We start from the raw sequence: 57671 nt of genomic DNA, 5'->3' as shown, positions 1-57671 counted from the left end.
GATATTGCAAAACTCATGCCCAAGTATAGCAGCTATATTGATAAAAGGAAGAAATTCTTCTTATTTTGCGAAATCTATACGGAAGAATGGAACTTTGTCTTTTGCTCAGGTATCCATTCCCCCGCTCTTCTATAACGCAAACTTGACCCCTAGATTCGCCGAATATAATTTGTCGGTGGTCATCATTGCTTCTGCCAAGACCTTAAATGTCAGTAAGTTGATTTCAAATCCGCCTAAAACGTAGCTCGTCTGGGTTTTGACGTAAGCAGAGCCTCCTGTATGAACTCTTAAAGTTCCAGTCGCCCCGCCGTTCAACTGCTGAATCACTGCGGCAGGTAATCCTGACGATGAAGGTATGTTCGCCGCTAAATATAAAGGACCGTTAATATCCAAATTCACTTTTGCATATCCCGTATTATTGCTAATTCCTCCGCCTGCGAATATCGTTAAAAAATAAAAGAGGCGAACTCCGGTTCTTACATCTACGGGAACCGATTGAACTTTATTTCGATAGGCGAAGGTAACGGTCTCATCCCATCGTCCGGACGCAGAACCGAAATTTACCTGAGCGGCCGAATTAATCCCGGGCGCATAGACTATATTGATACCTTCGTCCTGTCGATGAAAACCCACTCCTAAACTCAGACCCGTAAAACCGAAAAAATCAAGGCGCGTATAACGTTCTCGCGCGAGCTGAAACCGTAATGTTGCACCGAATGAATTCGCACTTCCATCCAAATGTAGACCGTTGGAAGCCTGATGGGTAAGAGATTTTAAATCTCCGGATCCGATATTTCCGTGAAAGCCGTGAACATAGAAATTCAAACGGTGCAAAAAAGATCTCTGTGATTCGGGAACCTTATCGGATTTATCCGGCTGATCGGACTGACCTTTGCCTAATAGCCAACCCAAATTTACACCCAACATTAGAGACGGATTGATGGAAGCCCCTACGTTCGGCATAGCAGGAAGCGTTGTCCCATTATAAGAAACGGTAATATCGCTATTTTTAACGCCACCGGCGGAAATGCCAGCTCCGATTTGAAACCGATTTACCGTTCCCGGCCCCATCATCGAAGCGTTAATGTTACTCATTACCGCCGCGTTGGCCATCGATTTAGTGATTTCGTTTAGATACTGAGTTTGTATTGCTTGTTGTAAGCCGTTAAAATCCGCTTGGATATTCGCCGGAATTATAGTACACACATTATTACCCGTAAGCGGAGGAGTACAGGTAATTTGCGCGTGAACTGGAGAAGTCGGAACTACATACGCGGAAACGCCTAAAATAATGAAGGCGATGCAATGAATACACCGCCTAAGAATTCTCTTAACAGGAACCATCTCGTCCATATTAACTTAGGACGACGGCAAAGTCCAGATTCTTTCAGAGACCTAGGCTACTGCCAATAATTTCTTTCATAATCTCGGTCGTGCCCGCGTAAATCGTTTGGATTCTCGCGTCTAAGTAAGCTCTCGCAATAGGATATTCCATCATGTAACCGTATCCTCCGAAGAATTGGAGGCATTGGTCGGTATGACGCTTTTGCATCTCTGTGGAATAATATTTGGCCATAGAAGCCTCTACGGTCAATTTATTTCCTTTCATATGTTCGGTCACGACTTTGTCGATGAACGTACGGCACATTTCAAGTTCGGTGGCCATCTCAGCCATTTGAAATTTGATATGCTGGAAGGTTCCGATCTTCTTTCCAAAGGCCATGCGTTCCTTGATGTATTTCAAGGTCATCTTATGAACTAACGCCGTGGCCTCGACTGCAGCAACCGCAAGAACTAAACGTTCCTGAGCTAGCTTCATCATTAAATAACGGAACCCTTGTCCGTCTTTTCCGATGACGTTTTCCTTGGGGACTTTTACGTCATTAAAATATAGCTCCGAAGTATCCTGGGCCTTGAGTCCGATTTTTTCGAGATTTCTACCTCTCTCAAAACCTTTCATTCCCTCTTCTATCATAACAAGTGAAATCGTTCCGTTTTCATGTTTTACGGCGGTAATTACTAAATTTGCCAATTGTCCGTTCGAAATAAACGTTTTTTGGCCGTTGACTAAATAGTGGTCACCCTTATCGACAGCGCTGGTTCGAATACTTTTCAGATCCGATCCGGAGCCGGGCTCGGTCATGGCCACGGCAAGAATGCTATCTCCGGAGCAACAACCGGGAAGCCAACGTTTCTTCTGCTCCGCGTTCCCGTAAGCGGAAATATACGGAGCGATTACGTCGTTATGGAGCGATACGAAAAAACCGCTGTTTCCGACTTTAGAAGATTCCTCTATTACAACTATATTATATAGAAAATCTGCTCCGGAGCCGCCGTATTCTTCCGGAACATCCGGACATAGCAAACCGCTTGCTCCGGCCTTCCTCCAAAGTTCCTTGGGAACCATTCCCACTTTTTCCCATTCGTGATGGTGAGGCGCCACTTCAGTTTCAAAGAATTTACGTGCCATGTCTCGGAACGCTTCATGTTCTTCGGTAAATTGCAGGACTCTTTCCATTAATATTCCCTCGTAATTAGTAGACGGTGTTCATTCTCATGTAAACGCCGGGATTTCTCTTTATGTACTGGATCAGTTCGTTCTGAGATATGGAATACAATTCTGTTTCCGACTCGGCAGTGAACGTGTAATTCGCAGAAAGCTTTTTAGAAATCGCGTAAATTTCACCAACGAAGTCCCCGTTGGTCAGATCGGCGAGTTTCTTACCGTTCTGATAAACGCTTACTTTTCCATCACGAATAATATAGGCTTCGTGGTAAAACGATTTTTCGTTGATTAACACTGAACCAGCGTTCACTTTGGAAAGCCTCATGATCATTTCCAATTGAGTCACTTGATAACTGGTTAATCCCTTAAAATGACGGGATTCTATAAGAGTCTGCCAAGAGTTACTATCCCGAATACTGTTCAGTCTAATTAAGTTTTGGCGAAGATCGGTGTTTCGAATAAATTGTAAGAACTTGTTCTTGTCAATAGTAAGCGCGACTACGTCGGTTTCCGCATATACGTCCGCGGCTCTCGGTAAATCTAACACTAAGGATGCCTCGCCAAAATACTCATACTGACCGTACCGCTTGATCGGAACTTGCTCGGATGAAGTCTCTAGACCTTCGAACTTCACATTGCCCGAAGCGATAATATAAAACTTATCACCTAACGTGCCTTTGCGAATGATATGATCTCCGCGTTTGTATTTCTCCTCTCTTACGATCAGTAAAAATTCCTTCGCTTTTTCGATTGCAAAACCGCTAAAGATATCGATTTGACTCAGAATATCCAACAAATTATATGCTTCGATGTGCTTAGGAGGAGTGATTTCCGGGTACAGAGTATTTTCAATTCCGAACTTCGCAAGATTCAATTTTGTTCCGGGAGGCATGTCCTTCCGTGCAATATGATACACTGTGATCTTTTCCTGAACTTCGGACGGCAAGCTCGCCAAATAACTGACTCTAGTATGTAATGGAGGAATTCCAGCTTCGTGATAGATCACTCTGCGATCCCAAGGAAACTGCTTCAAAAACTTCCAGCGAGATTCCGGCAGAACACCGTCCTTATACATTTTATCGTGAATTTCCGGCTCGTTCAAATGATCGGACGTATAAACGAAAGATTGGTCTTGAAAAAAGAATTCGAACCCGACGGACGGGATGGAATGCAGCGCATAATGAAAATTGAATTCTCCGCCCATGATCATCGACGGTCTTCCGATAATAATCGGTTGAAAATTGAATAATTCCAGCAATTCCTTTTTCGGGATCTTGGTAAGGGAAGAATATTTCCGAAGAAAACTTTCCATCACGGTCGCCGTAGCATGAATGGTGATTTTAGTTTCTTCAAGGATTTTCTGAAAAGTACCCGCATCGTGATCGGCGTGACAATGCGTTAGAATTACGTGATTAATCAATTTCGGATTTACGTTGGAACTCCTCAGCCATTCGGTCGAGTTGACCGGAGGATCCACCATTATACCCTGATGGTTCAACCAAATGATAAAACCGGAAGTATTGTCCTCCGGGTCAAACCCATGCGAAGGGCCTAAACAAGTAATTCCTAATAAAGGCGGTTGAAACGGTTCTTTCAGTCGAGTGCCGATATCATATTTGATATTGAACCCTACCTCGCCGGGCAATTCCGTTTCCTTGTTTCCGTCCGTAATTCGAAAATCTCCGGAGGGAAGCTTATGAACGATCACTTTACCGAGAGTGACCATATCGTCCGAAGCGAAAACTTTAAAATCGACTACGTCATCCAAGCCTTTATAGCTTCGAAAGTAGGTCATTTCCGCCTTCATATCCGGAAATCCGAAGGACTCGGCTCCGTTCAGATATTCGGACTCCAAATTAATTTCTTCCGGACCCATTAAAGATTCTTTAAGTACGGTGATGAGCTGTTTTCTCTGTTCCTCGGTGCAGATGATCGTGGTTTTTCTTTGACGAAGAAAGAAATTGAAATAAATAGGAAATTCCAGTTCTGCGGTGCTGATTCCCTTTTCTACATGAAAGAACTTGTTCGGCAAAATAAAAACGAGAGGCGTTTTTTTCTCTGCCATCGTGTCTTTGATGGTTTCGGGAGGCGACCCGATTTGAAAAAAGCCCTCACTCGTTTCAACGAGATAGCCTCCACGTTGAAGCTCGATATATTCCCTAGACTGTTCTTTTAGCATGAAAGATTCCTGACGGATCGCTCTCAGAAGCGCGTTTTATTTGTGCCTTTCTATAAAGTTTTTGATCTGCGCTTTAGGTAACGCGCCTATGATCTTATCAACTAACTGTCCTTCTTTAAAAAGAAGTAATGTAGGTAACGATTGGATTCCTAATTTTTGAGCCGTATCTTGGTTATCGTCTACGTTCAATTTCTTGATTTTCAAAACGTCGGTAAGTTCGTTCGAGAGTTCTTCGAGAACGGGAGTGACCATTCTGCAAGGACCACACCATTCGGCCCAACAGTCCACAAGGACCATTCCGCCGGAGATTTCAGTATTAAAAGTTGCGTCGTTGATTTCGGACAATGCCATGGGTTTGTTTTTACTCCTTTTTTTCCCACTCTTTATAACAAATAGGACGGGTCTATTTCTTCTTTTTCTTCTTTTCCTTCTCAGCTTCCAGGGATTCCACTTTTTCTTTTAACGATTCTATTAATGTTTTCGTCTTTCCGAGATCTTCCGTTTCGCCCGTTATCTGAAGAATTTTCCTGTTTACTTCCAAAAGAACGATGGACTTTTTAAGATCGCCTACGTCCTGCGTTGATAAATCGAATTTTGCCCGATATTCTTGAGCGGCAAAGTTACACAGTTCCAGAATCAGGTTATAGTGTTCCTGGCGAGGATAATAGTACGGGTTCTCCAAGTCTCTTTCCTTCTCGAAAGCCCTATAGTCAAAAAGATTCTTACTAAGAATGGCTATTTTAAAATGGATTTCGGGAAAACTCCATTTCCACTTTGAATTGGATCCGAAAGCTTCGATGGTTTTACTCGTCGAAAGGCGAAGTCCCTTTATATAATTCAGTCTCTGAAGAGGATTAAATTCCGGAATTTTGACAAGAAGATCCTTATTCTCCGCTAAACTGCCTTCAAAATCCAAGCCGACTACTTTCTCCATAAAGGAGATCGCGTTATAGATTTCCTTTCTCCCTTGGTTCAAGTACGTGTCCGACTTCAGGTCTAGAATAGCCACCGAGATTTCGTTGATAAGCAGGCAGGTATTGATATTCTTGATCGAGTTTAATGAAAGCGCTATATTGAAATAAGGCTCCATTTTGGGATCCTTCCGGGACTGCGCTTTAAGAAGATTTCCTTCTTTTTTTAAATCATCCAAATACGCGCGGAAATCCGAAAGCTTCTCCTGAAATTCCTGCTTTTGTTCCTTAGTTAAGGCCATTCATTTATACCTGCACGTTAATAATGCTACCGGTGGAAAGTGCATACATATAATCGGAATTTTGGGTATTGTCTTCCTTTTTATTCTCGTCTTCCCTGGCTGCTTCCGAACCCGGTTGAATAACGGGTGGAGCGGAATAAATCGCATCAAAAACCGGCGGTTCGACTCTCATTTCCAGACTCCTTGGTCCCAATAGGTTCTCATAGAATTATCGGTTCCTTGCTACTATCTATTTGACATATAAAACCGGCGAGAAATCCTAACAAAGGAGGAAGATCCATGTATTTACCACTGGCATTCATCGGTAACCTAGGTTGGCCGGAAATCCTCATTATCCTGTTTTTAGCACTCCTACTTTTTGGAGGCAAGCGACTTCCCTCGCTCGCTAAGGATTTAGGGGATGGAATTCGACAATTCCGCAAGTCGATCTCCGGGGATCCGGAAAGCGAAGCCCCTAAAATCCAGGAACCTGAGACTAAGACAACTCAATCGACAAAGAAGTCTAAAAAGTCCGCTTAACATAAAACCGTAGAGGCGAACGTCATCGTCTCTACAGGCATCATCTCTCATTAATAACTGAATCGGATTCCTCGGAATGCCCGCCAAAAAAAAGAAACTTCAGGATAGAGCCGCAGAAATTCCGAATCCGACTCCGGATCGGGAAGCGGTCGCGCAGGATAAGGAAAAATTTATGACCTTGGGGGAACACCTCGAGGAATTGCGGCTCGTTCTTGTTAGAACGATCCTGGTTTTTTCGGTCTTCTTTATAGCCTCCCTATTTTTCGGAGAAGAAATTCACAAAATTTTTACCCGCCCCTATAAAAAGGTACTGGGAGAATCGGCTACTTTTTATCAGATCAAATTGATGGCGCCGTTCATGGTTTATCTTCGAACGAGCTTTATGGTATCGCTACTCTTAAGTTTTCCCTTTACACTCGTGTTTCTATGGGGGTTCGTTGCCCCTGCTCTCGAATCTAAGACTGCGAGACTCGGTAAGGCGCTGATCGCTTTCTCCACTCTTTTATTCTGGTTAGGGGTCTGGCTTTGTTGGACCCAGGCATTCGAGAATTTTCTGAAACTTTTCCTGGTAACGTTTCGCCCCCTAGACATCGAAACGAAGTTACCCATCGATGAATATTACGATGTCTTTTTTAACATACATTTAATATTCGGTTTAGCCTTCCAGCTACCGGTAGTCTTGGTTCTTATGAGCGCCTTAGGAATTCTGAAGTCATCATTCCTATTGGCTCATTGGCGGGAGGCAATCCTTGGATTAGCCGTTTCCGCTGCCGTTCTGTCGCCCGGTCCCGACGTGGTCTCGATGCTCATGCTATTCATTCCGCTCGTGATTCTATTTGTAATTTCCATTCTTCTGATGAAAATTATCGAAAGAGATTGAGAATTTGTTCCGGAAGCTTCATACGAAATATAAATTATCGTTCGCGATTTTCACGATCGCTTTCGTTTTCTTCTTACTTTTCGTACTCATCGACGACGCGGTAGTTAAGGGCGGAACGGCTTTAGCCTTGCGATCTTTATTATGGCTCCGGTTAGGTACCGCGTTCGTATTTTCGTCCGCATTGGGGGGATTAACGCTTTTTATTCTTCATCTAACGTATAAATCGTTACGATCTCTCACTCACCTTTTCCAAAGCTGGACGCAAGACGTTTACGAAGAAACCGGTGAATCCGAAAGGAACGATGAAATCGGAGAATTGGCAAGGTCTTTTCGAATCGCTTTGTTCCAGAAAAAAGAAAAGGAAGCGGATATTTCCCACCATTCGCTTTTACGAAGAGAGAGAGAACTTTCGAACAAATTAGAGGCCCTCTTCCATAGAGTTCGTTTGCATAAGATTCGAAATTTGGATATCACGATTTTTCCGCGTACCTCGGAAGATTCAAGTTGCGATTATGGGAACGTCATTCCCACGGCGGACGGATGCTTAGGAATTCTTGCAGGCTTTCCGAATAACGGCTTCTTAGAATCAGGAATGAAAGCCAGAATCGAAGGAATGATTTCCCTCGCCCAGGAAACGACCGGAATTAGAGGAGAAGATCTGCTTTATAAGTTGGACCGAGCTCTTCGTTCCACACCGATTCCGTATCTGAATCTTACTCTTTTCTATATTGAAACCAGAACGGGAGAAATCGGATTTCTACAATGCCAGGAGCTTCCGATTCTTATCCATCGGCAAAATCGGACAGTGTCGCTGGAGCAGCCCAAAAGGAGATTCTACGATTTTAGAGCCGCTTCTCGAGATATTCAAAGGACGGTTTTAAAGCAGGGAGAGTTCATCGTAGTATTAAGCGATCGGTTAAAAGAACTGGCGGGAGGAGAAAGGAAAATCCTCCTAAGTAAATTGCAAAATTGGACTGCCGGTAAGGAATTCCGTAACACAAGAGAACTCGTTTTGGATTTTGGAAGATGGCTCGAGGCAGAGGCAGGCAAAAAAACGCTGTATAAGGCCTCTATCCTTTCAGTCGGTCGAGTTTGGAATTGACTTCGCGAAAGGAAACTTTCCGTAATACGCCTTAAAATCACCTTGCCAGTTCCCGAATACGGAGAAAGCTTCTGGTCAAATAGGAGCAGTTATGAAAACGAATATTCTCAACTGGATACTTAGGATACTTACCGCCTTAATCTTTATACCGGCATTCTTATTAAAATTTTCAGGCGCCGAAAAATCGATAGAAACGTTTTCCAAACTAGGCGTGGAACCGATCGGAAGATATTTTACCGGAAGCTTGGAATTACTAACGGTCGTTTTGATTTTCATTCCTAAAGCGCAATGGGCGGGAGCCGGTCTCGGTTCCTGTATTATGCTTGGAGCATTAGCGGCCCACGTCTCGGTTTTAGGCTATTCTGGAGAGGCCGGAGTGGGAACAATCTCAGCGACGATTGCTCTTTTGGGGTTTTTAAGCCAATGGTACCTTACCAGAGACAGCAATCCCTTATTTAATAAACTTTCTTCCAAATAGGGAAACTTAGAAATCGTTTATGCAGTTATAGCTTAAACGATTCTTTAAGCGATTTTGGGTTCTTTCTTCAGAATCAACTCGGGAGGTTTGATTCCGTTTACCGCATCCTCGGTAATAATCACTTCTTCGACATCTTTTCTCGAAGGGATTTCGTACATAAGTTCTAGCATAAGATTTTCAACGATAGCCCGCAATCCCCGGGCGCCCGATTCGCGTTGAATCGCAAGCTGCGCGATCCGATCTATGGCCGCGTCTTCGAAGGAAAGTTTTACGTTTTCCATTTCCATAATTTTCGTATACTGGCGAAGAATCGAATTCTTCGGTTCTTTGAAGATTCTCTTCAGCATTTCCACGCTCAAATCTTGAAGAGTGGCAATTACAGGCATACGACCGATAAACTCCGGAATTAAACCGAATTTCATTAAGTCTTCGGGAATAACTCTGGAAAGGATTTCTCCTTTCGTTTCGTCTCGTAACTGTTTACCTTCCTTATCATCACTGCCGAATCCGATGGTTTTGACTCCGGTTCTAGTTTTGATGATATTATCCAGATCTACAAAGGCTCCGCCTAAAATAAATAGGATATTCTTAGTATCGACTTGTAAATACTCTTGATGAGGATGCTTTCTCCCGCCTTGCGGAGGCACATTAGCAACGGTCCCTTCGATAATTTTCAGTAAGGCTTGCTGGACACCTTCCCCACTCACATCTCTCGTTATCGAAGCGCTATCAGACTTACGCGCGATTTTATCGACTTCATCGATATAGATGATACCGATTTCGGCTTTTTTAATATCGTTGTCCGCATTTTGAATCAATTTAAGGATGATGTTCTCTACATCCTCGCCGACGTATCCGGCTTCGGTCAATGCAGTAGCATCCACGATTGCAAACGGTACTTTAATGATTCGGGCAAGAGTTTGGGCCAGGAGGGTTTTACCGGATCCTGTCGGCCCGATCAAAAGAATATTTGATTTTTCTAATTCTATTTCTGCTTTCTTATCTTTCAGATAAATCCGTTTATAGTGGTTATAAACCGCGACGGACAGGGCCTTTTTAGCATGATCCTGTCCGATCACGTACTGATCTAGTATGGATTTTATAGCTGCAGGGTTGGGGACTTCGCCCAAGAGTTCGGTGCGTTCCTTTTCTTGCTCCGGTTCTTCCGCGATGATTTCGTTACAAAGAGAAATACATTCATCGCAGATATAGACGCCTGGACCCGCAACAAGACGTTTGACCGAATCTTGCTCCTTTCCGCAAAAAGAACAAAACAGTTTTTGTTTGCCATTGGTTCCGGTCGGTTTCTTTGCCACGATGCCTATCCTTTCTCTATTAGTTCTTAATACTGCGTTCTATAGAAATCACGGAATCAATAATGCCGTAGGTTTGGGCTTCCTCTGCGGTCATATAAAGATCGCGCTCGGTATCCTTTTGGATTTGTTCCATAGATTTGCCGGTATGCTTTGTATAAAGACCGTTCAGAACTTCTTTAAGTTTTAGAACTTCTTTTGCCTGAATCGCTATGTCCGAAGCCTGGCCGGTCGCGCCTCCGGTCGGTTGGTGCATCATGATTCTGGAGTGAGGAAGCGCTGAACGTTTTCCTTTCGCTCCACCGGCTAAAAGCAGCGCAGCCATTGAGGAAGCTTGTCCCACACAAAGAGTTCTGACATCCGCCTTAATATACTGCATTGTATCGTAAATTGCAAGCCCGGAGGAAACATAACCGCCAGGAGAATTAATATAGAGATATATGTCTCGATCCGGATTTTCGGCGTCGAGAAAGAGGAGCTGAGCAATCACTACATTCGCGTATTCGTCAGAGATCGCATTCCCAAGGAAAATGATTCTATCCTTTAGAAGACGTGAATATATATCGTAGGATCTCTCTCCCCGACCTGTTTGCTCAATGACGACTGGAATTACGCTCATACTCCTCCACTTTCCTTTTTAGACAGGAATTCCTTAAGTTGTCGGATACTCATCTTCTCGTTGTATTTCTTTTCTACAAGCTCGAAGAGCGTATCGTCTATCTTTTTTGACAAAAAATTGTCCCGGTAAGTCTCGAGAAGTTTACCTTTTTCCAATTCTTTTCTAAAATCGGCTTCTGCCATACCATATCTTAACGCAAGATCGGCTAATTCCTTAGAGAATTCTTCCTCGGATAGGGTGATATTTTCTATAGAAGCCAGCTTTTGACGCGCAAAATAGCCCTTGAGTCGGTTTTCTGCTATACCGGAAAAGGAAGTCCGAATTTCCTCTAGAGGCTTATTTACCATTTCGGCATATTTTTCCATGGATGGAATCTGTTCTTCGGAAAACTTTGCTCCTTGTCCCCGACCCATAATATCCCTCATCATGTTCCGATAAACATGCTCGGATTCCTCGGAAAGATACGATTCGGGAAAGACGAATTTGGAGTCTTCCACAAGTTCCTTATATACTTCTTCTAACTTCTTGGCTTTTACGCCTTCCGCATAATTCTTACGAAGGCTTTCTTTAAATTTTTCCTTCAGAGCGGCTAACGATTCCGAACCGTCATACTCGTTTGCAAGGTCGTCGTCCAGCTCCGGAAGAACTTCTTTGTATATGGCTTTAAGAGTCATTTCAAATTGAATCGACTTACCTGCCAGATCTTCTCGAGGATAATCTTGCGGATAGGTATAGGAAAAATTCTTAGGCTCTCCGGCTTTCATACCGTATAGATTTTCATCGAAGCCGGGAAGGTTATTAGCATCCCCTAATTTATAATCGCTGGAACCGTTCTTAGCATTCTGGGGTTCCTTACCGTCTTCGGTTACGATAAATTCCATATCGACGGTATCTCCGGCTTGCGCAGTTTCCTCAGGCTCTCTTAAAAGCTTACGAGCCAACTGTTTCCTTACACCTTCGAGTTCTTCCAGGATATCTTCTTCGGTCACATTGACTTCAGGGAGCTTGATTTTGATCTTCTTATATTTACCGAGACTCACTTCCGGTTCGGTATCATAGACTGCGGTCGCTACGAGGCTTTTTTCCGGAACATAATCATCGACGGTAAACTTCGGAAAGCGAACCATCTTATGCTCCAACTGCTCTCTTAGGGAGTCGACAGAATCTACAAGAAGGATATTAATCGCGTCGCTAGCAACGGAGTCGCCAAGGTGACGCTTTACCATTGGTAAAGGCGCTTTGCCGGGACGAAAGCCAGGGACTTTGAGTTCCTTCTGTTTTTGAATATACGCTTTTTCAAAAGCTTTCTCTAGATCGCTTTTGTCAAAGGTAAGCTTGAGTTCTACGGATGCGTTTGGGTTTTTCTTTGTCTTGAATTCCATGGATTGAGGCGCCGAAAGGCGAAAAAAGAAAAAGCGGGAAACGGGATTCGAACCCGCGACCCCCTCCTTGGCAAGGAGGTGCTCTACCACTGAGCTATTCCCGCACGATTGGTAAAAACCATAATTTTGGCCCGGAACGACCTGTAAACAGGTTTTTACATTGAAATTAGCGGGATTTTGAAATGAAAAAAGGGGTTAAAGCGGAGCTGACTTGATACAGGCCAAACAAAATGAATCATCAATTTGACTCCTTTGGCATTCTTGTAAATCGGCACGTACTACCTATAAATAAGGTTTGGCTCCAGCGTAATCCTAAAGAAATCTTTTCTAGCTAAAAATATTCAGTAATTTTGGAATTGTCAAATACCCAAAAGGGTCCAGGGCAAAAAAGAGCCGTAGCTACTACTCAAAAAAGGGGAGAAGAAAGTAATATTAACGAATCCGAATATACTCGGACGGGAAATTGATATTTTTAAAAAATTTTTCCTCCTGCTCGGAGAGATCGAATAAAACCAAATTTCTGTTTTCAAGCTTCGATTTGGGAGAAACCTCCGAAAGAGATCCTTCCTCCCATTCCTTCATCCAATCTTCCAAATAGGAATAAGGAAATAACCCGCAAATCGGCTCTAGTTCTCCTTTTATGCGGCAAAATACTCCTTGAGGAAATTGTTCCCCGGCTTTCTTGATTCTAGCCAGGCTCCTAACTCGAACGAATGGCATATCGACGGGGAGAGTTAATAAAGGCGATAGTATACGATTCTCTCTGCAAAAGGAGAAGACGCTTAGTAAGCCGACCAAGGGTCCGCCGAAGGAAAACGGCAAATCGCAAACCAGGTCTTTCTTCGAAACAAAAGTGGAATATTCTGAAATTTGATCGGAACGTACCGAGACGAGTATTCTAGAACATACGAAACTCAATCTACGAATACATCTTGTAAGAAAATATTTCCCGATTCCGATAGGAAGTAACCCTTTATCTCTTCCCATCCTCGAACTAAATCCGCCGGCTAGTACGACTCCGATCGGCTCAATGTCGGTGGTCATGCTGGCAACCCTGGGACCACTCGGAAGTTCCATCTTCGAAAAACTCGCGTTTCCAAATCGGGACCTCGTGCTTTACTCGATCGATTATATAACGATTTGCCGTATATGCCTCTTCCCGGTGCATCGAGCCGGTCACTACAATGACCGCTATCTCAGAAATTTCTAATTTACCTAGCCGATGCTGACAATCTATATACTGTAGGCCCCATTTCTTTCCCGCTTCCTCCAATATGGATCGAATCATTTTATCGGCCATTTCGGGAAACGCCTCATATTCCAGATATCTGACCTTTTTACCTTCATTAATATTTCGAACAATTCCGGCAAACAGAACCAAGCCTCCCGTTTCTGGCAGGTCAGGCACGTTATGGGGAAGCTCTAAAGGCTGGGATTTGATATAAGACAGCTCTTGAAGGAAGGCCATTTAACCTCCGCTAGATGGAGGCAAAACCGCAACCGTTTGTCCATCGACTAGGGAATGATCTTCAGCTACGATTACTTGGTCGACCGCAAAACGACTGATTCTTAGTAAAGGAGCCGAAAGTGGGTTTTTTGATTCCAACGCGGAACGCAGGTCGGAGATCGTCCGAATCGATTCCAGATCGATATTCTCTTTAGCGGGAAAGAAATCCTTCATTGCAGCGAAACAAAGTAGCTCTATCTTCACTCTTTAACCCCCGATATATTTCATGGATAACTCGCTTCCGGTAAAATGATTTTTTTTCGTAAGCATCGCCGATTTCAATGCTTCGGCTGCTCCGATCTTGTCGGTCGGTAGATGAAACGAGGTGGAATCGCTTAAGCAACCGTATATCCGGCCGTTGGCGTCCATCCTAAGTCGATTGCAACCCTCGCAGAAAGGTTCGGTATGGTTTGCTATAATACCGAAAATAAATCCTTCGGCTGTTTGATGATATCTGGCTGTGGATTCTAGCGGAGTCTCGACGGACTTGAAGGTGAATTTTTCTCTAATTCTTGTCCGAATTTCCTCTGCCGAATAAAAGAGATCGGAATGGTCGTCATGCAAGGGGCCCATTTTCATTAATTCCAAATACCGAATAGGGACCCGCCTTAATCCCGCCCATTCTAATAAAGGAACGATTTGATCTTCGTTATAACCTTTTACGATCGTGCTGTTCAATTTTACCTGGAGTCCGGTCGAAATTGCCTCTTCGATCCTGCGTAAGAGTCTTCCGATAGATAAGTCTTTTCCCGAAATTCTAGAGAAACCCGTCGAAGACAAAGAATCCAAAGAAAAATTCATTCGAGTTAATCCGGAAATCTTTAAAGTTTCAATCAGTCCGTCCGCAAAAAAACCGTTGGAAGTCAATGCGATCTCCGGAACACCCTGGTCTACCGCGACTCGGATCAGTTCGGGCAGTCCTTTATGATTAGTCGGTTCGCCGCCTGTTAAGTGAACTTCTTTAATTTCCAATTGATCTTTTAATGTATTCAGTTTTATTTGAAATGTTTCCGGAGAAAGAAAAATCGCCGTAGGTTTATACTGGCGAACGGACGCCTCATTCTCACTACCTCCGGGCGCGCAATACACGCACCCGAATCCGCAGGAAGATGTCACGCTCACTCGTAATACTTCGAATTTCCTAGCCTTCATGATTTGCAATACCCATCTTACTCTTCATACGAAAACTTGGAAGCTAAAATAGAATCGTAGGGAATAATCTAATTCGAAATAAGTAGGAAATTCCGAAGATCGGTTTAACGTTCAAACAAAATGAGTTGCGAATTCCCGACGAATGGAACATATATTCTATATGAACTCGGAACAAAGAAAATTCTTCTCGCGGCAGATCCGAGTTCCGGCAATCGGGGAAGCCGGGCAAATAAAACTGCAAGAATCCTCCGTTTTGATAGTCGGCCTAGGAGGTTTAGGCTCTCCCGCTGCACTTCATTTAGCAACGGCTGGTATAGGAAAACTCGGCTTAATGGATTTCGACCGAGTCGAATTGACGAACTTACACAGGCAAACCGCCTTTACCCTTTCGGATATCGGGCGATTAAAAACGGAGGTCACTTCGGAATTTCTGAAATCGAGGGTTCCCAATCTAGTTACTCGACTTTTTTCGGATTCGTTTTCCCGGATGGTCCCCCCGGAGTTTTTAAACGATTGGAATCTCGTCATTGATTGTACGGACACCGCCCCCGCTAAGTATGCGATCAACGACCTTTGCATTCATGCGCGAAAGCCTTTGGTTACCGCATCAGTTTATAGAACCAGCGCTCAATTTTCTTTGTTTTCCCCGAATGGAAAACCTTGTTACCGTTGTCTATATCCTAAATTAGGCGAGAACGATACCGTGAATTGCGCTGATGCAGGAGTATTGGGAATTCAAACTGCTTTGGCAGGATTGCAACAGGCCTCCCTCGCAATTCGTTATCTCATAGATCCAACTTCAGTATCCTCCGATTCGTTATACTTGCTCGAATGGGAGTCTCCGATTATTTACGAAAGCAAAATCAAATCTGACCCTAACTGCCCGACTTGCGGATCGAAGGGAGAATCATTTTCTCATACCGATTTCATCAGAGAACTTTCGCCTGAAGATTATTTGGATCGGAGAGAAAAGCATGCAATAATTCTAATGGATGTCCGCGAAGAAGAAGAGCAGAACGCGACCCCGATCCAGGGTGCAATCAGCCTGCCTCTTAGCAGGATAGTTTCGGGAGAAAAACCGAAACTATCCTCGGAAACGGCTTTGGTCCTCGTATGCGAATCCGGGGTACGATCGGCAAGGGCCGCGGAACTTTTACGGGAAATGTTCCCCGATATTTATTCCCTCTCAGGCGGAAGAAGAAACCTTCATTCTCTTCTTGCGGGAAAAAATCCTTAAGCGGTTTTACGTCGGATAGAAACAGGAATCCCGCTAAAGGCGGCATTACCTGAGAGTTCGTCCAATGCCTGATCGTCGGTCAAATCGTTAATACTTGCGCCCGCGAATTGGGCGGCGACATGCAAAGTCGTTCCCTCCTTTCCGTGTCCGAATCCGTGAGGAATGCAGACCACTCCGCGCATCATATCGTCAGTTAATTCCGCAGGAATCGAAATTTTTCCTACCCTAGACTCTACCAGAACTTCTTCCTCTTCGTTAATTCCGAGTAAACTTGCGTCTTCGGGATGCATCATTAAGGTGCAACGATCTTTACCGGTCATTAATTTGGGCATATTATGCATCCAAGAATTATTATTTCTTAAATGCCTCCTTCCGATCAGTAAGAAACCGTTCTGCGATTGAAAAGAGACCCTCAACTCTTGAAATCTTCTTCGTAGTCGATTCATATCCGCCTGAATCCGTTCAGGAACTAAATGAATTTTCTTATTTTCGGTGTAGAGTCGCTCCGGAAAGCAGGGTTGTAACGGCCCCAAATCCACCCCATGCGGGCTATTCTTTAATAATTCGAGACTCATATCCACGTTTCGCTTTCCTTTGGATCCGTAAGGTCCCGATCGAAGAGCGTGGTCGATGATCGATGCCGGAGTTAACTTAGTTTTTATTAATTCGTTCGGAAGCGATTTTCCCGAACGCAATAATTCAACCCGCTTCGTTAAATCGGAAAAAATTTCCCAATCGTGCATCATTCCCTCTTCGGGATCGAAGACCGGCTGGCAATACCGAGCGGTATTTCGAACTGCAAATACGTTGAAGATCAAATCGTAATGATCGTGCTCCAAAGCAGACGTTGGGGGGAGTATGTAATTGGCGTATTTTGTCGTTTCGTTCAAATAGAAATCGACGCTTACCATAAATTCGAGAGTAGACAACGCCTTTTCCAACTTTCCTCCGTTAGGAGTGGAAAGGACCGGATTTCCCGCCGAGGTAACGAAGGCTTTGATCTGCCCCTCGCCCTCGGTTAAGATTTCTTCCGCAAGAGCAGCGACCGGTAATTCGTCGTTAAACTCGGGCAATTTCCGGACCCTGGATTGAAAAGTATCGAAACTTCCGGGAGAAGTACGCATCGCGCTCTTAGGATCGATCACATCCACTGCAGGTAGAGTGAACATGGCTCCGCCGCGCGAATCCATATTTCCGGTAAGAATGTTAATGGAATTAATTAACCACTGACAAATCGCGCCGAACTCTTGAGTCGAGACTCCGACTCGCCCGTAACAAACCGCTCCTTTTGCATTTGCGAACTCGGTCGCAATTCTCTCTATCGTTTCGGCAGGAACTCCCGTGACTTCCTGAGCCTTTTCGGGAGTAAATTCCTCCGCTAAGGTTCGAATCGTTTGTAGGTCGGAAGCGGAAACTAGATCGGATGATTTTACAAAATTCTTTTTAAATAAAACATTAACTATCGCAAAAAGGAAAAACGCATCCGAGCCGGGTCGGATAAAAATATGCTCGTCCGCGTGAACGGCAGTTTCGGTCCGCCTCGGATCGACAACAATGTATTTACCGCCCCTTTCCTGAATGTCTTTCAGTCTTTTTTTTACATCAGGGACGCTCATCAAACTTCCGTTAGATGCGAAAGGGTTTCCGCCCAGAATCAGAAAAAAATTCGTATGATCGATATCCGGTATCGGCACCAGTAATTGGTGTCCGAACATAAAATAGGATAATAGCTGATGCGGTAATTGATCCACCGAAGTCGCAGAATACATATTTTTCGTTTTGAGTCTGTTAGCGAATCTTTGCCCGAATAGCATCGAGCCGTAATTATGAACCGTAGGATTTCCGTTATAGACCGCCACGGAATCGTTTCCGTACTGATCCTGAATTGCGAGCAATCTGACTGCGATATCAGAGAGAGCATCTACCCAGGAAACTCGAACCCATCCTGATTCGGTCCGTTTTATCGGATACTTAAGACGGTCTCCGTCTTCATACAGGTTCTTCAATTCGGGACCCTTCGCGCAAAGGTGACCGCGGCTAAATGCATCTTCTTTATCGCCGCGAATCGCGACTACGACATGATCCTCCACTTCGATCCGTAAACCGCACATCGCTTCGCATAAAGTACAAGATCTATAATGTGTTTCGCCCATATTTTCCCCGTATAACGGAGGCTATTGTAACCTCCGCCGGATAGGAAGGGCAAGCATTTCTAACTTAAATTGTAACTTAAATTTAAATCCTTTGTATGCCCAACTAGTTCATGAGTTTCTTTACGTAAGGTAGTACGGTTTTGGCTAATATCATGTGGCCGGCGGAAGTGGGATGAATTCCGTCTTTCTGGTTTAAATTCTTTTCCGCCGCTATTCCAACCAGAAGAAAGGGAAGCAAATCTACCTTTTCCTCCCTTGATATTCGAGGATAGATCGCACGAAACTCATCCGAGTAGGCCTTTCCTAAATTCGGAAACGTCCTCATCCCGAGGAGCAGAATTTTAATTTTCGGATATTTCGCCCTTGTTCGGCGAATGATCAATCTTAGATTTTCCTCGGTGACTTTAGGTGAAACCCCCCGCATCGAATCGTTAGCGCCAAGCTCTAACACAAAAATATCGTATGGAGAAGAGAGAACCCAATCGAGTCGAGCCAATCCTCCGGAAGTAGTATCTCCGCTCACTCCTGCGTTCGTAAATTCAAGCCCCGGATTAGACTTCGAAAGCTCTTTCCAAACAAGATGCGGAAACGCTTGGTCGGGCGAATCCAAGCCGAACCCGGCAGTAAGACTATCTCCAAAAAAAAGGATTCTCTTTGCGACCTTCTGCTCCTGGCGTTTTGTCAAAGAAGGTTCCTTCCCTTTTTCAGCTTCCATTTCCAGACTATGAAAGCATAGGACAGTAAGAGCATAGAAACATACGGTTCTCAATCGGTGAAACATTCACCCTCCTCGAATTCATTAAAAGCTAGTAGATCGTGATTTTCCTTAGACACAGAATTTTCAAGGAGGGTCCCGATTGAAAGCCGCCAAGTTATGCTTTACGGATACCAAGTCGGATATGAATTAGGTTTCATGATCAAGCGTATCCTTCTGGCTGTCGTTTTTGCCGGACTCTTTCTAGTTTCACTCCAATGGTTAGGGCAGTATCGTGCGGAACTCCAAGCCCAAGAAATCCAAGAAGGAATGCTTCGTCAAGCCGACGAGATCGTCAATAAACTCAGTCCTCAAGAATTGGTCGGGCAAGTGATTCACGTTGCAATTCCAGGTACGACTCTGGATTCCGTAGCCGAAACTGAATTAGAAGCGATTCTACCCGGAGGCGTGATTTTATTCGGAAGAAATCTGGGAAATCGGGAAGAAATTACGACTCTAAACGATTCCCTGCAAAAGAAAGCCCTAAAACTGACCGGCCTGCCTTTATTGATTTCGGTAGATCAGGAAGGTGGTCGGGTCATTCGGGTTCGAGACGGAGTGACTCAATTTCCGGGTGCCATGGCTTTAGGGCAAACCAAGGATTCGGAGTACGCTAAAAAAGTCGGATTCGTGACTTCCTACCAGCTTCGAAAGTTAGGCCTGAATTTTTTATTCGCTCCCGATTTAGACATCAATAATAATCCTGATAACCCGGTCATAAACACTCGGTCTTTAGGAAGCAACCTCGAGACGGTCTTAAGCGCGGGTGTCGCCTATGAAGAAGGCGCCCGTTTAGGCGGAGCCATTCCTGTTATCAAGCATTTCCCGGGTCATGGCGATACGAACGTAGATAGCCATTTAGGCCTTCCGAAAATCGAGAAAAATCTGGAAGAACTTCGTTCCTTAGAATTAGTCCCGTTTAAGGCGGCAATCGATAACGGAGCCGAAGCCGTTATGAGCGCTCATATCCTCTACCCTAAGATCGATTCCGATTTTCCAGCGACTCTTTCCTCCAGAATTTTGACGGATCTCCTCAGAAAAGAACTCAAATTCAAGGGAATCGTTATCACCGACGCGATGGAAATGGACGCGATCGACGAACACTACCAAGCATACGATCCGGGAGTGCTTGCTCTACTCGCAGGAGCCGATATCATCTTGATGACCAGTTGGGGAAAAACCACTCAGGATATGAAGGAAAAAATCTTAAAAGCTTATAAGAAGGGAACCCTTCATAGAGACGGGAAAGACGTATTAAAAGAAGCCGCCAAGCGACAAATCTTATTGAAACTAAAACACGGAATCGTCTGGGACTTTTCCAAAAAACAAAAGGAAGGAAGAGCGAAAGATATTCTGACCGAAGATATTTCAGAAACATTACGTAAATATTATGAAGACCAGGCGACTCATCGCGAATCCCTGAACGTAAACTGGAACCTACCGGAGCTGAACAGGGACGTGAGTCGAAAATCCATCGTTTCCTATCCGAACTCCTATAATCCTGCAACCGTTCCCCTTTCAGAGACTTTATTTGCCGCCAAAGGCTCCGAGTTTTCCGCCGAATTGGCCGCAAGATCTTTGCAAAATCTGAATTTCTCGCAAGTCTCAGCCGCTATAGAAAAAAGAAAAGGAAAGCGAGTCATCTTAACGGGGGCTGCACAAGTCGATTTGGATATGGCGGGGAGTCTCGCAAAAAAATTTCCTAAAGTCGAGATAGTGGTCTTACACTACGGAACTCCTTTTTTGCACTTGCCGGAACTTCCAAACCTTAAAATTCTTTTTTCCTTTTCGCCCACCAACGAATCCAAAAAAGCGCTACTATACTCCATTTTAGATCGAAAAGAGGAAATTCCCAAAGTCGATCTAGTGTTAAAGAACGGCACAAAAGAAAAGGAAATCAAAGCCGCTCCAGGAACTCCCTAGTTTGGATCCGCTCCTCCCTACGATAAAAAAAACGGGGAAGAGCGGAGTATATGTACATTACCCTTTTTGCATTAAGAAATGTTCCTATTGCGATTTCTACTCGGAGGGAATCGGGCTCGAACCATCTCCTTTAGAAAAAGGTTTATTCAGTAAGTACGAACAGGAGATCGTTTCAAGACTGAAAGCGTCCCCGAATCATTCCGATCTTTCTTTCGACACCGTTTTTTTTGGTGGAGGAACTCCGTCAAAGGCGTCTCCAGAGCGATACGCCGATTTCCTAAACTTTTTAAAAAACAATATCGACCTAGCTGATAACGCGGAGATTTCCTTGGAGTGTAATCCGGAGGACTTAACGGACGGTCTACTCCACGAATTAAGCGATGCCGGCGTAAATCGGGTTCATATCGGAATTCAATCCTTTCAACCTAGAACGTTGAAATTCTTAGACCGTTATTACGATCCGGAGAATTATCCCAAAGTTCTGGAAATCGTGTCCAAATCCAAAATAAAAAATTTCGGGGCTGACTTAATGTTCGGGGTTCCGGATCAGACCGAGGAAGAATTCTATTCGGACGCAGAATTGATCCTATCCTCGGGGGTTTCTCATATAAGTCTGTACGCTCTTACCCTAGAAAAAGGAACGGAATATAGTAGAAGCGTGATCTCGGGTAAACTTCCACCTCCGCAAGAAGAGATACAAGAAAGAATTTTAAAAGATCTACCCGGAATTTTGAAACGGAAAAATTTTCAACAGTACGAAGTGTCCAATTATTCCAAGCCGGGGTTTTACTCCAGACACAATATGAAATACTGGACTTATGAACATTACCTAGGAATCGGTCCGGGAGCTCACGGTTTTTTACCGTCGGGCCGATATTCCAACCCAAGAAATACTAACGCATATCTGAAAGGGAATCGTGCGGAAGTCTACGAGCCTCCGACTCCGTTCGAAGAGCTAATTTTATCCCTGTTTCGAGTCTTTCTCCCCGTGGAACTTAATGAATTCCTAAATCTTATTCCGGAAAAAGCCCCTAGCCTACTAAAAAAATTGCGTGAGAAATCCGCATCCGGCCTTAGCACGTTAGACGGAACCGTTTTTCAGTGGAAGCCCGAGGCGGTCCTTTTTCTTGACGCTCAAATTTTGGACTTGGCCCAAATTTAAAATTCATCAAATAGAGTACGACTTCCCAAGCAAACCCCAAAAATACGGACATAGAGAAGTTTGCGAATATGAAACGTTCAGTCAGTCTTAAATTTTCCGATATGCTTTGAAAGCTGATTCGCTTGCTTATGCATTTCTCCCGAGAAGGAGGTTAGATCGTCCGCTCCTCTCGCAATTTCCTGGGTTCCATCGGAAATATTTATGATCGTTTTCGTAATTTCTTCCGTTGCTCGCCGTTGCTCCACTACCGCTGTCTCGATTTGTAAGCTAAAGCTCATCAATGTGGTCGCGTTTTCAGCGATCTCCCGAGTATTATCCTCTTGAGTCCTAACCGAAGAAAGGACCGATTTAGCGGACCTGTCAAATTCCTCTACCCTCTCCCGCAATCTTCTCAGTACTTCCGAAGCTTCGGAAACCTTTCTATTTCCGTTCAAGACTGCGTCGTTGGTAGAATCGACCAAACCGCCGATTTCCTGGACACTCAAGGAGGTCTGTGACGCCAATTTGCCGATTTCCTCGGCAACAACCGCAAAACCCTTTCCTGCTTCGCCGGCTCTTGCTGCTTCTATCGCTGCATTCAAGGCTAATAGATTCGTCTTCTCGGAAATTTCGGTGATGATGGAAAGAATTTCGCTTATACGAGACGCGCTATCCCCGATCTCTCCCATAGCGTTAGTGGACATCGTCATTGCGTTTTCACCCGTAACCGCTTCTTCCTTGGAAGCGATCGCAACTCCTACGAGACCTTGCATCTCCGCGTTAATACTAGCGATTTGTTCGCGCAAGCGAACGACGTTACCGTCGATTTCCTTCATGCTTGATACCGCTTTCTGCATCGACTTTCCTACATTCATGGCGGACGCGGACAGTTCTTCTACGGCAGCAGAACATTCTTCCGCAGCGGAAGCTTGGGTTTGAGCGACCTCGGAAAAATTTCGGGAAGATTTGGACATGTTTTCCGCAGATGCAGTCAATTCGGACGTAGAGTTTCCGATCTCCTTAACGACGGAAATCAAATGATCACGCATAGAACTCATGGAAGATAAAAGGGAACCGATCTCGTCAGGTCGCCGGTAGTCCGATTGAACAGTCAAATTCCCTTTTGCGATTTCCTGCGAGAACCCTATAGCTCTCAATAGCCCGGAAGAAATCAATCGTTGGAAAATCAGGTTCAGAACGAGGACAATAATTAAAACAATGCTTAATGAGGATATTACGTTTTGCAAAAGTACGGACGTTAGGTTGTTATAAAATACTTTATCAGGAATGCTGACCTGCATGATCCAACTTGTTTTTCCCTTGCCGATTTTAAAAGGGAAAAAGTAATGAGTAAAACTGTCGGATGAATGGGAGAATTTCTCCTTACCTTGCCCTTTTTCCAGAATTAATTCCAATTCTTTCGGATCCCGGATTTTTTTACCGACTAAAGAAGAATCCTGTCCATTTGCGGCATAGACGCCGCGCGGCGAAAGCAAAGCGATAAATCCGGAATCGCGAAACGGTTTGATGCGTCCCATTACTTTCTGTAATTGATCGGTAGTGATATCCATTCCTAGAACACCCCAGAAATTTTTGCCATGACTGATCGGAACCGAAAGTGATATCATTAGAACGTCCTTACCGTCCACTTTATAGTAGTAAGGATCTGTAACCAGCGGTTCCAAGGTTTTCTTAGGGACCTGATAAAATTCCATATTATCGTCGTCGTAACCGACGGTGGCATCCAGAACCAATTCATCCGTATCGGTTTTACGATGGATATAGCTTACAAATCTTCCGGAGGAATCATGGCCCGCTGAATTTTTGAATTGGGCGTCCCTACCGTCGAAGGCGTTCGGCTCGTATACCGTCCACATACCGAACCATTGAGGATTTCTACTCAATATTTCACGCATCGTTTCTACTACTTCGGAACGTTGCGGATTCGAGAAAATCAAAAGCATTCGAAAACCTCGAGTCATGCCCATCGCCAAATCCAGATAATCTTTTACTTCGTAAGTCCAACGTTCCGCAGTAACAGCCGACGCTGAATCTATTTCCGCTCGAAGGTTTCGGAAGGATAGAATCGAGTTGATCACGGTCAGAATGGAGAAACCGATAAACAAAACTAGGGAAAGATAGAGGGATATCCTAGCGCGAATACTCATGACCAAATTCGACTTTCTTTCATAAAAAATGAGAACCCTAATTCAAAATCTCGAGATCAAATTGTAAAAAAAATATTAAAAAAAGAATACGGCAATCGGATTAAGGATACTCGGAAAAGTCGAAGACGGCGGATATACCCTGGTTTCGGACGCAATCCGATTGTAACAAAAATACAATAATCGGATTCGCTGTTAAGTGAAATTAAAGAATTGGAAAGTTCTTAGACAGGGAGCCGGACGCCGGCCCCAAACTATCGCTTACTTACATCGACCTGTAACGAAGGGCTATCTGACCGGTCCGAGCGATTTCATCAATACCGTATTTTTGCATCATCTCGATAAATGCGTTCACTTGACGAACGTTGCCCGAAAATTCGATGGTCAGGGAAGCTTGAGTCAAATCCGCAATCCTCGCCTGAAAGACTTCGCATATGGAAATAATCTCGGTTCGGTTCTTATCGTCGCTTCGGACCACTACAAGAACTAACTCTCTGCTGATACAATCATGATAAGCAAGATCTTCCACATCGATCACATCAGGCAACTTTAGAAGCTGTCTTTTTACCTGTTCTACTACCGAATCATCTCCCTTTACTACTATTACCATACTGGAAACGTCGGGCTGATCGGTTACGCCTACTGCGATCGAATCTATATTATAACTACGGCGTGTAAACAATCCTGAGACATGACTCATAACACCCGGGTGATTATTGACTAAAATCTTAAGAATATGCTTCATTTCTTACGCGTTCCGATTAAATCGGCAAACTCTATCATGTCCTTTTGCGATTTTCCCGCAGGGATCATCGGAAACACTTTTTCTTCCGCCGGAATCATCACTTCGAGAAAACAAGCCTCGTCGTCTTCCAAAAAGAAATCGATTGCTGCTTCAATTTCATTTTTGGATGAAATTCTCATCGCTTTCATAGAATAAGCTTCCGCTAACTTCACGAAATCCGGATTATAATTCCATTCCGATTCGGAGAATCGCTCTTCGTAAAAAAGCTCCTGCCATTGCCGAACCATTCCGAGAAAGTTATTGTTGAAGACTACAACCTTTACACCTTTTTTATACATGGCTATCGTTGCAAGTTCTTGAATATTCATCTGAATCGAACCGTCACCCGAAACACAGATGACGGTCTTATCCGGATTTCCGAATTTAGCCCCGATTGCGGCAGGCAGGCCGTACCCCATCGTACCCAGTCCGCCGGACGTTAACCATCGGTTCGGTTCATCAAAAAGGAAATACTGCGCAGCCCACATCTGATGTTGACCGACATCTGTGGAAACGATAGCTTTTCCTTGCGTCTTTTCGTGGAGACGATTTAAAAATCCCTGAGGCTTGATCGTATCCGTTGAATCATCGAATTGAAGCGGATGTTTCTTCTTTATATCGTTTAAGAATGTTACCCATTCTTTTCGATCGGTTTCTTTTACTTTCGGAATTAAAACCTTCAATACGTCTCGTAGATCGCCGTGAAGCAGGTAATCGACAGGAACGCGTTTATTGAATTCAGCGGAATCAATATCGACATGGGCGCGCACCGCTTTTTCCGCAAACTCTCCCGGCTTGGCAACACGATCATCGAATCGAGCTCCCAAATTCAATATATAATCGCATTCCAAAATCGCCTTATTAGCGTAAGCCGTTCCGTGCATGCCAAGCATGCCCATCGATAGAATATGATTTCCCGGAAAAGCTCCGATTCCCATAAGAGTAGTCGTTACCGGAATATTTCCTTTTTCCGCCAGTTCTCGAATTTCCTTATGCGCGTTAGAATTGATTGCTCCTCCTCCTACATAGAGAAGGGGACGTTTCGCATTATTTAAAGCCGTAGCAAAAGATTCCAGATCCCCGGAGACTTTCGGTTTTTCATAATGACGAGGATTGATTTTTAGGGTTCCTGCTTGTCGAACATTCGTGAGTTCGGTTTGAACGTCCTTTGGAAAATCCAACAAGACAGGGCCGGGTCTTCCTCCCATTGCAATCAAAGTAGCCTCTTTGAAATGTCTGGCAAGATCGTTTGCCGATTTAATCAAAGCATTATATTTCGTAATCGGAATCGTTATTCCATAAATATCTGCTTCCTGGAAGGCATCCGTTCCGATCGTATTGGTTGCTACTTGTCCGGTAATCGCTAAAATCGGAACAGAATCCATTTTAGCATCGGTCAACCCTGTGACTAAGTTTGTCGCTCCAGGACCGGACGTAGCAATACAAACTCCTAACTTCCCAGTTGACCTGGCGTATCCTTCGGCCATGTGCACTGCACCTTGCTCATGCCGAACAAGAATATGCTTAATCTTCGTACTTTTATATAATTCGTCGTAAAAGGGCAAAATAGCCCCACCCGGGTAACCGAATACGATATCGACTCCGTATTCTTCCAGTAGCTCGACCATCAGTCTCGCGCCTGTTATTTTACCTTCGCTATTAGGCATTGTTCCCCCCGCCTAGGTCCATTCAATGATCTGGCAAGGGCCTGTCAAGAGGTTCACAATCGTCCTAACAGTAGGTAAGAGAGCCTTTCATAGCGGAGATATATTCTGCTTTCTTATAGAAATCGTTCGTAAGGAAGCTATCGTTTCAGCATCGCCCTAACCTTTTGTAGTTACGCGAAGTCCTTTAACGAACGACGAAACGGCATATTTCATCTTTTTTTCCTTAATTCAAATATTCTTTACGGATTTCATCGAGCGGAAAATCTATACTCAATCGTCAAAGTAATATATTAAATAAAATATTGAATGAGGAACTTGTTGCTCCCGTTCAAAATGTAAAAAGGAACTTTCGGTCTTATGAGTGAACCTATTGAAAAGACACAAGTCGGAAAGGAAGAAGAGGACTCGCATTTTGCGCAGATCAAAAACCTAGCCAAAGAAGCTTATCGTTATTTGGACAGTAGACAATGGGATAAAGCCGAATCCAAACTCAGAGAACTCTTAGCGAAAGAACCGGCGAACACCTACGGATTGGTCGGAATGGGGGATCTCCATTTCAAGCGCAAGGAATTCAAACAAGCATTAGAATACTATAATAGATGTATCAAGGAAGATTCCTCTAATAAATTTTCCTTAATGGGCTTGATGAATTGCTATAGAGAAATGAATCTTCTCAACCGAGTCATCGAAGTCGCGGAAGAATACCGACATATAACTATCACCGACGCATCGATTCTTAGCCGAGTGGCAGATGCGCATCGCAAACTTAAAAATTTTAAAGAATCCGAAGTGTATTATATGCAGGCGCTCCAGATCAATCCAAAAGATCAGTATGTGATCGTAGGATTAGGACATCTCTTCTTTGCCTGCCAGAGATATAAAGACGCGATTCATTGGTGGGAAAAACTACTCGTCATCCAACCCGATAACATAAAGATCCTGACGGAGATCGGGAATAGCTATCGAAAAATCAAGGATTTTGACGAAGCGATACAATATTACCGTCGAGCGGCGGATTTAGATCCAAGAAATTTCTTCGCGTTATATGGATTAGCCGAATCCTACCGCGGTAAAAAGGATTTTCGTAAAGCCAACGAATTCTGGGAAAGAATTTTGGAATTCGATCCGGATAATAAACTCATTATCAATCGCTACGCTGATAGCCTCCGAGGCATGGGAGAATACGATAAAGCCCTTGAGTGCTTCAATCGGATTCTTTCCGAAGGGGAGGACTATTTTGCTCTTCTTGGAAAAGCTTCCTCGCTTAAGCTAAAGGGAAGCAGAGACAAGGCGGAAGAGATTTATCTAGATCTTCATAAAAAGTTCCCGATGGACCCGAGGCCCGTAATCGAGCTTTCGGAATTATATTACGACATCTCTAAAAAGGACGATGCCGTAAAAATTTTGGAAGAATTCCATCGCAAGCAACCGTTAAACGAAGAAGTCAAGGCAAGACTGGATTTCATCACCCAGGAAAACTAAGGCTCCTGCTTGATCCGAGTCCTCTCCTTTTCGATTTCTTTCGGAAGGAGAGCGACTTCCTCTCTTCCGTCTTTTAGATAAATCGCTTCGGCATCCCAATATCCGTTCGTCCTCGTGAGTCGAATATGATGATGCCAACCCTGCCCTTCCTTATCTTTGAAAATTCTTGGAACTCTTGCTGCGTTCACATAAAGGGTCCCCCCTTTTCGAACTTTCCAAGTTCGGAATAGAAAGGATCGTTTAGCATGATGATGCATATGTCCGGCTACGACTACGCTTACGATCCGGCCTTCCGCGCGAACGGCATCCAGGCATTCTGCGAGATCCAAGTCCCCGAAATCGCCCTCCTCTTTCCGAAAATCGCAACCCCAGATATCGGTTGCTCTTTCCCCTAAACCGGCGGGTCCATTATGAGCCAATATTAAAATATCTTTATTTACTGTAGTCGAGTCCATGCTCAACGACATCAATTTAGCGGAAGATTCTTCTAAACTTCGAATCTCGAACCGTCGTTTCAAAAACGGGAGAAAATTCAAACGAGAACCCATGGACAGAGGACGTCCGCCGATTAGAGCAAGATCGGAAATTTCAGAATGAAGAGAGTATTCGCACATTTTTACATCACCCAAACATCGACGAAACTTAGAATAACGGTATAGATGGGCGGGCAAACCTAACATCGTCCAATACGGATTCATTGAGAAAATTTCGACCAGCAGCTGAAAGATGGAAGTCGTATCATGATTACCAGGAATCAAATAGCACGGCTTTCGAATCTTCGCAATTTCTTTCGCTACTCTGTAAGCGCTTGCCGTTGTATAAGTACCTAAATCTCCCGTAAGGAGAATCGCATCATACTTGCTATGCGAGAAATAGTCTGTATCGACCGAAGTCCAAAAACCGTGAATGTCTCCGATCAAAGCGAGAGTAAGATTTTTCAATTTGATTACCCTAAAAGTATTATATGTACTTATCTTTAATAATTCCTTGTATTCTACCAAGAAAGAAATTTTCTAGTGAGTCACTCGAGTCTAACTGCACAGACCCACTTTTCGCCGAGAAAGAAATTATCCGGTAGATAAGACAATTGAAATCCTATGAATCAACCTGATAAAAGGAAGGCGCATGCAAGGTATTAGTAAGGATATTAACAGATTCATACTTCGTTTCATTTTCTTTACGGAAGTGGTCGGTTACGCCGTCGCAGTTCCGATCGGTCTTCTGCTTTTTTATCTTGTCCTAGACATAGATGCTAATCAAATGCAGAGCCTGATTTTTTCCGCTTCACTAGTATCTTTGGTGGCACTTTTATTTACGTTCTTTACAACTCGTTGGAAACTTTCGCCTCTCCTAAATTATAGAAACCAATTCGAGACCGGAGCCGTAAATCGGGAGGTCGTCTTTAAAGCGCAGAAGGCATTATTCCGACTTCCGTTCATTCATTCTATCGATGTCGGATTTCGAATGTTTTTGGGAGGGGCAATCACTGCCATTCTCTTCGATTATTTTTCGCCCGAAATAAGCGCGGACATTTACGTTCTTTCCGGGATTCTTCTGTTCATCACCGCCAGTTTGGCGATGCATTTTTATCTGACGACAGATCGCTTAAAAGACAATTTAAGCCGTACGGATCTGTTCGGATCCATCGATTCCGGCTCTTTAGTTAAATTAAGCCTAAATCGAACCCTATCCTTAACGTTTTTCTTTATCGTGTTCGTGTTATCGATCGGAGTTTCTACGGTGGTGTACAAGCTTACCTATAATTCTATTCGAATCGCTTATTTTGGGCAAATGAAGAACATCTCTCAAACACTCGATCTTCTAACGGAAACTCTCTATCGAGAAGCCGAAACGGAAACGAAGGATGTGACCGAAAATCGAAATTTATTATTCCTATTGTCGAAATTTCAATATAAGGATGCATCCGAATCCTTGAATCGGTTTTTGCTAACCAGTTTAAAATTCGAAGGAATCGCCGTTTGGACGGAAGAAAACGGTAATTATAGGAAATTGTCCGCAAGTGGAACTTTGGTTGAAGCACCCGCAACCTACTCGAATCAATTCGACCTGCCGGCTCCTAACGAATTGAGATCCATTCTAGAAAAAAGCGGAATATTTCTAACCGAACCGAGAGCCTCCTCGGTCACCGGTGCTCCGGTAATCCTTTATATAAAAGAGTTACAAATTCCAAACGGTCCGAAATCGTTCGCACTCTTCTCATTCAAGATCGGAGACCTGACTACCTGGATCCTGCAGTCGATCAAAGTCGGAAAGACCGGCTATCCCGGAATCATGTCTTCGAAGATGACCTTTCTGAATCATATTAACCCGTCGTTTCGACTCAAGAATATTCAAGAATTTTCATTTAGAGACGCGTTTACCGGAAGCGTGGATTCAGTTCCGGTTCGGTATACTCTGGACGGTATATTCAAGTTTATGATCTATAAAACGAATCAGAAATACGGCTTTAAATCGTTCGTCGCGGTGGAAAACGAGGAAATTTCTAGTCAGGCATTAAACACCGCTTTCTATATGATCGCGATCTCGTTCGTCGGATTGATTTTCGTAGGAGCTTTGATCTATTTCGTCTTAACTAAAAACTTGCAACCCTTGAAGGAAAGTCGGGACCTGATCGAAAAGATGGCCGAAGGGGATTTAGGACATACGATTTCCGTATTTTCCCGAAACGAAATCGGGGAAATGTCCATTAGCATCAACGAATTTAACAAAAAAGTAAAGAACGTTCTTCGTAAAATATCGGATGCTTCCTCCAACCTTGCCTCTTCGTCGGAGGAAATGTCGGCGACTCTGAGGTCGATTTCGGATAACGCCCAGGGACAAGCGGCTTCTGCGGAAGAAATTTCCGCCTCGATAGAGGAAATTTCCGCAGGAATGGATTCCATCTCTTACCAAACGGAAGAACAAGTAAGACTCTTGGATCGCCTCGGCGGAGAGATGAATGAATTTTCCGCATCGATACGCAATACTTCCAAAAACGTGGAAGATACCCTCGGACAGGTAAAGAGAATCACGGAGGATGCCAAAAAAGGCGGTAAAGCGCTCGAACTGACCAACGCGAGTATCGGAAAAATCTCACGGAGTTCCGATGAGATCACGGGCGTGATCGAAATTATCACGAATATATCCGAGCAAATTCATTTACTTGCCTTAAACGCAGCGATCGAGGCAGCAAGGGCCGGAAATGCTGGAAAAGGATTTGCGGTGGTTGCGGACGAAATTTCCAAACTTGCGGACAAAACCTCGAATAGTACCAAAGATATAGAAGAAATCATCCAATCCAACGAGGCGGAAATCGGAATCGGAGTCGGTAATATTAAAGAAACCGTAGCTGTCATAGGCGGGATTATTCAAGATATCCAAATCATCTCCGATAGAATGTCCGAAGTGTCCTCCTTTATGGGCGAACAATTGAAACGAAACGAATCTGTTAATCGAAGTGGTGTCGAAGTCAAGAGCAGGTCGGATTCGATTCGAGCGGCCGTTCAGGAACAGAAATTGGCGATTGAGGAAATCGCAAGAACGATATCGAACATCAACGATTTAACTCAATCCAATGCAGCGTCGTCTGAAGAACTAAGTTCCAGCTCTGTCGGTCTCGCAAATCTCGCGGAAGATCTCAAAAAGGACTCAGGATACTTTCGTTTTTGATTCCCGGAAAACTTTGTTGCGATTCTAGGGTTCCGCAATTTTGGAGTTTACAAAACGAAAGTAAACTCCTTGATTTTTAGTGAATTGCTTGTAATTTGCGCATATATGGAATGGGAAAAGATTCTCCGGGACTCGGTTAAGGACAGCGTAATCAAAGAGTTATACCTTAGACGAGTTCCAACTCTCAAGACCTGCGACGACTGGAACAAAGTGAAAGAAATCGGTTTGGTTGACCATAAAACCAAATACGCCCATTATAAGGGAGGTCTTGTCAAATACGGGGAAGGACTTTTCTTTGTCAGCGACGAACGCCTGCAGGCGCTCGCCCCGTTCCGTAAATGGGAATTCAAAACTAAAATTAAAGTGGTTACCGAATAATCCCGGAGGTCGAGATTCAAACCGTCAATTAAATCGAGATTTAGCGGGTTAATCTGATGATCAGATTAAGCTTTTCGGCGACAGTTATTACGTCCTGAACTCTGGTTTTATCAACCAGAACCGCATTCGGGCCGATTTCGTCCAGAACGATCTTCTTGCCTTTTATCTGGCCTAAAAGTAATTCCATAACGTTCTGATCTTTCGTTCTCACAAGCACACAATCTTCCGCAACTTCCACGACTGGCAAGTTCCCGCCCCAATCTTCCAAGAGAAAAAGAAGGTTTTGCGCCAATTCCGCCTTGCTCGAAGCTTTAAGGAAGTCGATAAATTCCGACGGCTTATAACCGAGTAGAATTCCGAGCTGATACGCCTCTTTTGTCAGGACAAAGGTATAAACTCGATCATAATCTTTAAGCTCCGTAAAGGCCTTGAGCAAATGAATACCGTTCGTAGAAACCTTTTCAGGGAAAGCAATTACGGAGAAGTCCGGGTTTATAGTGATACCGCCCTTCTCGGTCGCGTTCGTTAATTCTCCCGTTTGGAAGAAGTATTCGCCTAATTTAGATAAGGCGAGAAACCGATTGGGGTACTCGACTTCCAAGAGACCGAATAAGTGCAGGTAGAAAATAGCGCTCATGATCTCTTTGCGCAGATCCGCTAAATCGGTTTGAAAATTCTTAGTCCTAAATCCGGGAGACATGATCAGGTGATCCCGAATAATCGTGGAGAAAATCACGGATAAATGAATACGTTTCGATTTGATGATTAAGTTCACGCACTTGTCTAAAATCATCTTATCGTAAAAAGGCATCTCGGTCGGTTGGAATACCTCCGGAGGATTAATGCGCTTCATTCTGGCTTCGTTGACTTCATGAATCACGAGCTTCATGATCTCGAAAATATCCTTACTTAAGAAGCCTTCCACATCACCCCTAAGAATGATGTTCTCTCCCTTGATATCCGCCAAATTCAGCAGGCGCAATATCGGAAGAATCAGTTCCATTTGATAGATTTGGCTTTTTTCGGGGAAAATACTGATATCGGGATTCAGCAATTCCTGCTCGGTTCTCTTGTGATCCGCCTGCTTGACTTTTCCAGATTTTGCTAGAACTAAGCCTTTTCGACTTATATAAGAGAGGAGTTTCTTAGTATTTAAGAAGAAATCCAACTCGTTAGTGGCGGACTTTTCTTGACGCTGACGAGTTCCTTTCTTAACGGAAGGAAGAATCGGATTATGCTGGATGTATTTTAATAGTTCTTCGGGAAGCGCGAAAACTCTTACGAATTTTTCCTCCACAAAGCAAACGTCCGCCACAAGACCTTTTTCGATCAAAGAAGGAACAATTACTTCGTATTTTCCGCGATTCATAACCACGAAACTGCGAATATCGTCCGCATCCGCTACGCCGCCGCTCAGATAAATGCGAACAACGGTATCCCTTTCCAATTCAGAAATGGAAGTAATCGCACTCTCGAAAGCTTCAGGGGTCGTCGCGTGGGAATAGAACTTACGAATCGTATCAAGCTTAGGAGGTGCCTTTACGGCCTTTTTCCATTCTGCGGAGATATCGGTTAGCTTTTTATGATCGAGAAGTTTCTCAATGCTAATCTTATACTTATCCCCTTTTAGATTTTGGTCTAAGGGGACAAGATCCGCTAGCTCGTCGAAAGCATGATATTTATCTAAATTGTTAGTAAGACGTTCGCGATTTTTACGTTGATAAACAAGATGATACTTCCGTAGAAGATTCAATTCCATCTCGACGTTAATCGGTGGAATATTCACTTTACGTGAAATCTCACCTAACGTTAGGACATTCTTGTTTTTAAGAATCGAAGTATAAATATTGACTTGGAGAACTGTGAGCTTCTCCAGAACACCTTTTAGATAAAACTCATCTAAAAAAGTGTCGTACAAGAACTTAAGATTTTTATTCTTTTCCTTGTATGGCGGCTTAGGAATGTTCCAAAGTGCGGCGATCTTTTTTAAGTCGTTTAGTTCGAGTTTCTCGAGTTCTTGTAACAAAACTGTTTCGCCGCTCATACCGTTGACCGAATTAATCGCTCGAGAGCCATCCTCTAATTCTTGACTGATTCGTAAACCAAAATACAGTCTTGGTCTTCTCAGTTCTGGAAAGATTGGCATGACCATTCCACAGTCGGTTTTCGGGAGAAAAACCTATAACAATCGAGTCGGCCTTTCGATTTAGATTGTCCTCCTAGCCTTCGCTTCTAATTTGGAACCGTATGGCTGGATTCCTAGAGAACCTTCGCCTCGGGTTGGGTGGAGCTGCGAGAATGATATCGAGCGGTTTCGTCTTTTCAACTAAGACCCTTCTGCTTTTGAAAGACCTCGCCGTAGGTGGAAGCACATCGAAGGATCTCCCACTGCGTCTACGGGAAGCCTTCGAGGAATTGGGGGCAACTTATATTAAACTCGGGCAATTTATTGCCTCAGCTCCTTCTCTCTTCCCCGAGGAAATCGTTACGGAGATGCAAAAATGCCTGGATTCCGTTCGCCCTATTTCCTTTAAAGAAGTGGAAAAGGTCATCCGCAGGGAGCTGGGAGGGAAGCTCGAAGACCATTTTCTGAGCATCGATGCCGATCCCCTTGCCTCCGCCTCAATAGCTCAAGTTCATTCTGCAGTTACCAAAGAAGGCTTGGACGTAGTTATCAAGGTTCAAAGACCGGATATAGAGTCCGCTCTCGGCGCGGACCTAAACTTACTCTATCTAGCCAGTCTCGTTTTTGAAATTTTTGTGCCCGGCCTCAGTCGTTCCGGACTATCCGATATGATGAAGCTATTCCAGGCTTCCATCTTCGAAGAAATCGATTTCTATAAGGAAGCCGCGAATATCGAAGAATTCGAAAGAGCACTACTTGCATTGGGAGAAACCAGAGCGAGAGTTCCTAAAGTTTATCATAATTTAAGCACCAAGAAAGTATTGGTCATGGAGAGATTTTACGGGGCTCCGATTACCGACGAAACATCTCTCCGAAAGTATTCCAAAGACCCGCAAAAGACTCTATCCGACGCATTGGAAGTGTGGTTCTCTACGCTTTCTAGGTCCGGCTTTTTTCACGCAGATGTTCATGCAGGGAATTTAATGATCCTGAGAGATGGAACGGTCGGCTTTATCGATTTCGGGATTGTCGGCAGAATTTCTCCTAAAATATGGGAAGGGTTGATGATTTTCCTAGAAGGTCTCGCGACGAATCGTGCGGCCAGAATCGCAAGCGGTTTAATTCTCATGGATTCGACTGCGCAAGGTATCGACGAAGCGCGCTTAGCAAAAGACCTTGAAAAGGTTTTCGGTGAAATGAGCGAGATGGTTTTAGGGATTCAAATGGGAGAATTAGAGGCTTTCGATGAGAAAAAGCTAAACGCAATCTTATTCGAATTTCGGGCTTTAGCTCAAAGAAATGGTCTCAAGATCCCCAAAGAATTCGGCCTTTTAATCAAACAAATTCTGTACTTCGATCGTTATGTTAAGGCGTTCGCCCCGGATATCGATCTAATAAGAGATAGAGAAAAATTCATCCGATGAAAAAGACCCTTTTCGAATTAGAGCCCGGCGATTCACCCGTTCTATCGGGCTTAAGGGAACTCCCCGGAAAAGAAGGCCTTGTTCGCAATTTATTGGACATGGGGTTTCTTCCCGGAACAAAGCTCCAGATACTTGCTAAATATCCTAGCCAAGATAAAATAATCGTAAAAATCGGCTTAGTCCAATTAGCCTTAAGAAATATAGAGGCGGAATTATTGGAATTAGAGGAATCGAAGTGAAAGTCTTAGAAAAGGAAACCGTTCGGGAAGGATTGAAGACCGGAATGGATTCATTTCGGATCCTATTGGCAGGGAATCCCAACTGCGGAAAATCCACACTTTTTAACCGCTTAACCGGATTGAGGCAAAAGACGGGAAATTTCCCCGGTGTTACTGTGGAAAAAGCCGAGGGCACGATTCGCCTTGGCGATAAGGCGTTAAGATTGATGGATCTTCCGGGAGCATATAGCCTAGGCGGGGAGTCCGAGGATAAGCAAGTCACAACCAGGGTATTACTTTCCCGACAGGAAACGGATCACATATTATTCCTATTGGACGGCGTCGCTATAGAGAGAGGTCTACAGTTTCTCTTACAAGTTGCTTCTCTTAAAGTCCCTACGTTAGTTGTTGTTACGATGCGAGACGTTTTGGAAAAAAAGGGATTACAATTGGATCTAAATCCTCTCATCAAGGCTTTCGGTACGAAATTCCTGTTTATTAATCCGAGGACGGGCGAAGGAACGGAAGAACTGAAAGAGGCGTTGTTTGACAGATCCTCCTTCCGCATTCCTTCCGCCACATTCACTTGGGATAAAAAACGCGAGCGACTCTTGGACTCGATTCTTTCACGACTCACGAGCTCGGATCCGGATGCACTTCGTTTCATCTTGGAGAATTCACTAAAAGAACTTTCGGGAGAAAAACTTTTGACCGGAATTCCCGGACTATCCTATCTACCCGCAGAAGCTCGAACTTTAGTGACGAACGCCTGGGAGAATGCCGGATTGAATTTCTCCTATCGGGATGAATTGGTTCAAAATTCTTTCTGGATCAAAAAATTATTATCTCGCGCCCTTTTAGGTAAAGAGAATGTGAGTGATGGCGTTTTACGGTTCGCGGATCGGATCTTACTGCACCCGGTTTGGGGATTAGTTTCCTTTCTTGCAATCATGGCCTTTGTGTTTCAAATGCTCTTTGCTTGGTCGGAAATTCCGATGGATTGGATAGAAACACAGGTGGGAGCGTTAGCCACTTTTGTGGGAGGTCTTTTGCCGGAAGGCCCTGTTCGATCTCTCATACAGGAAGGAGCGATCGGCGGAGTGGGCGCCGTTCTGGTATTTATCCCGCAAATCAGTTTACTCTTCTTCTTTATCGGAGTCATGGAAGAAAGCGGCTATATTGCCCGCGCTTCGTTCGTAATGGACCGCTTTATGGGAAGATTCGGGTTGTCGGGTAAATCCTTCATTCCCCTACTTTCATCTGCGGCCTGTGCCGTTCCAGCTATTATGGGTACAAGAACTATTGAAAACAAAGCGGATCGAATTACGACCATTCTCGTGTCCCCTTTGATCACTTGTTCGGCGAGGTATCCGGTTTATATCCTTGTCATCGGCACCGTATTTTCGGATCGACCCGTTTTCGGAATCTTCCAGACTAAAGCTCTCGTCTTATTCGGACTCTTCGTACTTGGAATGATTGCCTCCATGACGGCGGCATTCATTTTTAAAAAAGCTTTTTTTCTTTCCGAGCCATCCTACTTTTTGATGGAATTACCGCGTTACCATTTTCCTTCGATCAAAAGCCTCTTCATCGTGGTATATAAGAAAATTAAAACATTCTTATTGAATGCCGGAAAAGTGATACTTTCCATTTCTATTCTTTTGTGGTTTTTAGCCAACTATCCTAGAGTAGCAGAATCAGAAATTGCGAATTTACCGCCGCATCAGGCCAAATCGGTGCAGATATCCGAATCGTATGCGGGCCATTTGGGTAAAGCGATGGAGCCCATCTTAAAACCGATCGGTTTCGGATGGAAAATGGGTATAGGTTTAATTACGTCCTTCGCAGCCAGAGAAGTTATGGTCTCGACTCTTTCCATCATTTACGGGGTCCAAGGGGAAGAAGCGGAACAGGAAGATTTGCGTAGCGCCTTACGAAACGATAAAGATCCTCAAACCGGAAAGCCGGTATGGAGTCTTGCAAGCGCCTTAAGTCTACTAGTTTTCTTCGCTTTTGCCTGCCAATGTATGTCCACACTGGCGGTCGTAAAACGGGAAACAAATTCATTATTTTGGCCTTTTTTTCTATTCGGGTATATGACGATTCTTGCATATATCTCCTCGTTTATCGTTTTTCAGGCCAGCAAAGCGTTCGGGTGGAGCTAGTAAGGATTCAAAATCTATCCTTGACGTTTCGCGGACATGTCTAGTAAAACTACCTCGGTCATCTTTTTTGGAAAATTGAATGAAGCGAATCCCGCCAAATCTTAAAATCATCGGCTTCTATTCCGCAGTAATTTTTTTACTTTTAACGATATTTCGAATCGTCCTTCTTTTAATCTATTTCGACAAGATCGATACCTCTCCCTGGGGAGAAGTATTATTTTCGTTTTTGATCGGAATCCGCTTCGATCTTTCGGTAACTGCGATCACAGTCGGTCCCTTTTGGCTACTTTCCGGTTTTTATTTCGGCAATCGTTGGAAATTCTATCGTTATATCTGGGGCATCCCTCCGATTATCCTGGTCCTCTGGATGTTCGGACATCTGATCGGCGATACGATTTATTACGGGGAAGCGAATAAGCATCTCGGCTACGAAGGCTTCGTATTTTTAGGTAAAGACTTTTTTGTAATTCTTTCCGCAGCATTGCAGAACACGCCGGTATTAGTCGTCAGCGGCCTTTTCGTAATTTTTTTCGGACTCCCGTTACTAATCTGGTCCTTCGTAAAATGGAACGGTTATCGATTCTCCGTCGATAATAAGAAAGCGGAGCTAATTCAAATTCCGATTTCGATATTAGTCGTGTTTTTGTTATTTCGGGGAGGTGTCCAATCGAGACCTTTACGTTCGACCGAGGCGATTCATTCGCAAAACGGATTCTTGAATAACCTCCCATTGAACGGAGTGTTTACCACTTTGATGGATCTAAAGTCCACGGCGATTTCTCCGAATCTAAAGCTTCCTCATTCCGAATCCCTCGCGATAGTTAAAAATGAAATCGATTATCCGGGGGCGAATTTCACAGACGATCGATATCCGATTTTACGGGAAACAAAAGAGACGAGACAGGGAACTCCTCCAAACATAGTGATTATTTTGCTCGAAAGTTGGACGGGAAAATTTATCCGCCCCAACGGAACGGGTCTCATCGAAGGGAAGGAATTGACTCCTAATTTTAATTCCCTCATTTCAAAAGGCAAATATTTCCCTCATTTCTTTGCCACAGGCGGAAGGACGACTAACGGGCTTCTATCAGTTCTCACCGGCATTCCGGACAGACCCGGAATTACCGTCATTCGTACACATCAGGTTCTCGGTAATTTTGGAGGACTTGGAACCGTATTAAAGCAGGCGGGTTATAATACGTTATTTGTACATGGCGGCGATATCGGTTTCGATAACATGAGTTTTCTTTTTCCTCATTGGGGCTTCGAATCGATCATCGGACGGGAAGAAATGAGGCAAAAAAACGAATATACCTCCGGTGCTTGGGGATACTTCGACGAGGACGTTTTGGACGAACTCCAAAAAAGAATGGCGGTAACTAAACCCCCCTTTCTCGCAATATCTCTTACATTGACCACGCACTATCCGTACGAAGTTCCAAAAAAAGAATTTGAGATTTTTCCGAATTCGGTTCAAGACTACGATTATTTTAACACGTATCATTATTCCGACTGGGCCCTAGGTAAATTTATGGAGAAAGTCCGCAAATCTCCCTACTTCGAAAATACGATATTCATTTTCGTTGCCGACCACACGCATCATAGAAATCTAAACCCGTATGAGGACAGAAATATTCCATTCCTTCTGTATTCTCCGAAATTCGTGAAACCCGGAATCGATAATCGAATTTCTTCCCAGCTAGACGTCCTACCTACCGTATTGGGATTGGTCGGGAAAAAATTAAAATTCTCCGCAATGGGTCGAGATCTACTTTCGGACCAGGAACAAGGAAAAGCGTATTTCGCCTTCTCGAGTGTGATCGGCTGGATCGAGAACGGTATATCTTTCTATCGATTCACCGACGGCGACCTAAGGGATGCGACTCCGTTCCCTCCCGCAAAGAAAACGAATTTCTGCCAATCGTCCCAATTAACTTGCGATGAATACGAAAAGAAAGCCAAAGCGTTCTTTAATTTAAGCTACGAACTTTTAAATTCTAACTCGATTTATCCGCCTAAGGAAAAATAAGTAAAAAGGGTCCCGATTTTCTGATCCCTTATGTTATCCGAAAATTTCATTGGATGTATTTGGGCAGAAATTCCGGCTTTCTAACGGAAAAAGAACCGATCTTTAGAATACGAACTTTCAGGTATATATGAATGGTATTTTCAAAACATTTTAAATTGAATAGTCAACGGGAACTCGGTTCGGATACTCCTCCGTTTCTAATCGCGGAAATCGGGCTCAATCATAACGCAGATTCGGAAATCGGAAAAAGATCCATACAGGCCGCAAAAAAATCGGGCGCGAATGCGGTTAAGTTTCAAAGCTATCGCACGCAGGACTTCCTAGATGTTTCCAATTCCAAAGCGAAAGTTTTAGTGGATATATTCAAACAGTACGAACTTTCCGAGGCTCTTCATCGCGAATTCAAAAAAACTGCGGAAGACGAGGGATTATTTTTCTTTTCGACGCCTTTAGATTCTAAAAGTGTCGATCTGTTAGTGTCTCTTGGAGTGAACGCGATAAAGATCGCAAGCGGGGACATCGTAAATAAGGGACTTCTAGAAAAATGCGCTTCGACTAGACTCCCGATTTTTTTATCGACGGGTGCAGCCGAGGGATTCGAAGTTTTGCGCGCCTTGGAATTTTTGGAACACCAGGGAGTAAAAGATCTATTACTGTTTCATTGCGTATCCCTTTATCCCACTCCGCCTGAAAAGGCGAATCTTAGAACCTTATTTTATTACCGACATCTATTCCCGGGTCCGTTAGGGTTTTCGGATCATACGGGAGGGACCTTGGCCGGAGCATTAGCGGTAAGTATGGGCGCAACTGCATTAGAAAAACATTTTACACTGGATAAAAGTCTCCCGGGTCCCGACCACACTATCTCTGTGGATCCTGCAGAATTTTCCGCGTACGCGGAAAACGCTCGGCTCGCATTCGAAATGAGAGGCGAGAGAAAAAAAATCGTTCAGCCGGAAGAAAAAGCAGGGCGCTTCTTCGGACGCAGATCCTTGTATCTCGGGAAGGACGGAAATCCGATCGCGCTACGACCCGATTTGAGTCAAGAAAACGCAACCTATCTTGATTCATGGAAAATCGAAGAAGCAAATTCATTGCTTTCAGACGGAGCCGTAATAAATCCCGGCGACGCGTTCAAAGCCAAAGCATGAAACGAGTAGTTTATTATTTTCTTATCTTCTTATTCTCTTTCAGGATTCAAGCCGCTCCCAAAACGTTCGGCTCGTTAGGTTCCGAAATAGATTACCTGGATTTTGGAAGATTGCTGGTCACACCGTTTTCTTATTCGGTTTCTTCGATTTTTCATGAGGAGTACGGAGCATTCAATCTTTTCGATTCGGACCCGAAGACTCATTGGTATTCCTCGTCAGGTCCCAATCCCGAATGGATAACAGTCGATTTCGGATCCAAACGTCTCATCAATGGCATCGAATTAGTCGTGCCGGTCTTCCGAGGTAAACGCTCGGTGGACGAGTATGAAATTCAAGTATTGTACCAGGAAACGTGGAAAACGATTTTCAAAAACGATCGAGTGGAATTGGTAAACACTCATCGCATTCCTCCAATGGACGCCTCCCTGGTTCGAATTTATTTTCCGAAGAAGGAAGATAAAAGTATCGTAATCAGCGAATTCAAAATTCTACTAAACGACACTCCTCTGAATGCGGTGCCGCAGCGGCTAACTGGTTATATGTATCCGGTTCAGGATGGATTGCTCCCGCCGAAAGAAGCTCAACTACCGGGTGCGCCTAGAGAGTATAGAAATGGAATTCACAAAGGCTTGGATATTTATTTCAAAAAGGAAAAAGACGGAACCGTGAGGAGACTTACCTTTTCCGATTCTCTAATATCCCCCGGAGATGGGATCATCGTACGCGCGGATCTAAATTACGTACCGATGACCGTATCCGAATTTCAGTATCATTCCGCTCAGGCTCAAAAAAACGGGGTCACTTATGTAGAGAGGGATTTTGGAGGAAGGCAGGTTTGGATCGATCATGGAAACGGAGTGATGTCCTCATTCAATCATTTATCCTCGATTAAAAAAGGACTTGAAATCGGCTCTAAAGTAAAGGCAGGGGAAGAAATCGGCACAGCCGGAAACTCGGGCTTAATCGGGGAAGCGAAAGAATCCGATGAAAATATTCACTTACATTTCGAGATCTGGGTAGACGGAGAATATCTGGGAGCCGGCATCTCAGGACCTCAAATGCGGAAATTACTCCAATTCTTTTTTTCACGTTCCGAATTTCTCATAAAATAGATCGGAAAGAGAATTACAAATTACCTCTTCTCCAACGACGCAAAAATTCGGCTTCGATAACCGGACCGTTATTGATCGTTTTCTTATATAGAAAATTGCGTAGATGAACGGCTTCTTCTTCGGTAAGCGCCCACCCTTCGACTTCTCTTCTCACGCGAGGAATCAGATGAGAGAGAACGATGGCGACAGTCACGGATAGATTATAACTTTCGGTAAATCCGAACATCGGTAATCGCAGGTGAAGATCTGCCTGAGATAAGGCGATTTCCGAAAGGCCGATTTCTTCGGCTCCGAATAGCACGGCCGTCGGTCGATCCAAGGGGAGATTCTCAAGCGTATGAAGGGTTTCGACGTTCCGGGGCGATGTCGCAACGATTCGATATCCCGATTCTTTCAGATGATTGAGACAAAACCTCGTATTATCCTCCCTCATTGATTGGTAGCGATGTATTCTCAACCATTTTTGAGCTCCCTTTGCGACTCCCGCATTCGGTCGATATGAATTCCGATTTTCGACCGCATAAACGTCGCTTAAGCCTAGACATTCGGCGGTTCTCAACGTTGCACTAGCATTAAAAGGTTGGAATATATCTTCCAATACAATTGTTAAGTACTTTGTGCGAAACGAGAGAACTTCCTCGATTTTTTGACGTCGAGACTCGGATAACATCTCCGCGAAGTATCGATTGAGAGCTCGGGCCTCTATCAGGCTAGGAACTTCATCAAATTCAATCATTGGCCGCATATTTTCAACATATGCAGGAAACATAGAAACGGACAAGTCGATCGCGAACTAAGGAAAGGAAAACAATACTATACATTTAGAACGTAAGAAAAAAAAATTCTAAAGTTTTTTTAAAAAGGGATTGTACTTTGTTTCCGAAAATCTATTATGTCCCCTATCTTGTCGGTGGTGAAGAAATATGCCCGAGCAATTGCAAAAGATTCTGAATAATATTAAGGAGTTTGTCGGCTCCTTGGATATGACCAAGAAGCTGATTCTGGGCGGTGTCGCCTTAACGGTTTTAATAGCCGTAGGACTTTTAGCGACCGTTTCTTCCCAAAAAAATAGGATCATCCTGTTCAAAGACATGACGTCCAAGGATTTTGCGGAAGTCACCAAAAAGCTGGATTCAATGGGATACCAGTATGGGACCTCGGATACCAGCGTCGTGAGCGTGGATCCGGAGCAAAGACAGGAAATCATAACCAAACTTGCCCAAGAGAACCTAATTCCGGCTGGAGTTCAAGGATGGGAATTATTCAACGTCGAGAAATTCACCGAGACCCAATTCGACAAAGATATCAAAAAATATAGGGCATTAAAGGGAGCTATCGAGCAATCTCTGATGACATTACGTCCTGTCGATAAGGCATTCGTAAACATCGCGATTCCGGAAGACGAACTATTCAGTTCGAACGCTTCCCCGGTAAAAGCCTCGGTGATTTTGCATTTCATCCCTGGCGTCGACGGGATGTCAAAGAAAGAAGTTAAAGGAATCGTAAACCTAGTTTCAAGAGCTGTGCCTAAGTTAAAGCCGGAGAACGTAGTTGTTGCCGATGCGGACGGGAAAATCATCTCCGATTTCGAGGAAGATCTTGAGAAAGAGAGATTAGAGCTTAGAGTCGTGCAAGAAAAGTTGCGGATTCAGGAAGAGCAAAGGATTCAAAGATTAATCGATGTCAGGAACACTCTGCGCTGGTATCTAGGCGGAGAAGATCGTGTGGATATTACGCGCTTCGAATATATGCTCAACTGGGACAAGGAATCTTACAAAGACAATACGGTTACACCCGTTGTGGAAAGACCCGACGATCCTAATACCCCTTATTCGGAACTGAAAATAGTCGACGGGTATAGCCTAAAAGTCTCTTCGAAAGAAACAAGCGAACAGTTCAACGGTCGCGGTTTTACCCCGGACGGCCCTGCAGGAACCGAGCCGAATCTTCCGCCCGGCTACAAAGACACCGACTACCAAAAAGCCGAATATAAGAAGACCGAAAACATCAATAACTTTGAATTTAATCGCCGGGTAAGCGAAGTCCAAAAGCAGCCTTGGAAAATCGAAAAAGTCAATCTTTCGGTGGTTATCGACGGGCAATGGACCAAAAAAGAAAAAGAAGACGGAACAGGATACGATAGGACTTATATACCAGTTTCCGACGACGATCTAAGGACAATCCGTAAGAACCTAGAAGCTGCGGTCGGGATCGATAAAGCAAGAGGGGATCAAATCTCCGTCATAAGCATTCCCAAGGATAGATCGGCACAATTTGCGGCCGAGGACGAGGAACTTAAGAAACAAAAAGCGATCCGTCAAATGGTAATCGCATCTCTCGTAATCATCCTATTCCTCATTCTTACAATCCTCATCTACAGAGCGATCAAGAAAGAAATCGCAAGACGTCGCAGACTCCGCGAAGAAGAACTTGCCGCAATGCAACAAATGATGCGGGAAGCCGCGCTCAGAGTTATGGATGACGGTAGTGCGGAAGTGGAACTCTCTCTCGATGAAAAACTTCGTAGAGAACTTCTCGAGAACGCAATCAATCTATCCAAAGAAAAACCGGAAGAAGTTGCACAGCTTCTTCGCACCTGGTTATCTGAAGAGGAAGCAACCTAATGGAATCCCTGTCCGGTAATAAAAACCGGGCGGGTCGCCTCCTCCGAATTCTGGGGGAGCACCTTCCCCCGGAAGTCTTTCGCCACCTCGGTCCCAAGGATACGAGCAGACTTTTAGAGAGCTTTCATAAAAGCGGAAAGCTCGATGCCAAAGAAGAACGCGAATTATTAGGTTCTTTCTTGGAAGGAATTTCTTCCGTTCCTAAGGAAGGATTGGATAAGGACACGTTCGCTCTCATCCAAGAATTGGAATCCATTCTTAAAGAAGGGCTTTCAACCGAACCAGACTGGCTTAACGAGCTAAAGGAGTTTAATAAGGAAGAATTATCCAGAATCGTCGCAGGCGAGGAACCCAATCGAATCGCGCTCATTCTCTGCTTTGCGGATCCGGACGTATCCGCCCGCGTCTTGGAGGAGTTCCCGTACGAGCTTCAGGAAAACATTCTGCTCCAAATTCGAGATTTGGATTTATCCTCCGAATCCGGCAAGGATTCCCTGGAGCGATTTCTGCGTTTTAAAAAAGAAGCCGTAAAGCATCCCGGGATAAGCACTCCGGTAAGAGACAGAATGGGAAAACGAGCTGCGGACTTGCTGGGAAAAATGGACCCCCAAGATTCTCGGAAATTATTCACGAGGATACGCGAAAAGAACCCCGCGTTTGCCGAAAATATAAACGAACACTTCTTTAAGATGGAAGATTTTCTAGAGCTAAATCGGGAGAATCTGAATAAATTTCTTTCAGATATTCACCCGATCGTGGTCGCCGTCGCCTTTAGAGGAACCGAACCGGAAACCCGAGCACAACTCTTAGAAAGGATGGAACCTTCTCTGGTTTCAATCGTCCGATTAGAGGAAGATTCCATGGGTCCGATTTCCCTAGCGGAGATCGAAACCGCCCAAAACGGTATTCTTGAAATTTTCAAGGATTCCGTAGAATCGGGAAGAATCAAGTTCCGGAGAAACATCTGAACTATGGCAAAACTCGTCTTTAAACCCATTCAAATCGCCGACATGCAAGATCAGGTCGAGCTACAAATACCGGACAAGTATAAAAAATTTCACCGGGACGAAGACGCCGAAGAGTTCGAAGTCGATCAAGAAGGAAACATTATCGAGCAATACCAAGGTCCTTCAATCGAAGAGATCGAGGCGGAGCTAAACCGCTATAAGGAAGAAACGGAAGAAAGCATCAAAAAGATGCTGGAAGATTCCCGTCGTAAAGCTGAGGAAATCGAAGAGGAAGGCCGTAAGAAGGCTTTCCAAATGATCCAGGACTCGAAAGAGAAAATCAAATTAGACGAGGATTCCGGTAAAGCAAAAGCGGAACAAATCTTGGAACGAGCCAAGATGGAAGCTGAGCGGATGATCAAAGAAGCCGAAATGAAGACGGCTGAAATCGAGCATGAGGCTTACCTTAAAGGCTTTGAAGCAGGTCGTGAAGTCGGTTTCCGAAAAGGTCAAGGAGAGGTTCGACGATTGATCGATCGTTTAGGGACTATCGTCGGAAAAGCCATCGATATTCGAGCCGAATTGATCCAGGCTTCGGAAAAACAAATGGTCGAAATGATCCTGATTATCGCACGTAAAATCATCAAAGACGAAATCATCGAACGTAAAGAAATCGTGCTAAACAATATCAGGGAAGCTCTAAAAAGAATCAAGGACCGGGATAGAGTGGACATTCGTGTTAACTTTGCCGATCTCGAGATCACCACTGCGCACAAGGATGAACTCATTAAACTCATGGAGTCTCTACGAAAAGTTAATATTTACGAAGACTCTCGCGTGGACAGAGGTGGAGTCATTATCGAAACCGATGTCGGCGCAATCGACGCCCGTATTTCCACTCAGCTCAAAGAAATCGAAGAAGCCATCCGAAATGCGGAGCCGATATAATCTACCATTCACGTCCATCCCTACTCTCCTACCCGGTCTCCTTTCGAGGGGGCCGGGTATGGGGAATCTCTTCTTTAGGATAGGGAGAGTCTCTTCTCATTTAAGCCCCTCGCGAAAGGGGGGAGAGAACGGCATTTTGAAAATTCCCCGCCCTACTGGGCGGGGGCCGGTGTGGTGGAAGTACGCGCTGTACAATTTTCCCGACGTTTTTGCAACGCTTTTCTTAGCGAGTCCGCGTGTAGGAGCTCCTACGGAATTTTCCTCATCTCCGAAAAGAAAGAAATTGAGATCATTCGTATTATCTCCCCAAACCGTTATACGAGTCGAACTATATGATCCGAATTGGAGTCTTTTTACTGGTTTAATTCCAAGTAATTTAGGCTGGATACTATGTGACATAATTCTATTATATTCACATTATAACTTGACTCTATAGAAATTTTTCCCCACTGTAAACTTATTCATAGGCCCGGTCCAGCTGTAATGATTGAGAAGAAATTTCACGAGAAGGTCGACGTCATCTCCAAGTATTTCCTCATCCTGGATCGAACGGAGACAATCCGCAAATCGGGTCGAGTCGTTCGCGTCTCCGGAAACGTAATATATTCTGAGGGACCTCCTGATTCGAAGATCGGGGAAATCATGGACGTCGAAAAAGCGGGCATAGAAGGCTATCTTCAATGCGAAATAGTCGGATTTGAAAATCATGTTTATACTCTGATGCCTCTCGGCCCTGTCGAAGGAGTCTACCCGGACGCGTTTGTTTTTTCTTCCGGTCGGCGCCTTAATGTTCCCGTAGGCAGGGAACTTCTCGGGCGCGTATTAAATGGAGTCGGAAAGCCGATCGATAAGAAAGGCTTAATCATTACTTCCGACGAAAAATCCCCGGAAGGCGAAAGTATCAATCCTTTAGATCGCCCGATCATTCGCGATATCCTATTAACCGGTGTGCGAGCTATCGACGGGATCTTAACGGTCGGTCGCGGCCAACGATTAGGAATTTTTTCAGGTTCAGGCGTGGGAAAATCCAGCCTTTTAGGAATGATCTCGCGTTTCACCGATGCGGATGTAAACGTAATCGCCTTAGTCGGTGAGCGCGGCCGAGAAGTGAACGAATTTATAGAGCGCGACTTAGGAAAGGAAGGTCTCGCGAGATCCGTCGTATTTGCGGCAACTTCCGATTCCCCTAAAATGGAGCAGGTTAACTGCGCTCTTCTCGCGACTTCCGTAGCAGAATATTTCAGAGAGCAAGGACTGCATGTCAACTTAATGATGGACTCTCTCACTAGATTCGCTCATGCAAACCGTGAGATTTCGGTTTCCAATCATGAACCGCCGATAACTAGAGGATTTAGTTCTTCCGTTTTTAGCAAACTAGCGCGGTTGGTCGAACGTTCCGGAACATCCAAAGGCGGCGGTAGCATCACCGGCTTTTATACGATTCTTACGGATACCGATGAAATGGAAGATCCGGTAGCGGATGCCGTTCGAGGTTATATAGACGGTCATATCGTTCTGTCCAGAAAAATCGCCGAGCGTAACCATTACCCCGCTATCGATATCCCCGCATCTCTTTCACGGGTAATGCAATCGATTACCGACGAAGATCATTTTATGAGAGCCGGTATGATACGCGAGTTAGTTTCGACATACAATTCGGTCGAAGAATTAATACTTCTTAACGCATATGTTCGCGGTTCGGACGCAAAAGTAGATCTAGCGATTCGTAAGAAAGAAAAGATCGACACATTTCTCCGGCAAAAGCTGTCCGAAAAAAGTCCGTTTCCTCAGACCTTAAGCGCACTTCGGGATATCCTAAGGGAAGAACGCGAAGAGGAGGAATTCTAATCTATGAAGAGATTTAGGTTTAGACTGGATCCGGTTCTCCGTCTTCGTAAAATTGCGGAAGATAAGAAGCTTCAAGAATTATCGGAGCTAGTCGCGGAAATTAATCTTCGTAACCTTGAAATCGAAGAAAACGAGTCCAAGATTCAAAGCATCGCATCGACCCCTTTGGAAGGAAGTTCCGGCTTGCGAGAATATTCATATATGCAAACTTATATTCGTCAGCTGATTACCCGAAATACCGAACTACTGGAAGAAATCCATTCTTACGACGAGCCTATATCGAAAAAAAGGGCGGAAGTTACCGAAGCGAGAAAGGATAAAAAGGTGATGGAGCTCCTCAAGGAGAAGCGCTTTGAGGAATACATTAAGCGTTATAAGAAAGGCGAACAAGTCGAGGCCGAAGAACTCTTCTTAGTCGGATATTTTAGGGAACAACGGGAGGCAAGGGATGGAATTAAAAAAACTAGAAGGGATCCGAAAGTATTTACCTACGATACGGGAGGCGTCGAGCGGACCGGTACGGAAGATGCGGGACTTTCTGAACTCAGAAAGCTTTATGAGCGTTTTAAAAAGTGAACTACCCTTTCTGGAAGTGAAAAAAACCGCCCAGTCGGATCCGGTCGTAAGTTCGATGGTTAACCTAAGGGAAAAAATAACCGACCTTGAAACTAAAGCGGACCAATTGGAAAAAAGGATTTCCGGATCGAGATTGGATATCCGGGTTTAAGGATTATGGCAAGCCTCACCGATAAAGCACGAGCTGTTTATCTCGTTTTACTGATAGTTTTTCTCTTACTCATAGGTTTTTTTGCGTTCGATTATTTCCAAATTATCGATGCGTCCGAATTCTTTCCGTTTCTAAAAAAAGAACCGGGCTTGGTCAATGCCGATGCGGAATCCCCGTCGGAATTGGAAAAACTCGAATTCCGAAAGGAAATGGAGAGGCTTGCGAAAGATAGGGATGAGATTCTTCAAAAAGAGGGGGAAATAAAAAAAGAGCGGGAACGTCTCGACGCAGAACTGGAAAAAATCGGAGAGTTAAAACGCGGACTTACGACAAAAGAAAAAGAATTGAAGTCAGCCGAAGCGGAAAAAAATAGCAGGGAAAAACTGGTCAAAGTTCTAGCCGACAAGGTCGCGAATATGCCTCCGGACAACGCGGTTCAAATGCTTACGAACTGGCCGGATAAGGATATCATCGACGTATTCATTCAAATGGATAAGGATGCCGAACAAGACGGACGCCAAACGATAACGACTTATTTACTGACTTTATTTCCAGCGGAACGTCGAGCTACTATTACGAATAAGTGGTTATCCCGCTCCGATACGATTCGAGCGCCTGAATCTTCACCTGAATCCGAGGAATTGTAATGAACCCTAACAGAAGACCGATACGGTCATTTTTTATATTCCTGTTTCTCCTTTTGTGCATTGTTTCCTTGGCTGCGAAAGGAAAAAAGGCAAAGTACGTGAGCGGAGAGGACTTAGTCCGAAATCCTTCCAAAGCGGTAGGAGAAACGGTCCGATTGTCGGGCAATGTTTCTCATGTTCTGTATAAGGGAAATTCAGTAAGATTCGTACTTCAATTTTCCGGCAAGCCGGTCGTGCTAGATTCCGATGATTCCGGATTAATTAATCGAGTCAATGTAGGCGCTTACGTGGAAGTATGCGGATTCTATCTAAAGAATAAAAAGCTCGAATTGGACGGTAAGCGTACGGATATGCCTTCCATAGTGGTCGAACAACCTTATTGTTCGAACTGAGTTCAATTTTAATTAGTTAGCAACGTTTCTCTCTTTCAGTTTACTTTGCTCCGGAAGTTAAAGAGAGAAACTTCTCCACTCGCGCCTTAGCATTTTGTCGTATATTCGAATAAAATAAATGATAATCGACCAGATGATACGTATCGTCCTTCCCTATAGCCGGAAATCCTCTGCTATCCGGGTCGTGCACCCAAAGGATTCCTTCGTTACATTTCGCATCCGCAATCGCCGGTAAGATTCGATCAAAGTTTATCGGAAGACTGCCTAAATTCAGTTCTTTAGCCGCGTGTTTTTCATCATTCGTCCAGGTAAGAGGATTCATGCATAAGGAAGTGCGAAAACGATCCACAAGTCGATTCGGCGTTTTCCCCCATTTATACGAATTCCAATTGATTACGCATCCCGTTGATTCTGGCGATTCGCAAGCAGGAAGTCCCACTTCTTCCGCACGATATGGAAATCCGATTGCATAGGCTGCGATCAAATTATTTTTAATATCGGAAGGCGATATGACTTCCCTTAAAAGTCGACTAGCGTGTCTCGTCCCCTGGCTATGAGAAGCAAGGATCCACGGACGACCTTTATTCAGATTTTTTAGATAATAAAGAAATGCTTTTTTGACGTCGGCGTATGCGAAATCGATAGCCTCCTTTCCTTGTGGAGTCTCTTCCACAAAAACATAAAACGTTGCTTGTCTGTAACGAGGCGCATAGATCTTACAGCAATCGTTAAATGCACTCGCCTGGGATCGAATGGGTCCCTTGTCGGTTTTATTATTTAAACTTTCGCCCGCAATATCCGCGTTCCAATATTTACCGCCGATAATAAGCGTGGTTGGATGTATGAAAAATACGTCCGCTTTCGCTTCGGATTGTCGATCCACAAATCCTGAATTCTTAGGTACATCATCGGCGGGGTCGATTTTATCCGGATGAGAAGCCCAATCTTTCAAATCAGAATAATCCGGAGGAGTTAACCGGTTACTCATCTCAATATTTTCCTTAGGTTTAAGTAAAAATAAGCAGGAAATTCCGCAGAACAAAACGGGCCCCAAAAGGAATAAAAGAAATCGATGCTGTATAGAATTAAGGAAAGTGACCGGCAAATTTCGTAGAAATTTCATTCGCCAAAGCTACCCTAACTCCGATTTCCGGTCAAGCCTCGCCAAAACGAAAAACTCTCTTGTAAAAATTTAGTTCGTCAAGGCTTCGATCCGGAAAGAAGGATATGTTCCAACTTCGCGACGGCTTTTTCCAAATCGTCATTAACGATAATATATTGAAATTCGTTTTTTCTAGCCAATTCCAATTTACCGTTTCGAATTCGCGTAGCAATACTCTCTTCCGAATCGGTTCCGCGTCCTCTAAGTCTTTTTTCCCATTCGACTTCGCTCGGAGGAAGAATGAAAATGGTAACTGCGATCTCTTTCAGTTTTTCCTTAACAAGCGCGGCTCCCTGCACATCAAGATCCATGATGACCGACCGATCTTTCGATAAACAGTCTTCGATATATTTTCGAGGCGTACCGTAATAAAAATCATGGACTCGGGCCCATTCTAGAAATTCGCCTTCTTGAATTCCCCTTTCGAACGCCTCGTTGGTTAAAAAGAAGTAAGTGACGCCTTCCTGATCTCCTGGACGCGGAGGCCGAGTCGTACAAGAAATGGAAAAAGCAATCTCGGGATGCTTTTCGCGAATTCGATCGATCAGAGTGGATTTGCCTCCGCCCGCTACAGAGGAAAGGACAAAAAGCTTCGCAGACAATTTCAGTCTTTTTCTTCCTCTTCCTCGGCAATCGAATTATCTCTGCTTTCGATTCTGCGAGTCAAGGCCTCCACTCTAAGGTTTGAAAGAACCAAATGATTCGAGTCGGTGATTATAATGGAACGGGTTTTCTTTCCTTGCGTAGCGTCTATTAAACTATTATTACTTTTGGCTTCGTTTCGAATCCGTTTCGCGGATGCAGAATCGGAATGAATAATGCCGACGATTTTCGAGACCATCACTATATTTCCGAAACCAACGTTCAGGACGCTGAATTGAGACATCTAAACCCTCCGGTTTCTTTCAAGTCTGAATCGTTCAATTATATCCACCTCTCCGGTAGCAAGATCCAGTGCTTCTGAAATATCCGCATGAGAGTACCCTTTTTTCAAGAGGAAAACTACTTTCTCTATCTTCGTCGTTCCGACAGGTAAATCCTTTAAGATCGCTTCCGGAGAAATTTTTGCAACATCGGGCTTTTGCGGTTCTCTGCCGGAAATTTTCCTCTCTAAGAGTCTTCCGAAATCCTGCTCCACCGGAATCTTATTATCTCGAATTCTCGTGTTCGAAGGAGCTCCAGAATCTTCCGATCCGAATCCGGCTTTATAACCGGATTGGAATTTTAGACTTCCCGTTCCTCCTAGCTCCGATGGTAGCGAACTCCCTTCTTTGAAAGGGTCCCCGTCCAAAGAAATATCGAAGGTAGAACTAGGATTATAAATCGGTTGAGTAGGTCGAGTCGGAGACGGCGATGCCAATAATTCTTCCGGATCTTTCCAACCTAGAGCGTCCTTGATTTTTTTCCCGAAATTTTTGAGGATTCCTATGGTTCCGGAATCCGGCTCCGAAAGGTCATCTGTCTCGAGGTTTCCAACTCTAGTAGAAGTATCGGTTGCGGACTTTTTGCCGGAAATGACGGGAACTCCTTCCGGAAGATTTTGTTTATACAAATGTCCGACACCCGTTCCTGCTTTGGAAGTCAATACAGTGCGTTTGTCTTCCAGAGGATCCTGCGATTTCTTTAATTCTTTTTGTTTCTCGCGAATCAAGGTGAGGTATTCGTCTCGAAAGGCGGCCTCTGCAGATTTCGGCATCTCTTCCCAATCGACTTTATTCGGAGCGGAAACGGTTTCTTCCGAATGAATTTCTAATTCCGGTTCGCTTTCAAATTCCGTAATAGAATCCGTATGGGTTTCGAAATCGATAGAAACCTTTTCCACAACTCGATTCGGCAAATCTTCGACCTTTCTGAGAATGGATCGTAACGTTTCTTCCAGTGAATCCGTTTTTTGAACTAGAATCTTGTAGGCTTGGACCTTCGAATTCAAGAGTTCGATATGATTTTCCGCTTCAGTTTGAATTTCGTCTACGAGGGTGCGGACTTCTTCGTTTATACGACGAATCATATGAGTACGAATCCGCTTCGTGACTTGAGCGGTGATTCCGATGTATAATCCCACACCGAGAACTATGTTTAAAAAAAATACGGCAAAGAGTTCCATCTTTCCAACCTCGGGAGAGGGTTTCCAACAACATTCCTCCGAGTGGATTTTAGATTATTGCGATTTCCTATGCTATCAAATCCAATGATGAGCGGGAAGCGGTTTTGTATTCTATCTTTCTTCCGGACTTATCATAGGAGACGATTTTGTCCTTGCCGCCTTCGGGACGAGGTCCCTTAAACGAACGAATTTCCTTTTCGATCTCGCCGATTTTTTGAGTGTACGTCGTTCTCAGTCTTTCTCTATACTCTGGAGAAAGCGAAAACGTTTCAGCATACATCTGCACCGCATATTTTTTATCGATATTATACTCTCGAACCGCCTTTTCGTTTTGGGCGATTACGTTTGTCAGAGTATGCGGATGCTCCACCATCGTCCGACGAAGGATCTCAGTAGCTGCGCCGTATCCCAATAAGGGCTCATTTAGCCTCATTGCCTCTTATTTTACTCGACTTCGATTTTTTCTCCAGTCTTTTTTCTCGGGTTCCGGGTCTTGGTACGGAAGTTGCCTAATTACACCGTTTTCCTCGACGAAAGTCTTATGCTTGATTTCGTTTCGAGTCTTAAAGTCGGAATTACGAATTTTGAGAGTCACGCCGCCGTACAAAGTCTTTTCAATACAAATCTTACCGTTGGCGGCCTTATCTTCCATATAGTTTTGAAGGTTCTGGATCTCGTTATCATATTCTCGAACTCTAGTTTCCAGTTTTTCGACTGCCTTAGCCGTCTTAGCCAATTGCTGCTCATGATCCTGAGTAAAAGAAGCCGGGTCGCTTTCCTTCCTCGCTTTCAAGGTCTTGAGGCTTTTGGTAAGTTGTTCGAATTTCCCCTGGTTTTCCGCCAGCTTTTCCTCATAGTCCGCGATCTGTTTCAAGACCTTCGGATCGGTTCCGACCACGAGCTCCGTCGGTGGATTGGCGGAAGAGCCGATTACTTTTGCGGCAATCAGTTCGGCTGCACGAATCGTTCCTCCTACAATTTGACCTCGCTTCCCGTTCGAAACTACTTTGCCGCCTGCGCTAATGAAACAATGAAGAATCCCTTCTTGCACGATTACGTCTTTTTCGGTAATCACGGTTGCATTCTGTATAAACTTAGCGATCACGTTTCCGCCGGTGGATTCGATGCGAGCTTCGTCGCGTCCTGAAACCCCTTGCCTAATAATGATATCGCCGTCGGCTTCCACATTGGCTTTTTGTACAGTTCCGTAGATCTCGATGTTCCCAGCGGCTTTTACCGAATAATTATCTTCCACATTGCCGGTAATAATGACCGAGCCGAGGAAAGTAACATTTCCGGTTTTAATTCCTACGTCGCCGTTTACCCTATATACGGTCTCTACGGAGAGACGACCGGCGGCATAGACCACTTGTCCGTTTACTTCCGCGGTGAGCTTGGTTCTATCGTCGGAAAGGATAGTTCCTTTTCCTTGTTTCAGCTCAGTATCCAATCCGTCTTTGGCCGGTAGGAGTTCATTAAACAGGGTCCGACCGTATTTCCCTTTTTCCGCGGGAATCTTTTCCGCAAGCAACTGGCCTACCACAACGTTCTCAATGAGGTCCATATCTTTATAATCGACACGGCCGGATTCATCTTCCCGGAATATGACGTTCTTCTGAGTACGAACACGATAGGTAATCGTAGCATTCTTTCCGTTGATCGGTAAATCACCTTCGGCTGCCGTAAAGGGTTGGTTATAGAACTCTTCCTCCAGACGTCGTTGGATCTCATCTTCCTTGATGCCGTATTTAATGCCTGCATTCTTGAGATAGTTGATCACGTCCCGAACCTCTAAATCTCGACCCCCGGGTTTGGGGGGAACTAAGGTTACTTTCGCCTTCATCCGATCCATAGCGACATCCAGGACCAGTTTAGCTTCCATTCCCGGCCTAGCTTTCATGTTGGAGATATAGGTCGGCTCTCCTTTAGCTTCTTTTACCAACTTCCGAATTTGAACGTCATCAACCTGATCAACGCCCCTAACGGATAGCTTTTTAGAAACTTCGGAAATTTCGACGGCTCTTCCTTCCCCTGACGGAGGGAAGACTGTCAGATAAACTCCGTTGCGAAGTATCTGCACTAAAATGCGGCCGTCCTTATCTTTCGGTTGCAGGAACTCCTTTAGATCTTTGGAAACTAATTTACCGGACCCGCCAGTAAGTTTTTGATCCAACTCCGAAAGTTCGTCCAGAAAATTGTCTTCGGGAACGATAGAGGCTCGAATATGCCAAGGTTCGGAACCGAAGAGCTTCTTCTTCCCGCGCTTTAATACGATATAATCGATCTCGTGGGGTTTTTTCCGAAGATGCGAAGCCGCAAGTTGAACACACTTCTCTAATGTTTCGGCAATGACTTCTACCTGCTCCTTCTGGAGCCGATCTAATTCCTTGGATTGGTCTTTTAAGAAAGAAGTTAAGGATGACATATTATTTACCCGAGGAAAGTAAAGACAGGTTTCGTTTCGAGCCTGGAGTTGTTGCTATCATTCTGCGATTCCTCCCAAACGAATAGGCCCTTATTCACCGAGCAATTCCGACTACCTTGTTGCTCGCCTCACCGAAGATAGAGGGAGAATTTACTTTTTAGTTATGACCGATTTCACTTTTCCCAGTTTACTTCTAAGCCTCGCGACTGCGCGAGTATGCAACTGCGAAATTCTTGATTCGGTAACTTCCAGGACTTCTCCGATCTCTTTCAACGTTAGATCTTCGTAATAATAAAGGACGATTACTTTCTTTTCTTTATCCGGAAGAGTTTTGATGGCTTCGACGATTACGTTCTTGATTTCTTCCTTTTCGATAATCGTATCCGGATTCATATTCATCGGAGATTCCAAAGTTTCCATAAAAGAAACTTCGTCGTTCTCATCGCCGAGGAACCAAATATCGTTAAGCGAAACTAGAGAGGTACCGCTGATTTTAGTTAAAAGAGTATTGAACTCTTCTACGGAAATACCCATTTCCTTTGCAATGGCCTCATCTTCGACATGAGCGCCTTCTTTATTTTCCAACATCCCGATGATTTGTTCGAGCTGTTTCGCCTTCTGGCGGATCGAACGCGGAATCCAATCGATAGAACGCAGCTCATCAAAGATAGAACCGCGAATCCGAGTCATTGCATAGGTTTTGAATTTGATCTGCCGATCCGGATCGAACTTCTCAATCGCATCCAGAAGTCCGAAGACTCCGTAGGAAACTAGATCGTCGAACTCGACATTCTGAGGCATTCCGATTGCGATGCGACCCGCAACGTGTTTGACCAAGGGAGAATATTTTTCTACGAGATAACTGCGTATGTTCTGGTCTTTGGTGTCCCGATAGGACTTCCACAGTTCCGTCTCATCCGTATTATTATATTTATCAAAAAGTTTGGACATAACATCGGACTGGGAAGGTCCCTCGTTTAAGAGTGTCGTGGACCAAACCGATTTGCAATAGCATTTTTTGTCGCAAAAAAGGGGAAATCAAGCAGTTTTTTGTCTCATTAGTAAATGAGAGCCGATTGCGGGAGAAATATGCCGCTCTAGGATAAAATACGTCTCGGTTTCATGAAAAAAAAGAAGAATAAGAAAAAAAGCTTATAAAAATCCCGGATGTTCAACCTAGGGCATCGACTTGGAAATATTATTTTTCCGAACTGCCGTCGTCCCTGGCGAGCATCGTTCGAATAGCTTCGGCCATAAGTTTCGGTTCATTTTTAATGGCGATATTTTCGACCATGATATGGTCTCCGAATTTATCCGCCTTTTTACGGGGAATTCCCGCAACTGTGGCTCGAATTTCTTCCGGCCCGCTTGAGGAATCGAAGTTTACCCCGGACATGTCGCTGTCCATTCTCTCTCCATA

General features: G+C 44.2%; 54 protein-coding genes and 1 tRNA gene (1 of these 55 cut by a window edge). 24 read left to right on the top strand and 31 right to left on the bottom strand.

Annotation, left to right across the window (positions count from 1 at the left end):
- Positions 1 to 129: 129 nt before the first annotated feature.
- The 6 genes from LEP1GSC050_RS02550 to LEP1GSC050_RS20925 are packed head-to-tail and all read right to left on the bottom strand — an operon-like array spanning position 130 to position 6070.
- Positions 130 to 1353 carry an Lsa36 family surface (lipo)protein gene (locus LEP1GSC050_RS02550; protein WP_010569498.1) on the bottom strand — a complete coding sequence of 408 codons (1224 nt, stop codon included), beginning with the start codon at positions 1351 to 1353 and terminating at the stop codon, positions 130 to 132.
- A 34-nt stretch (positions 1354 to 1387) separates the two neighbouring features.
- Positions 1388 to 2518, bottom strand: a complete 1131-nt coding sequence (locus LEP1GSC050_RS02545; protein ID WP_010569497.1) for an acyl-CoA dehydrogenase family protein — start codon at positions 2516 to 2518, stop codon at positions 1388 to 1390.
- A 16-nt stretch (positions 2519 to 2534) separates the two neighbouring features.
- Positions 2535 to 4685, bottom strand: a complete 2151-nt coding sequence (locus LEP1GSC050_RS02540) for a cAMP/cGMP-dependent 3',5'-cyclic-AMP/GMP phosphodiesterase (protein ID WP_010569496.1) — start codon at positions 4683 to 4685, stop codon at positions 2535 to 2537.
- 36 nt (positions 4686 to 4721) lie between these two features.
- Positions 4722 to 5036, bottom strand: a complete 315-nt coding sequence (gene trxA / locus LEP1GSC050_RS02535) for a thioredoxin (RefSeq protein ID WP_010418850.1) — start codon at positions 5034 to 5036, stop codon at positions 4722 to 4724.
- A gap of 52 nt (positions 5037 to 5088) precedes the next feature.
- Entirely contained in the window at positions 5089 to 5898 is an 810-nt protein-coding gene (locus LEP1GSC050_RS02530) for a hypothetical protein (RefSeq protein WP_010569495.1), read from the bottom strand.
- Positions 5899 to 5902: 4 nt separating this feature from the next.
- Positions 5903 to 6070, bottom strand: coding sequence for a hypothetical protein (locus LEP1GSC050_RS20925; protein ID WP_020986993.1), 168 nt, complete (start codon positions 6068 to 6070; stop codon positions 5903 to 5905).
- 107 nt (positions 6071 to 6177) lie between these two features.
- Here LEP1GSC050_RS20925 and LEP1GSC050_RS02525 point away from each other — a divergent pair, with 107 nt between their 5' ends.
- The 4 genes from LEP1GSC050_RS02525 (at position 6178) to LEP1GSC050_RS02510 (ending at position 8877) form a co-directional block, all read left to right on the top strand.
- Entirely contained in the window at positions 6178 to 6417 is a 240-nt protein-coding gene (locus tag LEP1GSC050_RS02525; protein ID WP_010418846.1) for a Sec-independent protein translocase subunit TatA/TatB, read from the top strand.
- 76 nt (positions 6418 to 6493) lie between these two features.
- On the top strand, positions 6494 to 7297 hold the full coding sequence (tatC, locus tag LEP1GSC050_RS02520) for a twin-arginine translocase subunit TatC (protein ID WP_010569494.1): 804 nt from the start codon (positions 6494 to 6496) through the stop codon (positions 7295 to 7297).
- Positions 7298 to 7301: 4 nt separating this feature from the next.
- Complete coding sequence (rktP, locus tag LEP1GSC050_RS02515; RefSeq protein WP_010569493.1) at positions 7302 to 8399, top strand: Arg-Lys translocation region protein phosphatase RktP; 1098 nt, start codon at positions 7302 to 7304, stop codon at positions 8397 to 8399.
- A 91-nt stretch (positions 8400 to 8490) separates the two neighbouring features.
- Entirely contained in the window at positions 8491 to 8877 is a 387-nt protein-coding gene (locus LEP1GSC050_RS02510) for a DoxX family protein (RefSeq protein ID WP_010569492.1), read from the top strand.
- Between the two features lie 44 nt (positions 8878 to 8921).
- Here LEP1GSC050_RS02510 and clpX read toward each other — a convergent pair whose 3' ends face one another.
- From clpX to LEP1GSC050_RS02470, 8 genes are all read right to left on the bottom strand, one after another.
- Entirely contained in the window at positions 8922 to 10193 is a 1272-nt protein-coding gene (gene clpX, locus LEP1GSC050_RS02505; RefSeq protein ID WP_010569491.1) for an ATP-dependent Clp protease ATP-binding subunit ClpX, read from the bottom strand.
- A gap of 19 nt (positions 10194 to 10212) precedes the next feature.
- Entirely contained in the window at positions 10213 to 10809 is a 597-nt protein-coding gene (gene clpP / locus LEP1GSC050_RS02500; protein WP_010569490.1) for an ATP-dependent Clp endopeptidase proteolytic subunit ClpP, read from the bottom strand.
- On the bottom strand, positions 10806 to 12191 hold the full coding sequence (gene tig, locus LEP1GSC050_RS02495; protein WP_020986914.1) for a trigger factor: 1386 nt from the start codon (positions 12189 to 12191) through the stop codon (positions 10806 to 10808). The genes clpP and tig overlap by 4 nt, the downstream gene beginning before the upstream one ends.
- Before the next feature lie 32 nt (positions 12192 to 12223).
- Positions 12224 to 12295 (bottom strand) — tRNA-Gly (locus tag LEP1GSC050_RS02490).
- 328 nt (positions 12296 to 12623) lie between these two features.
- Positions 12624 to 13235 carry a molybdenum cofactor guanylyltransferase gene (gene mobA, locus LEP1GSC050_RS02485; RefSeq protein WP_010569488.1) on the bottom strand — a complete coding sequence of 204 codons (612 nt, stop codon included), beginning with the start codon at positions 13233 to 13235 and terminating at the stop codon, positions 12624 to 12626.
- Positions 13219 to 13659 carry a molybdenum cofactor biosynthesis protein MoaE gene (locus tag LEP1GSC050_RS02480; protein WP_010569487.1) on the bottom strand — a complete coding sequence of 147 codons (441 nt, stop codon included), beginning with the start codon at positions 13657 to 13659 and terminating at the stop codon, positions 13219 to 13221. The genes mobA and LEP1GSC050_RS02480 overlap by 17 nt, the downstream gene beginning before the upstream one ends.
- The gene (locus LEP1GSC050_RS02475; protein WP_040910844.1) at positions 13660 to 13902 is read right to left on the bottom strand and encodes a MoaD/ThiS family protein; all 243 of its coding nucleotides are present in this window, start codon (positions 13900 to 13902) and stop codon (positions 13660 to 13662) included.
- A 3-nt stretch (positions 13903 to 13905) separates the two neighbouring features.
- Positions 13906 to 14850, bottom strand: coding sequence for a radical SAM protein (locus LEP1GSC050_RS02470; protein ID WP_010569485.1), 945 nt, complete (start codon positions 14848 to 14850; stop codon positions 13906 to 13908).
- Between the two features lie 160 nt (positions 14851 to 15010).
- Here LEP1GSC050_RS02470 and LEP1GSC050_RS02465 point away from each other — a divergent pair, with 160 nt between their 5' ends.
- Positions 15011 to 16087: a HesA/MoeB/ThiF family protein gene (locus LEP1GSC050_RS02465; RefSeq protein WP_010569484.1), complete on the top strand. Its 1077-nt coding sequence runs from the start codon at positions 15011 to 15013 to the stop codon at positions 16085 to 16087.
- Here LEP1GSC050_RS02465 and LEP1GSC050_RS02460 read toward each other — a convergent pair.
- Both LEP1GSC050_RS02460 and LEP1GSC050_RS02455 read right to left on the bottom strand, forming a co-directional pair.
- The gene (locus LEP1GSC050_RS02460) at positions 16084 to 18240 is read right to left on the bottom strand and encodes a molybdopterin oxidoreductase family protein (RefSeq protein ID WP_010569483.1); all 2157 of its coding nucleotides are present in this window, start codon (positions 18238 to 18240) and stop codon (positions 16084 to 16086) included. The genes LEP1GSC050_RS02465 and LEP1GSC050_RS02460 overlap by 4 nt on opposite strands.
- Positions 18241 to 18343: 103 nt before the next feature.
- Positions 18344 to 18955 (bottom strand): arylesterase, encoded by a 612-nt coding sequence (locus LEP1GSC050_RS02455; RefSeq protein WP_232225646.1) that lies wholly within the window; start codon positions 18953 to 18955, stop codon positions 18344 to 18346.
- Positions 18956 to 19153: 198 nt separating this feature from the next.
- Here LEP1GSC050_RS02455 and LEP1GSC050_RS02450 point away from each other — a divergent pair, with 198 nt between their 5' ends.
- Together LEP1GSC050_RS02450 and hemW are read left to right on the top strand one after the other, a co-directional pair.
- Entirely contained in the window at positions 19154 to 20917 is a 1764-nt protein-coding gene (locus tag LEP1GSC050_RS02450; protein ID WP_040910941.1) for a glycoside hydrolase family 3 protein, read from the top strand.
- 1 nt (position 20918) lies between these two features.
- Positions 20919 to 22079 (top strand): radical SAM family heme chaperone HemW, encoded by a 1161-nt coding sequence (gene hemW / locus LEP1GSC050_RS02445; RefSeq protein WP_010569480.1) that lies wholly within the window; start codon positions 20919 to 20921, stop codon positions 22077 to 22079.
- Positions 22080 to 22156: 77 nt separating this feature from the next.
- On the opposite strand, the gene LEP1GSC050_RS02440 is transcribed toward hemW, so the two are convergent.
- The 3 genes from LEP1GSC050_RS02440 to ilvB form a co-directional block, all read right to left on the bottom strand.
- A complete protein-coding gene (locus LEP1GSC050_RS02440; protein ID WP_010569479.1) occupies positions 22157 to 24226 on the bottom strand; it encodes a methyl-accepting chemotaxis protein in 2070 nt (689 codons plus the stop codon).
- Between the two features lie 262 nt (positions 24227 to 24488).
- A complete protein-coding gene (gene ilvN, locus LEP1GSC050_RS02435) occupies positions 24489 to 24968 on the bottom strand; it encodes an acetolactate synthase small subunit (protein ID WP_010569478.1) in 480 nt (159 codons plus the stop codon).
- Positions 24965 to 26674, bottom strand: coding sequence for a biosynthetic-type acetolactate synthase large subunit (gene ilvB / locus LEP1GSC050_RS02430; protein ID WP_010569477.1), 1710 nt, complete (start codon positions 26672 to 26674; stop codon positions 24965 to 24967). The genes ilvN and ilvB overlap by 4 nt, the downstream gene beginning before the upstream one ends.
- A gap of 357 nt (positions 26675 to 27031) precedes the next feature.
- Between ilvB and LEP1GSC050_RS02425 the strand changes: the two genes are divergently transcribed.
- Positions 27032 to 28156, top strand: coding sequence for a tetratricopeptide repeat protein (locus tag LEP1GSC050_RS02425; protein ID WP_010569476.1), 1125 nt, complete (start codon positions 27032 to 27034; stop codon positions 28154 to 28156).
- On the opposite strand, the gene LEP1GSC050_RS02420 is transcribed toward LEP1GSC050_RS02425, so the two are convergent.
- Complete coding sequence (locus tag LEP1GSC050_RS02420; protein WP_020987053.1) at positions 28153 to 29097, bottom strand: metallophosphoesterase; 945 nt, start codon at positions 29095 to 29097, stop codon at positions 28153 to 28155. The genes LEP1GSC050_RS02425 and LEP1GSC050_RS02420 overlap by 4 nt on opposite strands.
- Positions 29098 to 29281: 184 nt before the next feature.
- On the opposite strand from LEP1GSC050_RS02420, the gene LEP1GSC050_RS02415 reads away from it, so the two are divergent.
- Together LEP1GSC050_RS02415 and LEP1GSC050_RS02410 are read left to right on the top strand one after the other, a co-directional pair.
- Complete coding sequence (locus tag LEP1GSC050_RS02415; RefSeq protein WP_010569474.1) at positions 29282 to 31825, top strand: methyl-accepting chemotaxis protein; 2544 nt, start codon at positions 29282 to 29284, stop codon at positions 31823 to 31825.
- Between the two features lie 105 nt (positions 31826 to 31930).
- A complete protein-coding gene (locus LEP1GSC050_RS02410; RefSeq protein ID WP_040910936.1) occupies positions 31931 to 32203 on the top strand; it encodes a hypothetical protein in 273 nt (90 codons plus the stop codon).
- 40 nt (positions 32204 to 32243) lie between these two features.
- Here the strand turns inward: LEP1GSC050_RS02410 and LEP1GSC050_RS02405 are convergent, their stop codons facing one another.
- Positions 32244 to 34247: a helicase gene (locus LEP1GSC050_RS02405; protein WP_010569472.1), complete on the bottom strand. Its 2004-nt coding sequence runs from the start codon at positions 34245 to 34247 to the stop codon at positions 32244 to 32246.
- 203 nt (positions 34248 to 34450) lie between these two features.
- Between LEP1GSC050_RS02405 and LEP1GSC050_RS02400 the strand changes: the two genes are divergently transcribed.
- From LEP1GSC050_RS02400 to LEP1GSC050_RS02375, 6 genes are all read left to right on the top strand, one after another.
- Positions 34451 to 35752 (top strand): ABC1 kinase family protein, encoded by a 1302-nt coding sequence (locus LEP1GSC050_RS02400; protein ID WP_010569471.1) that lies wholly within the window; start codon positions 34451 to 34453, stop codon positions 35750 to 35752.
- Positions 35749 to 35991 carry a FeoA family protein gene (locus LEP1GSC050_RS02395; RefSeq protein ID WP_010418791.1) on the top strand — a complete coding sequence of 81 codons (243 nt, stop codon included), beginning with the start codon at positions 35749 to 35751 and terminating at the stop codon, positions 35989 to 35991. Before LEP1GSC050_RS02400 ends, LEP1GSC050_RS02395 begins: the two co-directional genes overlap by 4 nt.
- 44 nt (positions 35992 to 36035) lie before the next feature.
- Positions 36036 to 38135 (top strand): ferrous iron transport protein B, encoded by a 2100-nt coding sequence (gene feoB, locus LEP1GSC050_RS02390; RefSeq protein ID WP_040910934.1) that lies wholly within the window; start codon positions 36036 to 36038, stop codon positions 38133 to 38135.
- A 79-nt stretch (positions 38136 to 38214) separates the two neighbouring features.
- The gene (locus tag LEP1GSC050_RS02385; RefSeq protein WP_010569469.1) at positions 38215 to 40164 is read left to right on the top strand and encodes an LTA synthase family protein; all 1950 of its coding nucleotides are present in this window, start codon (positions 38215 to 38217) and stop codon (positions 40162 to 40164) included.
- Between the two features lie 131 nt (positions 40165 to 40295).
- The gene (locus tag LEP1GSC050_RS02380) at positions 40296 to 41315 is read left to right on the top strand and encodes an N-acetylneuraminate synthase family protein (protein WP_010569468.1); all 1020 of its coding nucleotides are present in this window, start codon (positions 40296 to 40298) and stop codon (positions 41313 to 41315) included.
- On the top strand, positions 41312 to 42427 hold the full coding sequence (locus tag LEP1GSC050_RS02375) for a M23 family metallopeptidase (RefSeq protein ID WP_010569467.1): 1116 nt from the start codon (positions 41312 to 41314) through the stop codon (positions 42425 to 42427). Before LEP1GSC050_RS02380 ends, LEP1GSC050_RS02375 begins: the two co-directional genes overlap by 4 nt.
- A gap of 13 nt (positions 42428 to 42440) precedes the next feature.
- Here the strand turns inward: LEP1GSC050_RS02375 and LEP1GSC050_RS02370 are convergent, their stop codons facing one another.
- Positions 42441 to 43163: a TrmH family RNA methyltransferase gene (locus tag LEP1GSC050_RS02370; RefSeq protein WP_010569466.1), complete on the bottom strand. Its 723-nt coding sequence runs from the start codon at positions 43161 to 43163 to the stop codon at positions 42441 to 42443.
- Positions 43164 to 43350: 187 nt separating this feature from the next.
- Between LEP1GSC050_RS02370 and fliF the strand changes: the two genes are divergently transcribed.
- Genes fliF through fliH form a run of 3 tightly spaced genes read left to right on the top strand, consistent with a single transcriptional unit; the run spans position 43351 to position 46946 of the window.
- Complete coding sequence (fliF, locus tag LEP1GSC050_RS02365) at positions 43351 to 45051, top strand: flagellar basal-body MS-ring/collar protein FliF (protein ID WP_010569465.1); 1701 nt, start codon at positions 43351 to 43353, stop codon at positions 45049 to 45051.
- Entirely contained in the window at positions 45051 to 46019 is a 969-nt protein-coding gene (locus LEP1GSC050_RS02360; RefSeq protein WP_010569464.1) for a FliG C-terminal domain-containing protein, read from the top strand. Before fliF ends, LEP1GSC050_RS02360 begins: the two co-directional genes overlap by 1 nt.
- A 3-nt stretch (positions 46020 to 46022) precedes the next feature.
- Entirely contained in the window at positions 46023 to 46946 is a 924-nt protein-coding gene (gene fliH / locus LEP1GSC050_RS02355; RefSeq protein WP_010418769.1) for a flagellar assembly protein FliH, read from the top strand.
- A gap of 96 nt (positions 46947 to 47042) precedes the next feature.
- On the opposite strand, the gene LEP1GSC050_RS02350 is transcribed toward fliH, so the two are convergent.
- Positions 47043 to 47345 carry a hypothetical protein gene (locus LEP1GSC050_RS02350; protein WP_010569463.1) on the bottom strand — a complete coding sequence of 101 codons (303 nt, stop codon included), beginning with the start codon at positions 47343 to 47345 and terminating at the stop codon, positions 47043 to 47045.
- Between the two features lie 84 nt (positions 47346 to 47429).
- Between LEP1GSC050_RS02350 and LEP1GSC050_RS02345 the strand changes: the two genes are divergently transcribed.
- Genes LEP1GSC050_RS02345 through LEP1GSC050_RS02330 form a run of 5 tightly spaced genes read left to right on the top strand, consistent with a single transcriptional unit; the run spans position 47430 to position 50560 of the window.
- Positions 47430 to 48794 carry a FliI/YscN family ATPase gene (locus LEP1GSC050_RS02345; RefSeq protein WP_010569462.1) on the top strand — a complete coding sequence of 455 codons (1365 nt, stop codon included), beginning with the start codon at positions 47430 to 47432 and terminating at the stop codon, positions 48792 to 48794.
- 3 nt (positions 48795 to 48797) lie between these two features.
- Entirely contained in the window at positions 48798 to 49370 is a 573-nt protein-coding gene (fliJ, locus tag LEP1GSC050_RS02340) for a flagellar export protein FliJ (protein ID WP_010569461.1), read from the top strand.
- The gene (locus LEP1GSC050_RS20780; RefSeq protein ID WP_020987040.1) at positions 49351 to 49521 is read left to right on the top strand and encodes a hypothetical protein; all 171 of its coding nucleotides are present in this window, start codon (positions 49351 to 49353) and stop codon (positions 49519 to 49521) included. The genes fliJ and LEP1GSC050_RS20780 overlap by 20 nt, the downstream gene beginning before the upstream one ends.
- A 5-nt stretch (positions 49522 to 49526) precedes the next feature.
- Entirely contained in the window at positions 49527 to 50168 is a 642-nt protein-coding gene (locus LEP1GSC050_RS02335; protein ID WP_010569460.1) for a periplasmic-type flagellar collar protein FlbB, read from the top strand.
- The gene (locus LEP1GSC050_RS02330) at positions 50168 to 50560 is read left to right on the top strand and encodes a transporter (protein WP_010569459.1); all 393 of its coding nucleotides are present in this window, start codon (positions 50168 to 50170) and stop codon (positions 50558 to 50560) included. Before LEP1GSC050_RS02335 ends, LEP1GSC050_RS02330 begins: the two co-directional genes overlap by 1 nt.
- 40 nt (positions 50561 to 50600) lie before the next feature.
- On the opposite strand, the gene LEP1GSC050_RS02325 is transcribed toward LEP1GSC050_RS02330, so the two are convergent.
- The 8 genes from LEP1GSC050_RS02325 to LEP1GSC050_RS02290 form a co-directional block, all read right to left on the bottom strand.
- Entirely contained in the window at positions 50601 to 51548 is a 948-nt protein-coding gene (locus LEP1GSC050_RS02325; RefSeq protein ID WP_232225637.1) for a DUF3089 domain-containing protein, read from the bottom strand.
- A gap of 212 nt (positions 51549 to 51760) precedes the next feature.
- Positions 51761 to 52324 (bottom strand): guanylate kinase, encoded by a 564-nt coding sequence (gene gmk / locus LEP1GSC050_RS02320; RefSeq protein ID WP_010569457.1) that lies wholly within the window; start codon positions 52322 to 52324, stop codon positions 51761 to 51763.
- A 2-nt stretch (positions 52325 to 52326) separates the two neighbouring features.
- Complete coding sequence (locus LEP1GSC050_RS02315) at positions 52327 to 52608, bottom strand: DUF370 domain-containing protein (RefSeq protein WP_010418751.1); 282 nt, start codon at positions 52606 to 52608, stop codon at positions 52327 to 52329.
- Positions 52609 to 53826: a hypothetical protein gene (locus tag LEP1GSC050_RS02310; RefSeq protein WP_010569456.1), complete on the bottom strand. Its 1218-nt coding sequence runs from the start codon at positions 53824 to 53826 to the stop codon at positions 52609 to 52611.
- A 67-nt stretch (positions 53827 to 53893) separates the two neighbouring features.
- A complete protein-coding gene (locus tag LEP1GSC050_RS02305; RefSeq protein WP_010569455.1) occupies positions 53894 to 54259 on the bottom strand; it encodes a hypothetical protein in 366 nt (121 codons plus the stop codon).
- Positions 54260 to 54265: 6 nt separating this feature from the next.
- Positions 54266 to 56251: a FapA family protein gene (locus LEP1GSC050_RS02300; RefSeq protein WP_010569454.1), complete on the bottom strand. Its 1986-nt coding sequence runs from the start codon at positions 56249 to 56251 to the stop codon at positions 54266 to 54268.
- Between the two features lie 150 nt (positions 56252 to 56401).
- The gene (gene whiG / locus LEP1GSC050_RS02295; RefSeq protein WP_010418741.1) at positions 56402 to 57202 is read right to left on the bottom strand and encodes an RNA polymerase sigma factor WhiG; all 801 of its coding nucleotides are present in this window, start codon (positions 57200 to 57202) and stop codon (positions 56402 to 56404) included.
- Between the two features lie 247 nt (positions 57203 to 57449).
- Positions 57450 to 57671, bottom strand: partial view of a hypothetical protein gene (locus LEP1GSC050_RS02290; protein ID WP_010569453.1) — the 3' portion only. Its footprint extends 267 nt past the window's final position; only the last 222 of its 489 coding nucleotides appear in the window; its start codon lies beyond the right edge, outside the window; its stop codon occupies positions 57450 to 57452.

Source organism: Leptospira broomii serovar Hurstbridge str. 5399, assembly GCF_000243715.2.
In the GTDB taxonomy this organism is placed as follows: Bacteria; Spirochaetota; Leptospiria; order Leptospirales; family Leptospiraceae; genus Leptospira_B; species Leptospira_B broomii.
Note: the sequence above shows the minus strand (reverse complement) of the source record. Positions and strands in the feature narration are given on the sequence as shown.

Excerpts from the sequence above, each read along its gene's own strand:
- LEP1GSC050_RS02550 (WP_010569498.1), bottom strand. The coding sequence starts at position 1,353 with ATGGACGAGATGGTTCCTGTTAAGAGAATTCTTAGGCGGTGTATTCAT.
- LEP1GSC050_RS02545 (WP_010569497.1), bottom strand. The coding sequence starts at position 2,518 with ATGGAAAGAGTCCTGCAATTTACCGAAGAACATGAAGCGTTCCGAGAC.
- LEP1GSC050_RS02540 (WP_010569496.1), bottom strand. The coding sequence starts at position 4,685 with ATGCTAAAAGAACAGTCTAGGGAATATATCGAGCTTCAACGTGGAGGC.
- trxA (WP_010418850.1), bottom strand. The coding sequence starts at position 5,036 with ATGGCATTGTCCGAAATCAACGACGCAACTTTTAATACTGAAATCTCC.
- LEP1GSC050_RS02530 (WP_010569495.1), bottom strand. The coding sequence starts at position 5,898 with ATGGCCTTAACTAAGGAACAAAAGCAGGAATTTCAGGAGAAGCTTTCG.
- LEP1GSC050_RS20925 (WP_020986993.1), bottom strand. The coding sequence starts at position 6,070 with ATGAGAGTCGAACCGCCGGTTTTTGATGCGATTTATTCCGCTCCACCC.
- LEP1GSC050_RS02525 (WP_010418846.1), top strand. The coding sequence starts at position 6,178 with ATGTATTTACCACTGGCATTCATCGGTAACCTAGGTTGGCCGGAAATC.
- tatC (WP_010569494.1), top strand. The coding sequence starts at position 6,494 with ATGCCCGCCAAAAAAAAGAAACTTCAGGATAGAGCCGCAGAAATTCCG.
- LEP1GSC050_RS02510 (WP_010569492.1), top strand. The coding sequence starts at position 8,491 with ATGAAAACGAATATTCTCAACTGGATACTTAGGATACTTACCGCCTTA.
- clpP (WP_010569490.1), bottom strand. The coding sequence starts at position 10,809 with ATGAGCGTAATTCCAGTCGTCATTGAGCAAACAGGTCGGGGAGAGAGA.
- tig (WP_020986914.1), bottom strand. The coding sequence starts at position 12,191 with ATGGAATTCAAGACAAAGAAAAACCCAAACGCATCCGTAGAACTCAAG.
- mobA (WP_010569488.1), bottom strand. The coding sequence starts at position 13,235 with ATGACCACCGACATTGAGCCGATCGGAGTCGTACTAGCCGGCGGATTT.
- LEP1GSC050_RS02480 (WP_010569487.1), bottom strand. The coding sequence starts at position 13,659 with ATGGCCTTCCTTCAAGAGCTGTCTTATATCAAATCCCAGCCTTTAGAG.
- LEP1GSC050_RS02470 (WP_010569485.1), bottom strand. The coding sequence starts at position 14,850 with ATGAAGGCTAGGAAATTCGAAGTATTACGAGTGAGCGTGACATCTTCC.
- LEP1GSC050_RS02465 (WP_010569484.1), top strand. The coding sequence starts at position 15,011 with ATGAACTCGGAACAAAGAAAATTCTTCTCGCGGCAGATCCGAGTTCCG.
- LEP1GSC050_RS02460 (WP_010569483.1), bottom strand. The coding sequence starts at position 18,240 with ATGGGCGAAACACATTATAGATCTTGTACTTTATGCGAAGCGATGTGC.
- LEP1GSC050_RS02455 (WP_232225646.1), bottom strand. The coding sequence starts at position 18,955 with ATGGAAGCTGAAAAAGGGAAGGAACCTTCTTTGACAAAACGCCAGGAG.
- LEP1GSC050_RS02450 (WP_040910941.1), top strand. The coding sequence starts at position 19,154 with ATGATCAAGCGTATCCTTCTGGCTGTCGTTTTTGCCGGACTCTTTCTA.
- LEP1GSC050_RS02440 (WP_010569479.1), bottom strand. The coding sequence starts at position 24,226 with ATGAGTATTCGCGCTAGGATATCCCTCTATCTTTCCCTAGTTTTGTTT.
- ilvN (WP_010569478.1), bottom strand. The coding sequence starts at position 24,968 with ATGAAGCATATTCTTAAGATTTTAGTCAATAATCACCCGGGTGTTATG.
- ilvB (WP_010569477.1), bottom strand. The coding sequence starts at position 26,674 with ATGCCTAATAGCGAAGGTAAAATAACAGGCGCGAGACTGATGGTCGAG.
- LEP1GSC050_RS02425 (WP_010569476.1), top strand. The coding sequence starts at position 27,032 with ATGAGTGAACCTATTGAAAAGACACAAGTCGGAAAGGAAGAAGAGGAC.
- LEP1GSC050_RS02415 (WP_010569474.1), top strand. The coding sequence starts at position 29,282 with ATGCAAGGTATTAGTAAGGATATTAACAGATTCATACTTCGTTTCATT.
- LEP1GSC050_RS02410 (WP_040910936.1), top strand. The coding sequence starts at position 31,931 with ATGGAATGGGAAAAGATTCTCCGGGACTCGGTTAAGGACAGCGTAATC.
- LEP1GSC050_RS02405 (WP_010569472.1), bottom strand. The coding sequence starts at position 34,247 with ATGAGCGGCGAAACAGTTTTGTTACAAGAACTCGAGAAACTCGAACTA.
- LEP1GSC050_RS02400 (WP_010569471.1), top strand. The coding sequence starts at position 34,451 with ATGGCTGGATTCCTAGAGAACCTTCGCCTCGGGTTGGGTGGAGCTGCG.
- LEP1GSC050_RS02395 (WP_010418791.1), top strand. The coding sequence starts at position 35,749 with ATGAAAAAGACCCTTTTCGAATTAGAGCCCGGCGATTCACCCGTTCTA.
- feoB (WP_040910934.1), top strand. The coding sequence starts at position 36,036 with ATGGATTCATTTCGGATCCTATTGGCAGGGAATCCCAACTGCGGAAAA.
- LEP1GSC050_RS02385 (WP_010569469.1), top strand. The coding sequence starts at position 38,215 with ATGAAGCGAATCCCGCCAAATCTTAAAATCATCGGCTTCTATTCCGCA.
- LEP1GSC050_RS02380 (WP_010569468.1), top strand. The coding sequence starts at position 40,296 with ATGGTATTTTCAAAACATTTTAAATTGAATAGTCAACGGGAACTCGGT.
- LEP1GSC050_RS02375 (WP_010569467.1), top strand. The coding sequence starts at position 41,312 with ATGAAACGAGTAGTTTATTATTTTCTTATCTTCTTATTCTCTTTCAGG.
- LEP1GSC050_RS02370 (WP_010569466.1), bottom strand. The coding sequence starts at position 43,163 with ATGATTGAATTTGATGAAGTTCCTAGCCTGATAGAGGCCCGAGCTCTC.
- fliF (WP_010569465.1), top strand. The coding sequence starts at position 43,351 with ATGCCCGAGCAATTGCAAAAGATTCTGAATAATATTAAGGAGTTTGTC.
- LEP1GSC050_RS02360 (WP_010569464.1), top strand. The coding sequence starts at position 45,051 with ATGGAATCCCTGTCCGGTAATAAAAACCGGGCGGGTCGCCTCCTCCGA.
- fliH (WP_010418769.1), top strand. The coding sequence starts at position 46,023 with ATGGCAAAACTCGTCTTTAAACCCATTCAAATCGCCGACATGCAAGAT.
- LEP1GSC050_RS02350 (WP_010569463.1), bottom strand. The coding sequence starts at position 47,345 with ATGTCACATAGTATCCAGCCTAAATTACTTGGAATTAAACCAGTAAAA.
- LEP1GSC050_RS02345 (WP_010569462.1), top strand. The coding sequence starts at position 47,430 with ATGATTGAGAAGAAATTTCACGAGAAGGTCGACGTCATCTCCAAGTAT.
- fliJ (WP_010569461.1), top strand. The coding sequence starts at position 48,798 with ATGAAGAGATTTAGGTTTAGACTGGATCCGGTTCTCCGTCTTCGTAAA.
- LEP1GSC050_RS20780 (WP_020987040.1), top strand. The coding sequence starts at position 49,351 with ATGAGCGTTTTAAAAAGTGAACTACCCTTTCTGGAAGTGAAAAAAACC.
- LEP1GSC050_RS02335 (WP_010569460.1), top strand. The coding sequence starts at position 49,527 with ATGGCAAGCCTCACCGATAAAGCACGAGCTGTTTATCTCGTTTTACTG.
- LEP1GSC050_RS02330 (WP_010569459.1), top strand. The coding sequence starts at position 50,168 with ATGAACCCTAACAGAAGACCGATACGGTCATTTTTTATATTCCTGTTT.
- LEP1GSC050_RS02325 (WP_232225637.1), bottom strand. The coding sequence starts at position 51,548 with ATGAGTAACCGGTTAACTCCTCCGGATTATTCTGATTTGAAAGATTGG.
- LEP1GSC050_RS02315 (WP_010418751.1), bottom strand. The coding sequence starts at position 52,608 with ATGTCTCAATTCAGCGTCCTGAACGTTGGTTTCGGAAATATAGTGATG.
- LEP1GSC050_RS02310 (WP_010569456.1), bottom strand. The coding sequence starts at position 53,826 with ATGGAACTCTTTGCCGTATTTTTTTTAAACATAGTTCTCGGTGTGGGA.
- LEP1GSC050_RS02305 (WP_010569455.1), bottom strand. The coding sequence starts at position 54,259 with ATGAGGCTAAATGAGCCCTTATTGGGATACGGCGCAGCTACTGAGATC.
- LEP1GSC050_RS02300 (WP_010569454.1), bottom strand. The coding sequence starts at position 56,251 with ATGTCATCCTTAACTTCTTTCTTAAAAGACCAATCCAAGGAATTAGAT.
- whiG (WP_010418741.1), bottom strand. The coding sequence starts at position 57,202 with ATGTCCAAACTTTTTGATAAATATAATAATACGGATGAGACGGAACTG.